The following is a 57,671-nucleotide window of genomic DNA, read 5'->3' as shown; positions in this document are numbered from 1 at the left end:
TTGCTAGCTCCAGTTATATATGGGACGCCAGTTCTCGAATCGTTGTACTGATGTGGCGCAAGGTCGCGGCCAGACAACAAATGCCAGACTTCGCCAAAGTGAACCCATTGCCAATGTTGAGGTAAATCCTCTGCGCGTCCAGTCCTTGAGATGCTGGGGTAAGGGTTCTCCCTAGGTAATTTCTTGTCCGCAGTCAGTTGCGATCGGACTTTCCGGACTTGGCTGAGCAAAACGCTTGACGACCTGCCGCTAACGGATGGAACGACAAGTCTTCCTTGTACCGCCAACTGAAGCACCAGTTCCCGCAACCGGGATACCCCCCCCGCAGAATTGGCAATGTGCCCGAAATGAGCCAGAAACTGCTGCGCATTCATCAAGAGTCCTCATCAACAAAGTGATGCGCCAGCGCCGCGGCAAGCTCGCTCTTAAGGCTGTTCTCGGTCTCTTGGATTTGACCTACCAGCGTGTTGTACTTGTCCAACAGCACGTCGGGGTCGTGGCTCTCATCCTCGGGGGCATTGGGGTTCTTCAGGTCCAGGTTATAGATCCGCAAGTAAAGCCGGTCCCCGGCGGCTTCAGCGTCGCGCGATTGCAGACGTAGGTTTTCGACCTTAGGACGTAATGCTTCGATCTCTGCCTCCACCGGCTGGCGTTGCTTTGTATCGCTAACACCCTTAATCGAGTCACGTAGGTCGCGGATGCGGTTGTCCAACGCACTGGCTTCTTTGCCCAACTGCTCGGCACGTTCCCAATGCGGTTTAGCAGCGGCTTCGGCCTGCTCGCGCTTGCCCTTGAAGTCCACCTTCCAGGCGAGTTCATTCTCCACCCGGTCGGCAAAGTCGTTGGCCTCGCTGCCCCACCAGTCCTGCTCAGGCTTGAACTCCTCAAAGCGGATCGGCTTGGTCTTGCTGTAGCTCTTGTAACCTGGCGGGTATGGGTGCTCGTAGTACCAGATGGTCTCGGTGTGGAAGTGCTCGGTGCCATCGTCCACCGCGGCGCCCTTGGTGAAGAACAGCAGGTTGGTCTTGATGGTGGTGTACGGGGCGAAGACGCCCTTGGGCAGGCGCACGATGGTGTGCAGCTTGCAGTCGCGCAACAGCAGCTTCTTCAGCGTGGCCTTGACGCCCTCGCCGAACAGGAAACCATCAGGCAGTACCACCGCGGCGCGGCCGTTCTCCTTCAGCAGCTTCTTGACGATGAGCGCCATAAACATGTCGGCGGTTTCGCGCGTGCGCAGATCGGCCGGGTAGTCGCTGCCCACGCCGTCGTCCTCGTAACCGCCGAAAGGCGGGTTGGTGATGATGCAGTCCACCTTATCGGTAGCGCTCCAATCGTTCCAGCCCACGCCAAGCGTGTTGCGGTGCTCAATCTGACTTGGTACATCGATGCCGTGCAGCAGCATGTTGGTGGTGCAGAGCAGGTGGGGCAGCTGCTTCTTCTCGATCCCGCGAATCAGGCCTTCGATGGCGGCTTTGTCGGCGGCGCTGGCATTGACAGGCAATTGGTAGCGCAGGTAATCGATGGCTGCTGTTAGGAAGCCGCCAGTACCGCAAGCCGGGTCCATCACCGTCTCGTGCTTGGCCAGACTAGGGTTCAGCCGGTTGGCCATGAATTGGGTGATTGCACGTGGGGTGTAGAACTCGCCTGCATTGCCGGCGCCGCGCAGATCGTTCAACAACTGCTCGTACACGTCACCCAGGTTAGCGCGGGTCTTGAAATCGCGAAATTGAATTGCGTCTTCTAGCTTCTCAATCACGGCCAGAAACTGTGTGCCCGACTTCATGTAGTTGTTCGCGTCTTCGAAGACACTGCGTATCACCTTACGCATAACCTCGTGCTGCGGGTTGTCGTTTGCGTCGAGTTCCTTGAGCTTGGGGAACAACTCATTATTGACGAAACCGATGATCTCGCTCGCCGTGATTTGCGGCTTCTTCTTGCCATCCTCGCCTACTACGTAAGCAGCCCAGTTTCGCCAGCGCATGGACGCAGGAATTGGAGATTTGTACTCCGCGTTGTCGTCTTCCCACTCTTCCTCGCGCTGGTCAAAAACCTTAAGAAATAACATCCAAGTGAGCTGGCCGAGCCGTTGCGCGTCGCCGTCGACGCCATCGTCCTTCCGCATGATGTCTTGGATAGATTTGATAGTGCTGCTGAGGTTCATTTTGTTGCTCTCACTTCTTTAGGCCTGACAAACATCAGGCCTGCATAAATTCGTTCTGATCGTAAATTGCTTTTTTCCAGCTCATGCACACCTTGAGATTACTGCTCGCCGCCTCCAGAAATTCCGCGTCGGATCTGGGTCTGTAGTCGCCCGCTTCGTACTCGGTGAGCACGACCTGCTTTTCCAGCGCCGCCAGCGCGTCTGCGGCGCGCATGCCTCCCGGCTGGGTCTTGAGGATATGGAACAGCGCTCGGGTCAGTTCCCCCGTGCGGCGCCTGCTGATATTGGCCATCTACCTCCCCTGTGGCGCGACGTTGGCGCTAACCCCGTGCTTAATGATAGTCGTCTTCACGCTGATGCCTGACTGCCAAAACGGTGACGACCTGATCGCTTTCCACCTCAAACAGCAGCACATAGCCGCTGGCACCGAAACCGATCACCAGCTCCCGCAAGAACGGGTCCGCCAACCCCGCCTTACGGCAGCTCAACGGGGCCAGTTCGAGCACGGTGACGCCGTCGCGGATCGCCTGCAGCGCGCGCTCGGCCACGGTGAAGTCGCCTTCGGCACGCTGTAGCAGCCAGTCGTAAAGACGCGCGAGATCCTCGCGCGCCTGCTGAGTGAAGCGGACGGAAAATCCCACCTTGGCTTAGCCCTTGCGCGCCTTGTCCAGTTGGGACTGCAGCCCGGCCAGCACATCCTTCGCGTCGATGTACTGGTTGGATGCCTTGGCGCTGTCACGCGAGGCCAGCCCGCGTGCGATGAAGGCTTCCTGCCGCTGCCTCTGCTGCACCTGGGCACGCACGGAGTGCTCAACGAAGCTGGAAAGCGTCTCACCCTCCTGCAATACGGCCTCGGCCGCTTCGCGCAGCGCGGGGTCTACCCGGAGCGATGGAAGAGATGCGGATTTCATGGCAGGCCCAGTGCGTTGCAATTGCGATGCATCATCGCAAGCGGGCGCCGGTGCTTCAAGGTTTTCTTTGCAGACCTAAGCCGACGATGTCTCAGCTACGCTGATGCAATGGTACCTAGACGCTGAAGCACGACGCTTGCGCGCTCCGGTTCGGCGACCAATCCCGGCAACGCGTTCACAAACGCTGGGTTATCCATTAGCCCCACAAACACGCCGGCCACCCAATGCCGAAGGGCTGCATGCTCCACGGCAAACTCTTCCACCAGCTCGGCCCGGCCATCGACGACATTGAGGACGTCCTCCAGGTCATGACTGGAAAGAAAGTCGCTGTTGCCTCGGGTAACGAAGGCTTCGAGCTTGGTCGCCACGAATGCTGTCGCTGTCACCAAGCGGATGGACAGGCGATCGCTCAACGCAACCACTTGGGCCGTCTCCACAGCATGGGCGTACCAGCGGTTGGAGAAGCCAAGCACGCCGGCATCCACCGGCATCAGGTCGAAGAGGACGCCCGACGCTTCGTGTACCCAGCGGCAGACGACACCGCTCTGCATCTCGCGCGCAAAGCCCTGCGACTCCACACGCGCCTCGATACCGCGGAACCGGGACCAATCAAGATTGACCACCGCATCGACGTCATAGGTGGCGCGGACGTTTTCCGCCAATGGATCCGACACCAGCAGGCCAACGACTGCGCCGCCAAGGAAGACTATGTGTTCGCAAAGCTCGCCCAATGCATTCGCAATCACAAGCAGGTGCGGCAAATTAGGATCGTCAGAGCGCATCGCCAAGCCTCAGCAATTGTTTGAGATAGCTCGCTGCCAGCGTGCGCTCGCGGGCGCGCCCGCTGCGTAGGGCGTCCTGCAGCGCCAGCAGTTGGTGCAAGGCAGGGTCGGCCAGCGCAGCGTTGGGCACACCGGTCGACAACGGCAACAAGCTGGGGCCTTTGGCCGTGCCCTGCGCGCTTGGCCACACCGGTGCATCCCCTGGGGCGCTGGAAATGGCAATGGACAGTGGGGGTACGCCGAAGGCCGTAGGAATGCCACGCCTTAGCGGCCCGATGACGGCAGGAAAGGCATAGCGCACGCCGTGGACCGCAAACTCGTGCAAAGCCGTGCGCACCGTCTCCCACTCGCCGCGGCTTTTTTCAAGGGCCAAGCCAGATGCCACCGCGCGCTTGACGCTGCGATGCACCTGAGAGGCGCTCATGCCCAGCGCTTCTCCCAGAGAGGCATAGGTCCAGGTTTGGTTCGCCTGGGCGACTTGCTTGTACAACACCACCAGATCCTGGGGCTTCAATTCCACAGCCAGCCCGCCATATTCCACATTCCGGAATATGGAATATCCTATGGAAGCCTAGACTTTGCAAGTGTAGCTGGGCTACTTGGTACCCGACGACAAACCGGGAGTTGTTGCTTGTTTGCCCGCGGAGATGCGTTGAGAACCCACCCCGTTCCCCGCTGTCTTGAAAACGTGAGCCGAATATTCCCAACAATCGGCTCATGCCGTGCGCCGAATGGGTTCTGCGGCGCCCGTTGAGCAGGCACCTTCATCTGTTGTTTGGACGGTGCGAACCAATGTCGATGCATCAGGGTGTGGACCCTGACCTGCCGAGCGTCCAGAACAAGACGCATCCGGCGCAATCGATGCCATTCCTGTCCCATCAGTGCCAATTTGCCTATAGTTCCCGCCGAACCCTGCAATGGACTGACCAATGCACATGATGTCATCCGGCCGGTGCCTGGCTCTTGCACTCGCCGTCGCCGTGACCGGCAGTGCCTGTGCACGGACGCCATCACCCGAACAAAAAAGGACTTCCCCCATGTCAGGCACCGTCACCACAGGCCGCACCATCAACGGGCACACCTATTCGGATGCTCCGGTGGACGTGAAGCTGGGGCCGAACACCTTCCGCATTCCCGCCAACTATCTGGACAGCCAGATTGCACCGTGGTCCATCGAGGTGGTGACGCTGGTCATCGAGTGGCCAGATATGACCCCCACCCCGCCCGGTGCGCGGGCGAACCCGCGCACGAATGATTTCCGCAAGGAGATCCATGCCTCGATGAATTATGTTGACCGTGTCCCCATCGAAGGATTGCTGGCACGTTATTCGTCTAACGAAGCGCTTACCGAGCCTGATTCGGTCGAACGGGGTGATCCCGTCGACAGACTCGATCTGCGTATTGCACAGCCTGAAACACTCGGATTGACGCCGTATGCCATCGATGAAGAAAAGATGGCGGTGTACGTTAAAGCGTACGAAGCCCACTATGGCAAGCCTCCAACGCGCAACCCTGCGTTTGAGGACGACTGGTACATCGCGCGCGATTCCGGCGGCAATCTCACCACTTTCATCAAGTGCGATAGCGTCAAGTTTCGCAAGGACGGCATCCGGCTTGAGGGCGACCAAGTCATTGACGAAGAAGAAGAAGAAGTTGTCGCCGGATGTACACACCACCTTGTGGATGTCGAGAACAAACTATCCATCACGCTCAACTACCATCGCGCGTTTCTAAGGGACTGGAAACGCATGGAGAAAGCGATTCGGGACGTTTTGGCACGCACCAAAGTTGGGTGATCCACATTTTTTTGCAAGGATTAAAACATGGGTGGATTAACTCAGCAGGACTTGACGATCCTGGGCAGCTACGCAAAATCAGGCAATCGTGAGCTGTACTGGAACTACCTCTCGCAACTGCCCGGTGCAGACGGCTATGGGACGCTCGCGCTTGGTGTAGTGCGTAATGACAGTTTGCCGGGGCGCGTTGCGAATAGTTACGCGCAGGATTATGCGAACACGCAGCATGACAGCGGCTCGCGCTTTGCTAATGCTCAACTGAGCGAGCGTCAGTGGGAGAGCTTCGGACAGACGTTGCTGGAGAGGGATTTGGAACTTCGGCAAGCATGGCTTCGTCAAGATCGCCCAGATCTGGCACTGAACCTACCGGGCGCCTCCGTCATGCTCGCGCACGACCGCGCATTTGAGCAGCATCGTCTCGACCCCAACTGCTGGACGCCTCGCGTCCTTCTGCAAGCGGCCCTGGAAAAAAGCGGCCCCCAGAAGCTGGAACAGATCTGGACCAACATGCTCGACAACGAGTACGCCGGCGCCACCCGTATCAGCAACACGGGCTACGAGACCTTTACGCAGATGGGAGTGGTGGACGGCAGCCAGTACCTGGCCAAGCTGGGGACGACCGAAGCGATCCAGATGCTGGAAGGCCGCTCCGCGGTCGATCCCAATGTGATCGGCAGCAACAGCTTCTATGCGATGTACTTCGAAAAAGAGCAGAAATGGGTGAATGTCAGCGCAGGCGGCGGGCATCTTTCCATGCGCGAAGAGACCAATCCCGGCCGTATTGCCGAACTCGACGATACCCGCGCCGTGCGCCTGGAGCGGCAGCAGAAAGCCACGCAGTTCCACGAAGACGATCCGCACCGCTCCATCACCCGCAGTCCGCTCACGGCATCGGCCGACGGCCTGCCCGATCGGATGCAGCCGCCCACCAAACTCGCCGATATCGGCCTTGAGCACCGGGACTATGCATTGCTGCAGCAGGTCCGCGCAGGCGTCAACGCCATCGATGCGCAAGCCGGGCGCACACCGGACGAGAACAGTGAGCGCCTCATCGCCAGCGTGATGACCCTCGCCCGCCAGAACAACCTGGACCGCGCCGATCACGTGGTGCTGAGCACACAGACAGCCGACAGCCCCGCCGGGCGTCACGTGTTTGTTGTGCAGGGCGAATTGAATAACCCCGCGCACCTGCGCGCTCACATGCCGACCGATGTCGCGGTGCAGATGCCGGTTGAGCAATCGCTGCAGCGGCTGGAAATTGCCAACACGGATTGCCAACAGGCATTAGTGCAAAGCCAGCAGCAGGAGATGGACAACCGGGTGCGTGAGGGTTCGGCAATGCGCATGGGGTGAGGCGCAGGGAATTGACCGCTCGGCCCTTGCCGACAACAGCGAGCACTTTCAGCGCAGACAGTTGGGGACATCGCACTCCGTCTCGATGCTTGTAACGCTATCGCTCAGCAACTAGCTGGGCGATAGCGCTGCAGGGTCTGTACTACGCGTCTATCGATGCCTTGGCTGGCCACGTAGTTCGCATGGACTACTCGATTTTGGGATCAAACATCAACCCATCGCCCACCTGCTCCAGGCATTGCAACGGCTGCCTGGGCAGCCGCAGCCAGTGTTTGGGTGGTTCGCCGTCGTGTTCGACGCTGCCCTGCGTGCGCCAGGCGCGGCCGGTGAGGTAGTTGATGCTGAGCACGTTGGTCTCCCCGGTGTTGCGCTGTACCGTTGAGCGCTCGTAGCCGATCAGGCGCAGGCAGCCGTCCTGGTAGCGGAAATTGAAGCTGGTCTCGCCCATTCGCCAGGAGCCCATCGAGGCAAACTGGCTCAGGGTGACGGTGACCGTACCGGCCGTGTTGATGCCGACGCCGCCGCCACCGGTGGTGCCGCTCTCGTCGAGAGAGTCATCCTGATCAGCGGAGACGCGCCGCGGGATCAGGGCGTGGTCCTGCGCCACCGTGCGATAGCCGCCGGCCGGGTCCATGAGCGCCGCGATGAGCAGGCGCGGGTTGGTGTCCAGCGGTTCGGGTGTGCGCTCGTCAACCGGCAGCACGTTCGCCGCGTCGGTCATTTTCAATACCAGCACGCTATCTGTGCGGCCGTCGCGGTCCAGGTCACCCTGCAGCCGTTGCTCTACTCGCCACCCGGTAGGGACCAGACCTTCCACGGTGGCAGCATGTGCAGCGATCTGCGGGTAGCGCACCTGCGGAATAGTGCGTGCACTGGCCGTGGCACACGTCAGCATGCAGACAAGCGCAATGACGCGTGCGGTGCTGCGCTGGGCGCGTGCAATAAAGAAGTGGTTTGTTGAAACAACACGCATTGGCATCGTCCATGTAGCGGTGCGGCCATCTTGGCGAGCGTTATCGTCAGTGGCAAATGCAGACGCCACGCACTGATGTCAATGCGGAAGTCACGGCTGGCACCTGTCCGGTCGTAGCAAACAGATGCCATGCACCGTGACGCCAGTTCAGCGCTTGCGTGCGGCCAACCACGCTTTGATCTGCGGCAGCGACGCCGCCCGCAGCTCCAACGTGCCCCCCTCGCCGATGCGCCACCAACGCGCTTTGCCAGCGCCTGATCACCGACCATGAAGAGCGAAAGGTACGCGTTGCGCGGTTCCGGTGAGGATCTCTCGCTCGCGCACCGCCAAAGGTCATGCCAATTCGCAGCAATCCTCAAATGAAAACGGCCCGGACAAGCCGGGCCGTTTTGGCAGTGCGCTTGCGTCAGCCGATCAGGCGAACGGGTCCTGCAGCACCATGGTGTGGTCGCGATCCGGGCCGGTGGAGACGATCGAGATCGGGCAGCCGGCCAGTTCTTCCAGCGCGCGCAGGTAGGCGCGTGCGGCGACGGGCAGCTTGTCCCACTCGGTGATGCCGTGGGTGTTCTCGGTCCAGCCCGGGAATTCCAGGTACACCGGTGTGCACTCTTCCCAGCCCTGCGCATCCAGCGGTGCGTATTCGGTGCGCTTGCCGCGGTATTCGTACGCGATGCAGACTTTGAGCTTTTCCATGCCGTCGAGCACGTCGAGCTTGGTGATGCACAGGCCGGAGATGCCGTTGATGGCCACCGCACGCTTGAGCGCAACGATATCCATCCAGCCGCAGCGACGCGGGCGGCCGGTGGAGGCGCCGTACTCGGCACCGCGGTCGCGGATGCCCTGGCCCACTTCGTCATCCAGCTCGGTCGGGAACGGGCCGCCGCCAACGCGCGTGGCGTAGGCCTTGGCAATGCCCAGCACGTAGTCGATTGCATCCGCGCCCACGCCGGTGCCGGCCAGTGCGCCGCCTACGGTGGTGTTGGAGCTGGTGACGTACGGATAGGTGCCGTGGTCGATGTCCAGCAATGCGCCCTGCGCGCCTTCGAACAACACGCGCTTGCCCTGCTTGCGCAGGTCATGCAGGATGCCGGCCACATCGGACTTCATCGGCTGCACGTACTCGCCGAATGCCAATGCTTCGTCGAAGGTCTTCTGGAAATCCACCGCCTCCACGCCCAGGTACTTGGTCAGCACGAAGTTGTGGTAGTCCAGCGCGGTGCGCAACAGTTCTTCCAGCTGCGCCGGGTAATGCAGGTCGGCGATGCGGATGCCGCGGCGCGCCACCTTGTCTTCATACGCCGGGCCGATGCCGCGGCCGGTGGTGCCGATGGCCTTGCCGCCGGCCGCCTTCTCGCGGGCCTGATCCAGGGCGATGTGGTACGGCATGATCAGCGGCGCGGCCGGGCTGATCTTCAGGCGCGAACGCACTTCCACGCCAGCCGATTCCAGCTCGCCGATCTCCTTGATCAACGCGGCCGGAGAGATCACCACGCCATTGCCGATCAGGCACAGCGCATCGTCGCGCAGGATGCCGGACGGGATCAGGTGCAGGACGGTCTTCTTCCCGTTGATGACCAAGGTGTGGCCGGCATTGTGGCCGCCCTGGAAACGCACGACGGCACCGATTTCCTCGGTAAGCAGATCGACGATCTTGCCTTTGCCTTCATCGCCCCACTGGGCACCGAGCACGACAACTGACTGACCCATGACGGGTGGACTCCTAAGTTTTGCTGCGGCCATCGGGGCCGCGGGATGGGACCGGCCCAGGGCTGGCGGCGACACGTGCGCGCAGCTCCATCGGGGAGCGTTGCTGTGGCGCGGAGCCCTGACACGGAAAAAGCCGAACGGGGTGCTCTGGTTGGAGCGTGCCCGGCCGGCTTTTGTGCATTATCCGGGTTTCGGGTGGCATGCACTACCCCTTGGGGGTGGCCGCTCCGGGATTGGTCAGATTGGGGCGCGCTGCGTGCCCGCCGGGTGCTTCAAACGCGCTGAGCGCCCCAGCGGAGCAACCGTGCTGGTGGGCCGCAATCGGCTGTTGCCGATCGCGTCTCCCTGCCCGCTTCTGTCACAGCCGATGACGGGCTGCCACCTCAGTGGCGCACGATCCACAGGGCGATTGCGCCCAGCACCAACGTGATGCCGCCAATGGCGCGCAGTTGCATGGTGGGCAGGCTGAACAGTTGCTCGACCATGCGCTTCCAGGCGGTGGGCACGGCAAACAGCAGCAGGCCTTCGATGACGGCGATCAGGCATAACGCGGACAGAAACTCTTGCATCACCAACACCATCGCAACCTGGGAGATGCAGTGTGCCCGACAAGTTCCGCGTCGTAGGAGCGCACCTGGGCGCGAAGGGCATTCCCGGTAAGGTGATCGCGCCCGGGTGCGCTCCTCCGCTTGGGGCGCGCATGCCTGCTCGACAGTCAGCGGCACATACAACAACGCCCGCATGACGCGGGCGTTGTCGGTTCAAAGCAGAGCGATCAACGATCGCTCTTGAGGTACTGCAGGAACGGGTCGTTCTTGTCGAGGACGATCACGCCGTTGCCGTCGGTCATGGAGCCGCGGTAGGCCTCCAGGCTGCGGTAGAACGCGTAGAACGACGGGTCCTTGGAGCCGGCCTGGCCGTAGATGCGGGCGGCTTGGGCATCGCCTTCACCGCGCAGCTTCTGCGCATCGCGCTCGGCGTCGGCCACGATCACGGTGGATTCGCGGTCGGCCTGGGCGCGGATGGTCAGGGCCTGTTCTTCGCCTTCGGCGCGCAGCTTGCTGGCTTCCTGCTTGCGCTGGGCACGCATGCGCTCGTAGACGTCGGTGATCACCTGGCTGTCGGTGGGCAGGTCGATCTGCTTGATGCGCAGGTCGGTGATCTGCATGCCCAAGCCCTTGATCGCGGCGTTGATGCCCTTGAGCTGGTTGGCGATCAGTTCGCTGCGGTCGCCGGAGACCAGCTGCTGCAGGGTGCGCGAGTTGATCTGGTTGCGCAGCGAGTCGGTGATGATCGGGGCCAGACGCGAGTTGGCCACCGACTCCTCACCACCGGTGGCGCGGTAGAACGCCCGCACATCGGAGATGTACCCGATGGCGAAGAAGTCCACGCTCACGTCTTTCTGCTCGGCGGTGAAATAACGCGCCGGGGCGGTGTCCAGCACCTGGAAGCGGCGATCGAACACGCGTACCGATTCCACCACCGGGATCTTGAAGTGCAGGCCGGGCTTGAGGTCGGCACGCACCACGCGGCCCAGGTTGAGCACCATGGCGGTCTGGTCTTCGCGCACCACGAACACCGAGCCCATCAGGCCCAGCAACACGGCGACGATCAGGCCGATGACTAGCGAATTCTTCATTATTCGGTCCCCTCACGGCCGGTCGGACGCGGGCCGCGTTCCGGATTGCGAATGCCTTCGGCGCTGCCGCCGTTGCTTTGCGGCGGATTCAACAGCACGTCCTGCGGCACCATCGACGGGATGCTGCCGTTACCCGTAGCCGTTCCGGCATTGCCGCTCTTGCCGGCATCGGCCGGCAACGGCACGTAGATGACCTGGCGGCCATCGCTGCCGATCACCTTGCGGTTTTCCGATAGCACCTTCTGCACGGTTTCCAGCCACAGCCGCTTGCGGGTGACGTCCGGCGCGCCGGCGTACTGCTCCTGCAGCAGGGTGAAACGGTCGGCGTCGCCCTCGGCCTTGGAAATCACGGCCTGCTTGTAGCCTTCGGCACCGGTGCGGGTGCGGGCACCCTGGCCGCGCGCTTCGGGCACCACCTTGGCGGCGTAGGCCTGGGCTTCGTTGATCAGGCGCTCGCGCACCTGCTGGGCACCGTTGACCTCGTCGAAGGCCGGCTTCACTTCTTCCGGCGGACGCGCGTCGGGCAGGGTCACGCCGGTCACCGACAAGCCGGTGTTGTAGGCATTGAGCGCCGCCTGCAGGCGGTCCTTGGAGGCAATGGCCAGCGGGCCGCGATTGTTGAGCACGGTGTTGAGGTCGGAGCGACCGACCTGCTCACGTACCGCACTCTGCGCAGCCTGCTCCAGCACCAGGTCCGCATTGCGCGAGCCGAACAGGTATTTGCGCGGGTCGCTGATCTGGTACTGCACGTTGAGCGAGACGTTGACGATGTTCTCGTCGCGCGTCAGCACCGGTACCTGGTTGCTGAAGGTCTTGATCTCGGTGGCGTTGACCTTGCGCACCGATTCGATCGGCCAGGGCAGCTTGAAGCTGGGGCCAGGCTGCAGGATCCGCGAGAACTGGCCAAAGCGCAGCACCACGCCACGCTGCTGCTCGCCAATGAGCTGGAAGCTGGAAAACAGCACCATCAGCACCACGGCGATCAGCACCCAGCGCCAGACGCCGCCGTCGAACAGCTCTTTCAACGGGGCGGGCAGATTGCCCCAGCCACCACCGTTGCCGCCCCCGCGCGGCCCCCAGGACCTGCGACGGTTGGGATCCGGGCCGTCTCCGCCCTTGTTGCCGGGTGTGTTCCAGGCCATGCACGCTCCATGATCAGGGGGCTGTGCGGGCCAGTCCCGCAGTGCCGCCGTGTTGTGATTTCGATGATTCTACTAGATGGGGCAGACCGGCCGTTTTGAAAGGGCCAGATTGGTGCGGCGTGGTTTAGCCGGCGGCGGATTGGGGGTGGGTGGTTGCCGGGGCCGGGCCGAGGCTGAGAAGGCGGGAAGCGAGGGCTAGGCCTGTTCTGGAACGTGGATGCGGATGCGGAAGGCCACAGGGCGCGTCAGCTGCACCCGACAGGCGGAGGCAGGCTTTGGCGGGCGGCGAGAGTACGGGACAGACCTGGTGACCCGGGCTTGGCAGGCGACCACCCACCATCGCGCCGGGCCCCCGCAGCGGGCAGGCAGAACGGGAGGCGTGCTGATGCTGATGCTGGGTTGGCGGGATGACTCACGTGGTCAGAGGACCTGGACCTGCTGCCCGGCGCCTGAGCTCTGCCAACGCCGCCCTGCCCGCAGGCCCTCGACCACTGACAGGCTCGCGCACTGCCAGCAATCACGCCACCCGACGCGGGGGGCATTCTGGTTGGCTGTCTATCCGTACTTCCAGCAGCTCGTCCAGGCACGGTTTTTAACGTGCTCCGATTCGCCGGCCAGACACCGCGCATGCGCTAATTCAAGGAAAGGCTGCCGCACTGCCGGTGCGATCGCACGCCAGCGGCTTGTCAGTCTGATTGGACGAGCTGTCCGGTCACTTCCAGTAGCTCGTCTCCAGGAGGACGGCTTATGACGTGCCCAGACGCACCGAACGGATATCGCGCGTGCGCCTGTTTAAGGAAGCGCTGGCGCACTGCCGGGTGCGGTCACGCAGCCAGCAGCTCGTCTTTACTCATCGACCATCTGTCGCGTCACGTCCAGCAACTCACTCCCGAAGGACGGCTCATCGGGTGCCTGGACTCACCGCGCGCCTATCACCCGTGCGCCAAGCAAGAAAGGCTGGCGCACTGCAGGCGCGATCACGCCGCCGGCGGCTCGTCTTTCTGATTGAACACCCGCTCCATCACTTCCAGCAGCTCGTCCTCGGAGAACGGCTTGGTGATGTAGGCGCGGGCGCCCTGGCGCATGCCCCACATGCGGTCGGTATCCTGGTCCTTGGTGGTCACCAGGATCACCGGGATGTGCTGGGTGGTGGGCTCGCGCTTGAGCGTGCGGGTGGCCTGGAAGCCATTGAGGTTGGGCATGACCACGTCCATCAGCACCAGGTCCGGCAGCGCCGACTTGGCCGCTTCCACGCCGGCGGCGCCGTCGGTAGCGGTGATGGTTTCGTGCCCCAACTTCTCGACGATGCGCTGAATCCCCAGCAGCTGCGACGGCGAGTCGTCGACAATCAGAATACGTGCCATGTGTTTCCCCTAGTGTGCGCGGCGAGTGTAGTGCGCCGGCCGCGCTTTCGGTAGCTGGCCGTGGCGTTTGCGGGGACCCGGAGGGCCTGGGTGCACTGGGCGTTGGCGGCCCGAAGCACATAGCCCTGTCGAGGCGATAGCGAAGAACGCAGCGCATCAGGCCATCGACCGGGCGAAGCCACGACCGCGACGCGATTCGCGGCCGCTCACAACACCACGCCGGCAACCCGCACCACCTGCTCGGCAGCCGGGCAATACAGCGCGCGCTGACACATCAGCACGCGCTGCATCACACACCCACTGCGTCAGATCGATTCGCCGAAGGCCTTGGCCAGCGTCCGATACGCCTTCTTCTGCGCCTCGTCGGTGGGCGCCGGGGCCAGGATTTCCAGCTCCACGATCTGGTCGCCCGGGGTGGCGCCCGGCAGGCCGCGGCCGCGCAGGCGCAACTTGCGCCCGGCCTCGGAATCGGCCGGCACCTTCAGCTCCACCGCACCGCCCAGCGTGGGCACGCTGATGGTGGTGCCCAGCGCGGCCTGCCACGGCATCACCTGCAGCGTGTACAGGATGTTGCGCCCGTCCACTTCGAACTGCGGGTGCGCGGCGTATTCAATTTCCAGCAGCAGGTTGCCGCCGCCGTTGCCCTGCCCGCTCAGGCGGATCACCTGGCCGGGCTGGATGCCCTTGGGCACGCGCACGTCCAGCTGCTTGCCGGTAATGGTGATGCGCACGCTGTCGCCGGAATACACCGCTTCCAGCGGCACCGCCAACTTGGCGCGGGTGTCGCCGCGGGTCTGTGCTCCCGGGCCGGCACCGGCACCCGGGCCGCGCGGGCGGCCGCCGCGCTGGCCGGCAAACAGGCTTTCGAAGAAATCGCTGAAGCCGCCGCCAGCGCCGCCGTTGCCGAACACTTCCTCATAATCGAAGCCCTGCCCGCCATTGAAGTTGGGCGGGGTCTGGAACTCGTCGCCCGGGCGGTAGCCCTGCGCCTTGAGCTGGTCGTAGGCGGCGCGCTTCTGCGGGTCGCGCAGTGCCTCGTAGGCTTCGTTGATCGCCTTGAACTTGTCTTCCGCGCCAGCCTCCTTGCTGACATCGGGGTGATATTTGCGCGCAAGCCGGCGGTAGGCGGTCTTGATTTCCGCCTCGCCAGCGCTCGGTTCGACGCCCAGTGTTGCGTAGTAATCCTTGAATTCCATCCATCACCTCTGAAAAAAGAGCGGCCCGCAGCCGAGGCCACGAGCCAGTCATTCGCAGCCGGGCGGGCGACCGCGCCTATTCTACGGCGCGGCCGTCGCCGGGGAGCGAAGCCGCGCGGGCTCCGCTCCAGGTCCGCAGCGCTTACTGCACCGTGGTACCACCGCCGTCCTGGCCGCCACCGACCTGGATGCGGCGCGGCGTCGCCGCCGGGCGCTTGGGAATGCGGATTTCCAGCACCCCGTTACGGCCGTCGGCAGTGATGCCGTCGGCGTCGGCACTGTCGGGCAGCGCGAAGCGGCGATGGAAGCTGCCGTAGCGGCGCTCGATGCGCGAGAAGCGCTCGGTCTCGCTGCTGGACTCGCTCTTGCGCTCGCCCTTGATCGACAGGATGCCCTTGTCCATCTGCACCTCGATCTGGCTGGGGTCGATGCCCGGCAGGTCGGCATACAGCACGAACTGGTTGGCTTCTTCCTTGATGTCCACGCGCGGGACCCACTGCGCGGTGACAACGGCCGACTCGTCGGTATCGCCGCTTTGCTCGAAGAAGCGGTCGAACACTTGCTTGATCTCGTTCTGCAGGGCGTGGGTGGGCCACTGTGGATAACGGACGACGTTCATGAAAGCCTCCAATGGTTGAGTGACGGGCGGGCCGCGCCGGTGCTCACCGGTGCAACCGGCCATGCGCGTCAGATAGGCGTGTGCGTGCGGATTTCAAGCGCGTTGACGCGCTTTTCCCCTTCGCCTTTCTAGACTTTGTTCAGCCACAGGAGCCCCACCCATGACCATCCAAGTTGGTGACCGTATTCCCGAGGTAGTGCTCAAGCACCTGCGCGAGGGCATCGAAGCGGTCGACACCCATACGTTGTTTGCCGGGCGCAAGGTGCTGCTGTTCGCGGTACCGGGCGCCTTTACGCCGACCTGCTCGGCCAAGCACCTGCCCGGCTACGTGGAGCACTTTGAAGCGTTCCGCAAACGCGGCATCGAGGTGCTGTGCACCGCGGTGAACGACCCCTTCGTGATGCAGGCCTGGGGCCGCAGCCAGCTGGTGCCCGACGGCCTGCACCTGGTGCCGGATGGCAACGCCGAACTGGCCCGCGCACTGGGGCTGGAGATCGACGCCAGCGGCTCGGGCATGGGCCTGCGCTCGCGTCGCTATGCGCTGTACGCCGACGATGGCGTGGTGAAGGCGTTGTTCGTCGAAGAGCCCGGCGAGTTCAAGGTGTCTGCCGCCGACTACGTGCTGCAGCATCTCCCCGATTGATGCATTGATTCCCCCGTCCACACAGAAGGAACCCGGCCAGCCATGTCTACACAGCCAGCCAACACCCCCGCCACCGGTCTTACCGATACCGCCACCCTGCGCGCCCGCGCACGCCAGAGCATCGAAGACGGTGCCATCACCGAGAGCTACCACGCCGATCGCGAGAAGGTGATCGAACTGCTCAACACTGCGCTTGCCACCGAATACGTGTGCACGCTGCGCTACTACCGCCACTACTTCATGGCCAAGGGCATGCTTGCCGACGCGGTGAAAGGCGAGTTCCTGGAGCACGCGCAGCAGGAACAAGCACACGCGCACAAGCTTGCCGAACGCATCGTGCAGCTCGGCGGCGAACCGGACCTCAACCCGGACACGCTGACCAAGCGCTCGCACGCGGAATATAAGGAAGGCACCGACCTGCGCGACATGGTGCGCGAGAACCTGATTGCCGAGCGCATCGCCATCGACAGCTACCGCGAGATGATCGACTTCATCGGCGACAAGGACACCACCACCAAGCGCATCCTGGAAAGCATCCTGGCCCAGGAAGAAGAGCACGCCGACGAGTTCGCCGACATGCTGGAAGGTTGGATTGGCGAGTGAGTTTTGGCGTATCGGGGCCGATGCGCCGATGTTGTTGCTTCACGTGATGCAGAGACAAACAGGGCGCCTATGGCGCCCTGTTTTTTTTCCCGCATCGATGAACTTGTGGCCCGGTGTGGCTAACACGATGGGCAGCGCTCCTTCCATCGACCACACAGGCGACCACCATTTCGTAGGAGCGCCCTTGGGCGCGATGGGCGTTACCGGGGAAAGCCCATCGCGCCCAAGGGCGCTCCTACAAAAGCGGTTGCTGTGCCTGCAGATGCACGCGGCGCTGGACGAAACAGTTTTTTGGCCGTGGCGGATGTCTGGATGGACGGCGCTTCTCCCATCAGCCATACCGGCGCCCCTAATCTCGTAGGAGCGCCCTTGGGCGCGATGGGCGTTACCGGGAAAGCCCATCGCGCCCGAGGGCGCCCTACACACGCGCTGCGCAACGCGCGCTCAACGCAAGACGCGAAAACGCACCTGGGTCCAGGCGCCGTCGCTGGCCATCGCGGTCAGGGTGTGCGTGCCCACTTCCGCAAAATCACGCTGGAATCCCTGGCGCCCGGCGGTCTGGGCAATCCAGCGGCCGTCCAGCAGCCAGTCGATGCGCGCTTCGCTGCCAAGCGCGCGCAATTGCAGGCGCACCGGGCGTGCGGTGTCGTTGGCGCGGGCCAGCGTGGCGCGATCAGTCAGGCCGTCGATGCGCAGCACGCCACCACCGGTCATGCGGCCGTCTGGCAGGCAATCGGCGGCCAGTGGCGGCAGCTGTGCGGCGGCACGCTCGGCGGCGGTGAGCCAGGGTGACACCAGCGCTGGCCAGCGCGCCAGGCTACGCGCAGCCCGCGTGTGCGGCTGGGTGCATTCCTGCGAGAGCCGCTGGCCGCTGCGTGCGTCCACCTCGTACTGCAGTTGCCCGCTCTGCCACAGCCGCGCATCGCGTTCGGCGAAGGTGGGCGGCACCGCGCCGTCGAGTACGAAGGCTTCGTGGCGGCGCGCGCACAAATTTGGCGGCGTCTGCGCGGCGGCGGTGCCCAGCGGCCAGCAGATCTCCAGCGCCTGCACGCTGGCCGGCATCGGCATCGGCGCGCTGTCGCCGGCCGCGCGCGGCAAGGCGTCGATCACCTCGAACATCAGCGGCAACGCGGTGACTGCGCCGTACTGCCCCGGCAACGGCGTGCCATCCGGCCGGCCGACCCACACGCCGACCGTGTAGCGGCGCGTCCCGCCGATCGCCCAGGCATCGCGGTAGCCGTAGCTGGTGCCGGTCTTCCACGCCACGCCCGGGCGCGCGGTGGTGTCGAAGGTGCCGCTGGCATACCCGGGGCGCGGATTGCTTTGCAGGATCTCGCGCACGATCCACGCCGCGCCCGGCGACATCAGCCGCCGATCGATGCGCGGATCGTCCCGCATATAGCGCACATGCCCGGCAATGCCGCCGCGCTGCAGGGCCGCGAACGCACCCACCAACTCCTGCAACTGCGCACCGGTGCCGCCCAGGATCAAGGCCAGGTTCGGCGTGCTGCCATGCGCGAAGCGCAGCGCAATGCCGGCGTTGGACAAGCGCGCGGCAAAACGCGCCGGGCCGATGCGATCCAGCAAATCCACGGCCGGCACGTTCAACGACAGCCGCAATGCCGTGGCTGCGGCCACCGGGCCGTTGAAGGCCGCATCGAAATTGCCGGGGCGATAATTGCCGAAGCTCTGCGGCGCATCCACCAGCAGGCTTTCCGAATGGATCACGCCATCGTCCAGCGCCATGCCATACAGGAAAGGCTTGAGCGTGGAACCGGGCGAGCGCCAGGCCTGCACCATGTCCACATGGCCCAACCGCTTGCGGTCGCCAAAGCTGGCCGAGCCCACGTACGCGCGCGCCTCCATGCTGGCGTTGTCCACCACTAGCAGCGCGGCCGAGGTGCGTTCGGGCAACTGCGAAAAATACGTGGCCACGCGTTCTTCCAGCGTGCGCTGCAATTCCACATCGAGCGTGGTGACGATGCGCGCGGCGCGTGGCTGCGCGCTGTGCAGGCGCTGCGCCAACAGCGCTGCATGCAACGGCGGTTTGAGTGAGCGCGTCACCACCGGTTCGATGCGGGCGTCGTCCACCTGTGCACGCGACCACACGCCCAGCTCCACCATGCGGTCGAGCACCTTGTCGCGGGCACGCTGCGCCGCTTCCGGGTGGCGATCCGGGCGCAGGCGGCTCGGCGACTGCGGCAGTACCGCCAGCAACGCCGCTTCGGCCTGCGACAACGCCGTGGCCGGTTTGCCCAGATAGGCCCAGCTGGCCGCTTCCACGCCTTCGATGGTGCCGCCGTACGGCGCGCGCTCCAGATACAGTGCCAGGATCTGCTGCTTGCTGAGGTGCGCTTCCAATTGCAGCGCGCGCAGCACCTGCTTGGCCTTGCCCCAGGGCGTGCGCGTGTGGGGGTCGAGAATGCGCGCCACCTGCATGGTGAGGGTGGAGCCACCGGAGACGATGCGCCCACTGCCGATCCACTGGCCGCCCGCGCGCAGCAGCCCCCAGGGGTTCACGCCCGGGTGGCGCCAGAACCAGCGGTCCTCGTAGTTCAACAGCGCCTGCAGGTACAGCGGCGACACACTCTGCGGCGTGGCCGGGTAACGCCACACGCCTTGCGCATCGGCAAACGCGCGCAGCGGCGTACCATCACGCGCCACCACCAGGGTGGAGGTATCGCGCGACTTCGGCAGCGGTAGCGGAAACGCAAGATCCAGCAGCAGGATCAGCGCCAACACCACGGCACTGCTCCAGCGCAGCCAGGTCAGCCAGCGCCGCCTGCGCCTGGGCGCTTGTGCGTCCTGGCGAGTCACCGTTCCTTGTGTCGCGTTGCTCATCGTGGTGTCGCGCTGCTCATCGATCCTGCAAAGCATGCAGTGGCACGCGGATTTCGGCCACTGTGCCGGGCGCATCCGTGCGGGTGCGTAGATCCAAGGTGCCGCCCTGTGCTTCCAGGATCTGCCGCGACAGCACCAGCCCGATGCCGGAGCCTCCGGGTTTGGTGGTGAAGAATGGCACGAACAAGTTGTCGCTGAGCGGCAGCCCCGTGCCGCTGTCGATGACCTCGATACAGGCGGCAGACCCATCGCGCCGCGCACGCAACCACACCGGCGCAGCGCCACCGGCCTCCAGTGCGTTGCGAATCAGATTGATCAGGACCTGCTCCAGCTGATCGGCATCGGCGTACACCTGCAGTGCCACCGCGATGTCCAGCTGCAGGCGCGTCTCGTTCAGCAGCCGCTGCACGCGCACGCACAGCGGCTGCAGTGCGACGGAGTCCAGCACGGGCGCCGGCAGGCGCGCCAGGCGTGCGTAGCCGCCCAGAAAGCGTTGCAAGGCCGCACTGCGTTGTTCGATCACCGCCAGCCCACCCTGCAGATCGGCGCGTAGTTCGCTGTCGAGGTGGGCCGGTGCCGGCGGCAGCATGTGGGCCAGGGTGTCGGCGATCGAGCCGATCGGCGCCAGCGAGTTGTTGATCTCATGGCTGAGCACACGCAGCAGCCGCCGAAACGCCTGCGCTTCTTCCTCGCGCAAGGCACGCTCCATCGGTTGCAGCACCAACAAGTGACCGGCCTGGCTACGGCTACGCAACGCCGCATGCCCCACTTGCCAACGCCTCTGCTGACCGGCAAATGCCTGCGCCTGGATGCTGCCGGAGGGCAGCGCGAACAACGCCGATAAGCCGAGTGCTTCGGCCGAGCGTCCCAGCAGCGTATCGGCGGGGGCCGCCAGCAGGCGCTCGCCGGCTGGATTGACCAGGCGCAAGCGCCAGTCCTGCTCAAACGCGAACACCGCACCGTCCAGCGCCGCCAAGGTCTTGCTCAACAGCTGCAGGCTTTCATGCACGTCGCGCTGCTCATCCTGCAGGCGCTGCGCCAGCAGATTGAAGCGTGCAAACAGCAGTGCATCGGTGCCTGCAGTCGACGCCGCACGCACGCTGTAGTCGCCTTCGCGCAGCGCGTCCAGCAACCCGGCCAGCGTGCGCTGGCGGTGACCATCGCGGTACTGACGCAGCCGCACCGTGGCCGCAGTGAGCAGCACCACGCACACGAGCAGCAAACACGCCTCGATGGGCGCGGGTGCTCCGGCCACCAATACAACCGCCAAGGCGAGCAGCGCGGGTGTGGCCACCCACCATTGCCGCCAGCGTGGTGGTCTACCCGGCATCGTCGGCACGCAACCCGTGCTTGCCCAAGCGCCGGTACAGGCTTTGCCGGGTGATGCCCAACTGTTCGGCGGCGCGCTGCAGGTTGCCCTGCTGGTCAGCCAGTGCGATACGCAGCAGCCGCGCTTCGGCCTGCTCCAGGGTCATGCGCGCGGGCACCTCTTCGGTGCCTGCGGCGGTAGGACGCAGGCGCAACTCCTTGGCGCCGATCACAGTGCCGTCGACCAGCAGCGCCGCGCGCTCCATCGCATGCGCAAGTTCGCGCACGTTGCCGGGCCATGCATAGCCGAGCAGGGCCTGCTCGGCGTCGCGCGCCAGCGTGGGCACGCTGCGGCGATAGCGTGTGCACGCGGCAGCCAGGGAGTGCCGGGCCAGCGGCAGGATGTCGTCATGCCGCTCCCGTAGCGGCGGCACACGCACCTGGAACGTGTTGAGGCGGTACAACAGGTCCTGGCGAAAACGCCCGGCCGCAACCTCCGCATCCAGGTCGGCATTGGTGGCCGCCACAATGCGCACGTCCACGCGCTGGGTGCGCGAGGCACCCACGCGCTCGAATTCGCCGTCTTCAATGGCGCGCAGCAATTTGGCCTGCTGCTCCAGCGGCAGGTTGCCGATTTCATCCAGAAACAAGGTGCCGCCATCGGCCAGCTCGAAGCGACCGCTGCGGTCCTGGCGTGCGTCGGTAAACGCACCGCGCACATGGCCGAACATCTCCGACTCGAACACGCTCGCCGCCAGCCCGCCGATGTTGACCTTGACCAGTGGCTGCGCGCGCCGCGCCGACCATTGATGCAACAGGTCGGCGACCAGGCTCTTGCCGGTGCCGTTTTCGCCGAGCAGCAACACGCCGACATCGCTCTCGGCAATACGCGACAAATCCTCCAGCAACCCGCGCATCACCGCAGACACGGCGATGAATCCACCGGCTGCATCCTGCAGCCGCAGCGCCTGCGCCTCGCTGAGGCGACGCTCGCTGCGGCGGCTGCGGTCCAGCGCAATGCGGCTCTCCAGCACGCTGAGCACGCGCGCGTTCTGCCAGGGCTTTTCGACGAAATCCACTGCGCCGTGCTGCATGGCGTTGACCGCCAGCCCGACGCTGGCCCAGGCGGTCATCGCAATCACCGGCACCCCTGGCCACTGCGCCGCGATCTGCGCAATCAGCGCCAGCCCCTCTTCGCCTGAGGTGGTGTCACGGTGGTAATTCATGTCCACCAGCACCGCCGCGAAGGTGTCGCCGCGCAGGCACGCCAACGCGAGCTCCGGCGACTCCGCGCCGACCATGCCGTAGCCCGCGCTCTTGAGCAGCAGCCGCATCGCCTCGCGCACGTCGGCTTGGTCGTCCACGACCAGGATGCGGGCGGTGGCTGGGGGTGCAGGAACAGTCATGCGCAGAGTCTAGCGGGCACACGCCGGCACGCGGCACGCAACACCGCGCAAGATGCCACGCGTGCCGCACAGACCACCGCGCAGGCGGTCTGGGTGGTCATCAGCGCCATGCTGGCGGCCGGTGCTTCAGTCGTCATCGCTCTTCGGGCCTTCATTCCAGGCGCAACGCCTGCATTGGTGACACGCCAGATGCACGCCAGGCCGGTACCAGCGCGGCCAGCAGACCGGCCAGGCCCAGTGCTGCCAGGACACTGGCGATCGCCAACGGGTCGGCCACCCGCACCTCGAACAGGAACCGCTGCAGCACCTGCGAGAGCGCCATGGCGATGCCCAGGCCAATCGCCAGCCCAACACCAAGTTGCAGCGCGGCTTCGCGTAGCACCTGGCGCAGCAAGCGTGCGGGTGAGGCACCCATGGCAGCACGCACACCGAACTCGTGCCGCCGCGCGGTGACCGCCACCGCCATCACCGCATACAGGCCGACCACCGCAAGCAGCAAGGCCAGCCCGGCGAACAAACCCACCAGCACCAGGTTGAGCTTTTGCTGGCCGGTGGTGGTGGCCACCACCGCCTGCATGGATTGCAGGTCGGCGATGGGCTGCTGCGGGGCGACCTCGGCAATGGCGGTGCGTAATGCACGCTCGTCCACACGCTGCCCCTGGGCACGCAACTGCACCGCATAGGTCAGCCCGCCGAAGCCGCGCAGGATCTGATACATCGCATCGCTCATCTGTGCGAGCGGCTGGTAGACCATGGGGGGCGCGGGCTCGGATGGCCCGGCCTGGCGGATATCCCCGACCACGCCGACCACACGCATGGGCACGCGCTGGCTGCTGCCATCGTCTTCCAGCACGACCTGCTTGCCGATGGGGTCATTGCCCAGATAGCGCTGCGCAAACGTTGCACTGACCAGGCACACCTTCTCTGCGCCCGCCGTATCGCCGCTGGCGACCGCACGGCCCGCCAGCAGCGGGATCTGGAAAACGTCCAGAAACCCCGGTGTGACCAGACGGTATTGCGTATTGAACGACGGCGCCTGCGCAGTCGATACGCTCCAGCTCAGCTGCGTGGTGGTGGGTGGATTGGTGGACACGCCTGCCCGTGCGATCCCCGGCTCGCGCTGCAGGCGTTCGACGATGCGCCGCGCCTGCTCTACCGCCTCTGCCGCACTGGCATAGCGCTGCTTGACCGGCGCCAGGGTAAAGATGGCCGCCGCCCGGCTCTCGAATCCCATCGGCACCTGGGAGAGTTGCTGCAGCGAGCGCGCAAACAAGGCCGCCCCCACCAGCAACACCACGGCAATGGCCACCTGCACCACCACCAGCGCACGCCCTAGCCGCCCGGCCTGCAGACTCCAGCCCGCACGTCCGCCGCCAACCAGTTCCAGCACCAGGTTGCGGTTGCGGCTGCGGGCGGCACCGAGACCGGCCGCGAACACGGCGGTGCCGATGCCTGCCAACACTGCAAACAGCGCACTGCCGCCGGTGAGACGCGCACTCTCGCCGCGCAGCCACATCACCGGCACCCAACTGCCCAGCAGCCGCAGACCGATCCACGCCAGCAGCAAGCCGCCCAGGCTACCGAGCAGGCCGATCAACACGCCTTCGGCCAGCGCCGGCAGGCTCAGCCGCCCCAGCGATGCACCCAGTGCGGCACGCACGGCGCTGTCGTGGCTACGGCCGAGTGCACGCAACACCATCAGGCTGACCAGATTCACCGCGGCGATCACCAGCACGCAGCCGGCGGCGGCAAAGAACAGCCACAGCGTGTTGCCGCTATTGGCGCCATAGAGCGCGTTCTTGAGCGGCAGCGCGTTGGCGGGATGCCGGCGCAGTTCATCGAACCAGGTATCGGTCATGCCCGGGTTTGCCCGCAGCGCAGTCTCCAGGGCTGCGGCCACCTGCGCGGACGCCTGCGCCTGACCCACGCCCGGCTTCAATCGCCCGACGATGATTTCGTTGGTGGAGAGATTGGTGCTGGCCAGATCCGGCTGCATGGTCTGGATCAGATCGAACGGCTCGGCCCACGGAAACTGCGCCGGCAATACACCGACCACGGGCACCGCACGGCCTTCCACCTGCAACACGCGCCCCACCGCTGCCGGGTCACCGCCGAAATAGCGCTGCCAGAATGCGTAGCTGAGGATCACGGCCGGCGGGCCACCCGGCTGATCTTCCGCGGCGTCGAAGTTGCGCCCGGCCGCCATGCGCACGCCCAGCGTCTGCAAAAAGCCGCGGTCCGCGCTGATCGATTGCACCACCTCGGCGCTATCGCCACGTGCGATGTTGATCGGCAACGGCCAGGCCCGCAGCATCCCGGTGGATGACAACGCGGGCAGGCGGCGTAGCGGCGCGTAGTAGCCGGGCCCGGCCACGTTCCGGCCCGGGTCCGACGGGCGACCCAAGGTGAGCAATTGCTCGGCCTGTGGAAACGGCAGCGGTGCCAGCAACGCCTGGTCCAGCAGCGCGAACACCGTGGTGGTGGTCGCCACCCCCAGCGCCAGGGTCAGGCCGGCCAACAGCAGGTAACCGGGCCGGCGCAGCAGCCCCCGCCAGGATTGCCAGGCTTCGCGCCACACCAGGGCGGGCGCCATCACGGCGAAGGCTCCGCCGCCAGCGTTGGCAACAGGCTGTCCTGTTCGTGACGCAGGCGCTCGAAGGTGTCTTCGTCGACGATGCGGCCATCCAGCATGTGCACGATACGCGAGGCGCGGCGTGCGAACGCCGGATCGTGCGTGACCATGCACAAGGTGGTGCCGGTGAGATTGAGCTGCTCCAGCAACTGCATCACCGACTCGCCGTTGCGCGTGTCGAGATTGCCGGTGGGCTCGTCTGCCAGCAGGATCGCTGGCTCTCCCACCAGCGCGCGCGCCATCGCCACGCGTTGTTGCTGGCCGCCGGACAACTGGCCCGGATAATGCCGCTGCCGGTGCTGCATGCCCACTAATTCCAGCACCTCACGCACCCGCTGGCGAATCGTGGCCGCAGCGATGCCATCGCGGTAGGTCAGCGGCAAGGCCACGTTCTCTTCGACAGTGAGGTCTGCGATGAGATTGAAGGCCTGGAAGATGAAACCGATGTCGTCATTGCGCACGCGTGCACGCGCACGTGCGCTGAGTTCGGCAACATTGCGGCCCTGCAGCAGATAGTCGCCATGGCTGGGCGCATCCAGCAGGCCCAGGATCGACAGCAGCGTGGACTTGCCGCAGCCCGAGGGCCCGGTGATGGCGACAAAATCGCCAGGCGCAATGTCCAGTGCGATCTCGGCCAGTGCATGGGTTTCCACCTCATCGGTATGAAACACCTTGCTCAGCCCCTGCAGGCGGATCAGTGGCACGGCGGCGGTAACGGTGGACTGCATGGAGCTCTCCTTGACGGTCTAGCGTAGACGTAACTGCGCGAACTGTGCCCACTGGCTGGTATCGGACAGGATGAGTTGGTCGCCCGGCCGCAGCCCGGCACGCACTTCGATGCGATCGCTGGAGACCGCGCCAAAGCGCACCGGCACACGCGTGGCGGTATCGCCACCGGGCTGCACGACAAACAGGGCGGCCGCTGTATTCGGCGCGGCCAGCGCGGGGCGCGCAATGCTGATGACATCGCGCAGCGTGCCCAGGCGGATGCGGCCATCCACCGACAGGTCCGGCCGCGCGCCCGCAGGCAACGCCTGCACAAAGCGCACGTCCACGCTGACGCTGCCGCTGCGCACCGCAGGATCGATGCGAATCAAACTGCCGGTGACCAACCCGTTGCGGGTATCGACGGTGACCGGCAGATCCAGCAACAGATCCTTGGCCAGCATTTCCGGCACCTGCAGGCGCGCCAGCAACTGGTCCGGCCGCGCCACCCGGGCCAGCTTGGTTCCCACTGCCACCTGCTGCCCAGGTTCCACGTCCACCTGCTGCAGGATGCCGGCGATGCCGGCGCGCACCTCCAGCGCAGCCAGTTGCTGGCGCGCGATCGCCAGGCTGCTGGCCACTTCGTCGCGGCGTGCCTGCGCCGCACGCAGTTGGGCAGCCATGTTCTGCCGGAAGGCCGCAACGCGCTGCTGTTCGATCTGCGCGCGGCCACGCTGCTGCGCTTCGGTGATCTGACTCTCACGCAGCTCGATCGCCGAAATGACGCCCGCCGCATGCGCGCGCTCATAGGCTTGCGTCTTGACTTCGGCAATGCGCCAGTCCGAACTGGCTCGCGCTTGCAGTGCCTGCTGATCGAGCAGCTGCGAAGCGAGCGCCGTGCGCGCGGCGGCCACCTCGGCCTCGGCACCGGCCAGCGCCGCGACAGCTTTTTCCTGATTGGCCACCAACTCGGGATTCTGGAAACGCAGGATCACCGTGTCTGCCTGCACGCGGCTGCCGGCCTGCACCAGCACCTGCTCAAGCGTGGCCGGTGCGCCGGCGGTGATCCAGCGCGTGTCGCGTGGCACCAGCACGCCAGTGGCGCGGATCTCCCGCAGCATGTCGCCGCGCTCGGCGGTGCCGATCCAGACGCTGGCGCGCTCCACGCGCGGACTGGCACGGCCAAGACCGATCACAGCGATGACGGCAGCCAGCGCCACGGCGCTACCGACGAGGAGGGCCACGTGCGCACGGCGTAGACGAAAACGATGGGGAGACTTGGCGATATCCATGCCAAGGAGAGAGCAGGACATGTGCCAACTGCAGGCGGGCCGCAACCTGTTGATTCATCAGGCGATCGCAGGTGCAGCGGTGGCAACGCCGCGTACGATTTCGTACATGCGCGACCGATACCGGACGGTGGCGGTCTCTGCGTGCATGCGCATGTGGCTGCGCGCGGGCGGAACGGGCGGATGCGCCGGGCGCCAGGCCGGGATGCGCACTGGTCACGCGCGGAACGGTTTGCACGCGTCGTCTTATCGGCAACAGCAGAGCACCGCATGGGTGTGCGTGCGCTGGCTGCACGTCGCTGGCCGCGTCACAACCGCGACCTCGTCGGCTCAGTGTGGCTGTATCGCCACCACACGGGCTGATGCGCCCTTGTTTGCTAGCCCCAGGCTGCGCGCCAACTTAGCTTGTCTCACTCATTGCTGCGGCGGCAGCCGGAAAGCACGCGGCACCTGATCTCAAGCCGCACAGCAAGGCCAGCGATGTACCGGCCGCTCAACGCTTCTCAAGCGTCGCGCGATAGCGCAGCAATGCTTCCGGCGCATCGGTCTGGATGATGGAGATGCCGTCGCGGTGCATGCGACCCCAGACCTTGTCCGGGTCGCGCTCGGCATCGGCATCGCCGCCGTACCCGGCGATAAAGCCGTCCCACAGCGAGTTCACCATCAGGCGCACCTGATGCGCCTTGCCCACCTTGGCCAGCGCGGGCAATTGTGCTGCCGCCATCTTGGGCAGTTCGAACGCGACCGGATGCGCGTTGCGTGTCTGCGCCGTTGCAATGGCCGCAAGATCGGCGCTGCCGTGCGCATTGATCAGGATCGGGAAGAAGTACACGCGGTCGAACGGCTGCATCGCTGCCAGCGGCGGCGTGGCGATGCCGGCTTCGGCCTTGACGATCACCTGGTGCTGCATGCCCGCGCGCGTGACCGCATCGACCACCTGCACATAGATCGCATCCTTGACGTCTAGGTTCAGCAGGATGTGGCCCTTGGAGGCGGCCAGCATCTGCTCCAGCGTGACCACGCGCTGGTCGGTGAGCGGCGCCTGTGCCCCACCCTCGTCGGTGCGCAACCGCAGCTTCTGCAGATCGGCCAGCGTGAGCTCGGACAGCTTGCCGGTGCCATCAGTGGTGCGGTCCACGGTGGCGTCGTGCAGCATCACCAGCGTGCCGTCTGCGGCGCGGCGCACGTCGGTTTCCATCACGTCCACGCCGATGGCAATACACCGTTGCAAGGCTGCCAGCGAATTCTCCGGCGCGGTGTCGTTGAATCCATGGTCGGGCGCCGCGGCGTGGCAGCCGCGATGCGCCACCACCACGATGCCGCCGTCGGGATTGGTCAGCCGTGCCTGGATCGCGGCAACGCCCACCGGTGCGGCAGTCGCATCGGCGGCAATGGCTGCGCACAGCAGCGCGGCAAAAGTGGCAACAGACTGCAAGGTCATCGTACGGCTCCGCTTGAATGCGTGGGCAACGCGACGCATCCGCCCGGCGGCTGCATCGCGTTGCATGTGCTTGGATGGCCGCTCACTGCGCGGCCGTGGTTGTCTAGAGCGAGGGTGTAAAGCGCAGGCCCACCCAATAGGTGCTGGGCACCGAGTAACTGTCCTTGAGCAGGTTCTGCCCCGGGCCGGTCACGCTGCTGATGCGGCTGTGGGTGAGGTTGCTGACCTGGCCGATCAGGCTGAGCTGCTTGCTGACCGCATACGTCGCGGTGAAATCCAGCTGCGAACGCGGCGACCAGTACAGATCCTGCCAGTCGATGTTGCTGACGATCGCACGCAAGGCCTTGCCCTGCCGGTTGTAGGCGGCGCGCAATTCCAGGCCGCCGGTGTTGTAAAACAGCGTGGCGTTGGCGGTGTAGTCCGGCTGGCCGACCAGGTTGTCGAGCTTGCGCTCGCGCTGGCTGACGGTGCTGCCGCTGCCGACGCTATACGGCACGTCCAGGCTGCCATCGAGCAGCGCAAAGTTCGCACTGAAGCCCACGCCGCTGAGCCACGGTGCAATCGGCGCCAGCGTGTTGACGATGCCGTTGAATTCCACGCCACGGATGCGCGCCTTGGCTGCGTTGGCCGGCGTACTGATCAAGGCATTGGCGTAGGTGGTGCCATCGAAGGTGAAGCTATCGGTGCGCGAGAGCGTAAAGATCTCGTCCTGGATGCGCTTATCGAACACGGCGGTGGAGGCGAAGGCATCGAAGTCACCCGGCAGCCGCCATTCCAGCGACAGATCCAGGTTGTTGGACACGCGCGGTTTGATGTCGGGGTTGCCGATGGTGACGGTGACGCCCTGCGCGTTTGGGTTGCCGGCGTCGGTCGTGTTGACGAAGCCGATCGAGGTGCGCGCCGCATACGCATCGTACGGCGGGCGGCCAAGTGTGCGGCTGGCGCCCACGCGCAGGTCCAGTGCGTCGGTCAGGTGGTAGGTCATGATCGCCGAAGGCAGCAGATAGTCGTAATCCGCATTGGTGGGGTTATCGACATACACGTAGCGGTTGCTGGCGGTGTCCAGCTGGCGCTGGCGGCCCACGGTGTTGAGCTTGGTGCTGTCCAAATGCAGGCCGGCCTGCACGTTGAGACGCTCACTGCGATAACTCACCAGCCCATAGCTGCCGAAGGTCTTTTCGGTATGGGTGAAGTTGTCCTGGTTGCTGAAAGCCTGCTGGTCGGTGCTGTTGAACGCGCTCAGCGGCGTTGCCGCCAGCACGCGGTTGGCCTTGTCCGGATCGATGGTGAGCAGATTCAAACCTGCGTAGCGCATTGGCGCCCTGCCCGTGCCGGCGACATCGGCCAGGCCGAACGCCGGTGCGCTGGTGTTGGGCTGGTACTCCACGCGAAAGATGTCGTAAGACGGCTTGTCGGTGGTGTATGAAACGCCCGCGGCAAAGCCGATGCCCTGATCGCTTTCGCCTTGATTGAAGCCGTAATCGAGCCGGCCGGTGAGAATGCGATCGGCGGCGGTGCGCTTGTAGTCGGGCCGCCAGTACGACAGGCTGTAGTTATCCAGATTGTTATAGGCCTGCGGCGACACCCCGAAGCGCTGATCGAAGCCGGAGGTGTCGTAATTGAACGCATAGTTGGGTGTGGCATTGACGGTCACGCCGCTACCGGTCTGCCCCACCGGTACCGCAGCCGGCCGAATGATGCCGGTGGCGTACTTGATCATGCGGATCGGCTCGTCGTAGGTCGCATCCGACCACGAACCCCGTGCAGAAAACTGCTGCCGATCGGTGGGCCGCCAGATGCTGCCCAGCTGCGCCACCTTGGTGCGCGTGGTGACGATCTGGTTGGAATAGCCCACCTCGATATCGCCGCCGGGATAGCTGCCCGAGGTCGCGGTCTGGTTGAACACCTGGCCACGGTTGCGCGGGTCGATGATGACCTCGTTGCGCTCCATGTCGTCCTTGAAATAGTAGTAGCCGGCCATGGCATAGGCCTCGAAGGCCGCACTCGGGTGCGCTTCAAACTTGCCGGTGACACCGTAGCGGTCGCGCTGGTTCTGCACGTACCAGTACTTGTCCTGCTGCGGCACCGCCCAGCCATTGCCGAGATTGGCGCCGGTCTGCAGCACACCGTTGTTGTCGTAGAACCCGTAATGCACCGTGTCGGTGGTCATATGGGTTTCGGTGTAGCTGCTGAGCGTCTGGTAGTTGGCCGACAGCGTGAAGCCGTATTGCTGTTCGCTGCCGAAGGTGCGGCTGCCGGTGGCGTTCAAGCGATACCCAGGGTCGTCCTGATCGCGCGGCTTGCCGACGTCGTTGGCGTGGCCCAATGCGGCTTCGGCGCTGAAGAACGGCTTGCCGCCGTTTTCGAACGCACTGCGCGTCTTGAGATTGATCGCACCGCCGGTGGCATTGGGATCGAGGTCGGCGGTGAACGTCTTGACCACCTGCAACTCGCTGACCATCGACGCCGGCAGCAGATCCAGACGCACGCCGCGGGTGATCGAGCCAAGCGTGCCATTGGGCGTGCCGGGCGAGGCGATGGTGAGCCCATCGATGGTGACGTTGTTGTACGACGGCCCCAGGCCACGCAACACCGGCGTGGCGGCTTCATCGCGCGGATGCTCGTTATCGGTTGCCGGCAACACCGACAGGCCCGGCACGCGGCGCAAGGCTTCGACGATGGTGCTGTCGGGCAAGGCCCGCACGTCGGTCGCACTGATCACATCGGTGATGTTGGTCGCCGCGCGCTTGCTTTCCACCGCCGCCGCGTTGGCACGCCGCACACCGGTGACCTGCATGGCATCGAGGGTTTGCACGCCTGCGGTGGGACTGGAACTGGAACTGGAACTCGCGACTGTGCCTGTGCCTGTGCCTGTGTCTGAAGCTGCACCTGTGCCTGCACCTGCACCTATCGCTATCGCTGTCTCTGTCGCTGCAGTAGCGGTAGCTGTAGCTGTAGCAGACGTAGTGGTAGTGGTAGTGGTAGTGGTAGCGGAGAGATCTTGATTCGATGCCTCGCTTGATGTCTGGGAAGCATTCGCTGCCGCGGCTGGCGTTTCCGCACCGCCAGCATCACCGCTTGCATCTGCAGGCGTTACCGCCGGCGAGATCGGCGAGCCTTGTCCCGCGGCATTTGAAGCGTCGAGGGCCTGCGCCTGCACGCCCGACGAATAGGCCGCGATGGCAAGGGCAAGAACAGAGAGGTGCACACGGTACGAATCGGAGCGCTGCATGGAATCCCGGAAATCGCGCGGCAAGGGCGCCGCGTCTGTGCGAAAGCACGCCACCGTAGGCAGCCAGGATGACCTTTGCGTGTCGCGCACATAGCACCAAAAAGACAATGCGAACACCTGTCGCGTAATGCGAAGAACCGTAGGAGCGCGCTTGCGCGCGATGGGGCTTTCCCGTGAACGCCTCATCGCGCGCAAGCGCGCTCCTACAAGGGCCTCGCAGATCATGGATAGTGAATTAGGCCCTTCGCAGCGCCACCGCCTACGTGAGATGTCTCGTTCAACCACGGCTGGACGCAAACCCAACGTAGGAGCGCGCTCGCGCGCGATGGGCGTTTACTGGGAACACCTCATCGCGCGCAAGCGCGCTCCTACCGGGGCCTCGCAGATCATGGACAACGGATTTACCCCTTCGCCGCACCGCCGCCAGGAGAGGTGTCTCGTTCAACCACAGCTGGACGCAAACCCAACGTAGGAGCGCGCTCGCGCGCGAGAAGCTCTCCCGACAACGCCCGCCGCCCAAGGGCGCACTCAGGCGCGGAGTCTGCTGACCCCAATCCAGGGATTGCGCCAATGCAGCCCATCGACCAGGCAAGTCAACCTGCTGGCATGACTGATCCCACTTCGCCCGGACATCGCGCCCTACGCCGCGGCCGCCATTCGCTCGCGGGGCGTTGCTACCTGCTCACCACGGCAACCCACCAGCGACAGCGCCTATTCGACGATCCTCGCCTGGCTGCAACCGCATGTGGCGCATTTACCAACGCAGCGCCCGCAGATGCCACGTTGCTTGCCTGGGTATTGATGCCGGATCACGTTCACTGGCTGCTGCAGTTGGGCCATTACACGCCGCTGGCGCGGGCGGTGGCGCGCCTGAAGGCTGCGAGCACGCGTGCGGTCAACACGCAGCGTGCGATGCAGGCAACCGTCTGGGCCCGCGCTTATCACGACCATGCCGTGCGTCATGACGCGGATCTACGTGCGGTTGCACGCTATGTCATCGCCAACCCATTGCGTGCCGGCTTAGTGCAGCACCTTGGCGTCTATCCGTTCTGGGATGCGATCTGGCTGACGTAGCGGCGCGCCTGCGCGGTGAGGCACTTCTGGGAACGCTCCATCGCGCGCAAGCGCGCTCCTACAGTGATTGCGCACGGCTGTACGACCGTGATCGTGGCCTGGCTGGCACCTCCGTTCTGGAACGCGGTCTTATTGGCCTAGAAGCGAGCAGGCGCGCGGCGAGGCATCCCCAGGGAAGCCTCACCACGCGCAAGCGCGCTCCGACCGTGATGGCTTACGGCTGCACCACCGTAATCGTGGCCGGGTTGGTGCGGCCGACGCCGCGCAGGTCCGGGCGGTACATGTCTTCCACCAGGGACGGCGGCACGGTGTAGGTGCCCGGGGTGACGGCGCGCACCAGGTAGAACACCTGCGCCTTGCTGCCCGACGACAACGACAGCGCAGCCACGTAGCGGTCGTCACGGAACTCTTCATGCTTGACGTCGGCGGCGCTGGAACGCTCGCTGATGCCGATGCCGTCCACCACCACGTCGGCCCACTGCTTGGCATCGCCCAGGTTGAAGTTCTCGATCTCCAGGCCGGCTGGCAGCAGGTCGGTGAGCAAGGCGTCGCGCATGCTGGTGTTGGCGGTGATGGTGACCCGCACGATCAGCGCCTCGCCTTCCTTGAGCGCACGCGGCGTCCACGGCTTGCCGTCGGTGGTGTACCAGGTGCGTTCCACACTGAGATGGCGCGTGTCCGCCTCCGGTGCGCTGCGCGGGATGCCGGCCACTTCCAGGCTGGCGTACATCGGCGCCTCGCCTTGCGGGACGAACTGCACGCCACGCGCCAGCGCGGCGCTGTCGAAGCTACGGCCGAACAGGCGTGCCGGCGCGATCTCCTGCACCTCCCCACCCACCGTCAACGTGCCCGACACCGTCTTGCCCTGCGCCACCATCAACGCCTTGCCCAGCCGCGCCAGCGCAACCTGCTCCTGCGTACTCAGCCACAGCGAACCACCGCTGCGGCGCGCGTCCAGCGCCTGGCCCAGCGTCACCGCGCGGGTGTCGTACTCCGGCGAGGACAAGCCGCGCTCATGCAGCAACGCCATCATCAATGCATCGTCGCGGATCGCGCTGCCGTAGTCGCCGAAGTACGGCGGCCGGTCTGCGCTGTTCTTGGCGAAGCCGGCCTTGATTGCTGCCTGGCCACGCTTGGTATCGCCCTGCAGCGACAATGCCGCGCCCAGATGCACCAGCGACAACCCGGTCAGCGCCTTGTCGCGCTGGTTGTCGTACAGCGCGCGCAGCGTGCCCAGCGGCGCACGGTTCACGCGCGCCAGCACATAGCCGGACCACGCCTGGTTGGCGAACTTGAGGTTGTCGCGGCGGTCCTGGCCGTAGAACTCGTTACCGCCGGAGAGCAGATCCTCGCTGAGGCGATTGAGCGCCTTCTGCAGCACGTTGTCGGGCACCGCAAACCCGGCGTCCTTGGCATCGAGCAGGAACTCGGCGATGTACGGGGTCAGGCCCGGATTGACGTAACCATCGTCGCCCCACATCGAGAAATGCCCGCTGGCAATCTGCATCGAGGCCAGCCGGCCGAACGCGCCTTCCATGCGCTCGCGGCGGGTGGCCGCATCCAGCCCCTTGGTGCCCAGCGCCTTGGCCGTCGCCTCGTCCAGCAGCAAGGCCGCATAGCCCTTGCTGGTGGTCTGCTCGGCGCAGCCGTACGGATAGTTCAACGCATCCTGCAGCGCACTGGCGAACGGAATCGGCGGCAGCGGGCTGACCAGCATGCGCGCGGTCACCGAGCCGGCCATCAGGCCCTCGGTCAGGCCCGCATCCATGCTCACCGGTGCCAACGGATCCAGCACACGCGTCTGCGTGCGCAGCACCTGCGGCCAGCCGGCACGCACCGGCAGGTCGTAGCTGCGGTCGGCCTTGAAGCCGTTGCCGTCCACACGCACGCGCACCTTGGCCACGCTATAGCCTTCGGTGGCGGTGAGCGGAAAGCTCAGCGTCTGCTTGCCATCGGTGGCCAGCTTGACGCTGCGCGCCGCCTCGGCAATGGCCAGTGGGCCAATCCCATCCACGCGCACGTTGAACTCGCCCGGCTTGCCGGTGAAGTTCTGCACGTCCAACGTCACCGTGCTGCGGTCGCCCGGCGCCATCACGCGCGGCATGCTGGCTTCGGCCAGGATCGGCGCACGCACGATGGTTTCCATGTCGCGGTTGCCGTAGCGCGTGTCCGAGTACACCAGTGCCGAGACACGCAGCGTGCCGTTGAAATCCGGCACCGGCAGTTGCACGCGTGCATTGCCCTTGGCATCGAGTTTCACCGAGCCGGAGAACAGGTCCACCGTCTGCACGCGTGCGGTCGGGCGCTTGGCTTGTGGCAGCGCTTCCAGGGCCATGTCGCCGCCGAATTTGAGCTTGCCGCTGGCGCCTTCGAAGCTTTCGATCACCCGTCCGTAGATGTCGTAGGCATCGGTGCCCAGCCGGCGCTGCGCGAAGAACTGCGCGTTGGCATCGGGCACCGGGAAGCGGGTGATGTTGAGAATGCCCACGTCCACCGCCGAGATGGTGACGTGCGCGGCCTTGCCGGCCAGCTCCGGCACACTCACGGTCACCGGCAACGGTTGTTCGGGGCGCATCTGCTTGGGCGCTGACAGGCCCACCGCCACCCGCCGCGCCTTGCGGTCCATCGGCACGAACGCCACGCCCACCGCGCGTGCGGGCGTGATCTTGCTCGGCGCGCTGCCGCCGCGGAACACCAGCGCGGTGACGTACACGTCGTGCCGTTCCCAGGCCTCGGTGACCGGGATCTCGAAGGTGCTGCCCGGCTTGACGTCGATGTCCTGCACGTACAGCAGCTTGTCGCTTTCCACCAGCAATACGCCCTTGCCGGCATGCGGCGGGGTCAGCGTGACCTTGAGCGTGTCGCCGGCGCGGTAGCCGGTCTTGTCCAGCGCCAGCTTGACCTTGTCCGGGCGCGCGTCCAGGCCGCGGTTTTCGTCATTCCAGCTCCAGCCGGCGCGGAATGGATAGCGCGTGGTCAGGCCGGTGGCCGGGTCGAACACGTCCAGACGGTACTCACCCCACTCCACCGGGAAATCGAGCTTGGCATTGCCGCTGCCGACATCGATCGTGCGGGTGTCCTTGTTCTCGAAGCGGCGGGTGAAGTCGTAATCCCAATGGTCGTCGGTGTAGTTCCAGTGGTAGTCGCGCAGTTCGCGCACCAAGGTGGCCTTGAGCCCCTTGGCCGGCTGCGGCTTGCCCTCGGCATCCACGCGGGTGATCTCGAAGCGCGCGTTGCTGTTGGCATCGGCGCCGTCGGTGTCATCGAACAACGGGCGAACGCCGACCAGCGCCTTGGCCGGCCACAGCACGCGCTTGATGGTGCGGGTCACGGTGCGCCCGCCGGTCTCGTACACGCTGCCCGACACCACTGCGGCAATGGTGCTGACCGGCTTGGCTTCGTCCGGCAGGGCGATGTCTTCGCGCAACACGCCATCGCCGCCGAATTCGGTGTCGATCACGTCCTTGGCTTCGCGCGGCAGCTCCAGCGTGGGGTCGCCGAAGAACCAACCCGGCAACGACTCCAGCGGATGCTGCTCAACGCTCACCGCCAGCTTGGCGGTGAAGCGGTTGCCATCGGCCGGCGCGCCGTACAGATACGCGGCATTGGCAATCAGGGTGAAGGGCTTGCCGGCACTCAAGGTCTTTTGCGCGGCGTCCAGGTCCAGCTTCATGCGTTCGGGCAGGAACTCTTCCACGCGCACGGTCATGCCCTGCACGGCGTCCTTGCTGCCCGGGTCGGTGCGGAATTCCACCTGCCAGCGGCCGGTCGGCGCATCGGCGGGAATCTGCTGGGTGAATTCGAAATAGCCCTGCTCACCCGGCTGCAGCTTGGTTTCGCGGAAGGTCTTGCCGTCGGGCTGCTTGAGCCGCAGGAACACCGGCTGGCCGCCCTTAGTCGGCCCGCTGGTGGGCTTGCCATCGTTGTCGCGCAGGATCGCCGACACGCGCATGGTCTCGCCGGGGCGATACAGGTCGCGGCCGGCCCAGGCGAACACGTCGAACCAGGCGCCTTCGCGCCCGGCCACGGCAAATTCGCTCAGATCCAGCGCCGGCTGGTTGAACGGCAGCATCGAAATATCGGTCTTGCTGCGCGCCACCAGCACGTGGCTGGCGTCGAGTGTGTAGTTGAGCAACGCATTGCCGTTGGCGTCGGTGCTGCCCTTGAGGAACAGCTCGCCCTTGGCATCGAGGATGCGCAGTTCCACGTTCTTGGCCGGCTCCCCGCTCTGCAGCGAGGCGGTGTGCACGAACAGCTTGTCCTTGTAGGCGCGCGTGTGCAGGCCGATGTCGCTGACGGTGAAGAAAGCGGTGTCGAATTCGTTCTCGAAGGTGCCGGCGCGCTTCATCACCGCGAAGTACAGGCCCGGCTCCTGCAGCTCCTTGATGTCCTGCGTGGGCAGGTAGGTCAGCACGCGCTCGTTCTGCTTGCCGCCCAGGATGAAGCGGTTGACGTAGATCGGGTCGGCCAGTTTGGACAGCGGTGCGTTCTCGCTGTACTCGTTTTCCAGGTCCCAGCTGCCGCGTCGGCCGCCGCGCTGGAACTGGTGGAAGAACGCCGGCAGCGACTTCTCGCGCACGCGCAAAAATTCCACGTCCACTTCCGGCACGTTTACCGACACCACGGGCAGGCCGCGGCTTTCACGCGCCGGCAGCACGCTGCCCTGCGAGGCGAAGCCGGCCACCGGCTTCAACTCACCGGTGTAGACCTTCTGCTTGAGGGGTTTACCCAGGCGGCTGCCATCGGCGGCGAGCAGGTTGGCGGCGATCAGGACGGTATAGTCCTTGGCCGCTTCCACGTACGGGTAGCGCAGCGTCTTGCCGTCGTCAGACAGCGACCAGCTGCTGTCGCCGTTGCCGACCTTTTCCTCGAAGCGCACCAGCGCATCGAAGTCCTGCGTGCCCACCAGCGGCCGCGAGAACTCCAGCGCCAGCGACAGGCCGTCGCTGGTCTGATCGGGGTAAGCGCGCGCCAGGCCAAAGCCGGTGATGCCCTGCTTGTCGGCCTTGATCGCCTCGCCGCTGGCAGTGGGCAGCTGGCCGCTTTCGTTGCGCTTGCACGCCACGCTCCCCAGCGCCACCGTCAGCAACACCACCCACAGCAGCATCCGCCGCACGCCCGACGACGTCATCCCTGATTCCTGCCTGTCCATTCGCGCTACCCCATGACTGAGGCGGCAAGTATAGCGACGTGCTTCACGCCGCCGATGTCGGATATGTGGCCGGTCGCGGACTTGCCGATGGGCGGTGAGCCTGCGCTGCGGTAGATGCGTGGCGATGGCAACGACGCGTCCGACCCGCGATGCAGTGGCTTTTTAGCCGCACGTTTTAGATGCAGTCAAAAGACTGATTGGTCGAGGGCGCGGTGCCCCCGCCGCTAGCGGGACACGCCGTGAATCCGTCCATGGAGGCTCAATAGCGGCATCCATGCCGCTACATGGTCCCGCAATCGGCGAGGACACCGCACCAGAGTCTGAGTCGGTTGTGTTGTAGAAAACATGCACACCGACACTCTCGACTGGTCCTTGCCCGCCCGCCGTCGCGGGACCTTACGCGGCATGGATGCCGCGTAAGAGCCTACAAGGACGTACTTGCGGCGTGTCCCGCGATGGTGGGCGGGCAAGGGCCCTGCAGCAACGTTGCAATTCAGCGGCGCTGCAAAAGACCGGTGTGAAGCGTTTGTTCGCCGCTCTCAGTGCAGTTGCAACAACGTGCGCATATACATATCGATCAACGCCGGCTTGTCCGCGCGCAGGCAAGCCTGCACGTTCGGCGTGCCCGTGCCTTCGCGCGTGTAGCCCTGCGTATCGACTTCCAGATGCAATGGCGTCGTCGGGCATAGCTGCGGTTGCAGCAGCCAGGCCACCGGCACCACGTCGAACAACGTGGGCGTGGCGCTGGCCCAGGGCTGGTCGGTATTGCGCCACTGGTAGTACAGCTGGGTGAGTGCATCGGTCAGGCCATCGCCCTGTGCAAACAGGGCAACGCGCTCGGGTTCTTCCAGCGTGATCTGGGTGGCGTCCAGCGGCAGCAGCACGATCGGCACGCCAGCGGCGAACACCCGTTGCGCGGCGGGCACATCGGCCAACAGGTTGTACTCCGGCACCGGCGCGCTGGCCGGGCGGTACGCCGACTTGCCGTAGCCCACCCGCACCGAGCCGCCCATCGCAACGATGCGCTTGAGCTTGGCAAACCCTGCCGGGTCGCGCTGCTGTGCACGCGCCGCATCGGTCATCGGCCCCAGCACCAGCAAGGTCACCTCGCCGGGATGCAGGCGCGCCTGCTGCAGGATCATCGCCGCCGCATCCGGCAGCTTGCCTGGTAGCTGCCCCTTGGCCGCCCAACGCGCCTGGCTGAAGGGAATCGTGCTGGTGGTGCGCTCGCCCACCGCCAACGGAATTTCGCTGCGTCCGGCCTGCCGCAACAGCCGCTGCAGCAACTGCGCGCGCAGCATGGTGTCGCCCCAGGCCGAGGCGATGCCCAGCACCTGCAGCTGCGGGCTGCGCAGCAGCAGGCCCAGCGCGAAGGCGTCGTCGATGTCATCGCCGATATCGGTGGACACCACCACGCGCTCGGCCGCGGCCATGGCCGGCACTGTCTGCGCCTGCGCCGCCGCTGCCTGCACACCGCTGCACGCCAGCATCCCGCACAGGCCCACCGCTATCAGCCACCTCGTTGCCCACCGTTGTCGCATCACTGCACTCCACCACAAAAAAAACCGCCGGCATGATAGCCGGCGGCCTGGATCGCTCACCTCACACCGGCCATCAGAAATTGGCGCGGAACTGTGCACCGACGATGCGCGGGTCGTTGATGAAACCGGTGAGGTTGTTGAAGTCGATCGCACCGGTGGCGCGGATCTGGTTGGTGCAGTTGCGGCAGAACACCGACAGCTCGTACGCACCGGCGCCCCAGTTGTAGCCGATCTTCGCACCGCCTTCGACCAGCGGCTGGCCGACGAACTCACGCGAGTCGTACAGGAAGAAGTTCACTTCGCTGCGGTAGGACCAGTCGGTGTAGAAGAACAGCTCGCCGTCATCGCCCATCGGGATGCCGTAGCGCAGCGTGGCGTTAGCCATCCACTTGGATGCCTGCGGCAGCGCATTGCCATCGATGATGGCGTTGCCGGCGGCGTTGAGCGGGTCGGTCACGGTGCAGGTGCGGCACACGCCCACCGACAGGGTCGGGTCTTCGATGCGGGTCCAGTTGTAGGCACCGCCGGCGGTCACACGCAGGTTCTGGGTGATCAGCGCTTCGAAGTCGAACTCGGCACCGCGTGCCTTGGTCTTGTCGGCGTTGAGCAGACGCACATCGTTGGAGGCGCCGCCCACTGCGGTGAGCTGCTGGTTCTTCACCCGGAAGTCGTAGACGTCGAAGCTGATGCGGGCGCGGTTGTCGAACAGGTCGGACTTGATGCCGATCTCGAACGAATCCACCGTCTCCGGCTCGGCCACGGTCAGCGGTGCGGTGCCCGAAGGCACGCCGAAGCTGGCGCCGCGGAAACCGCGTGCGGCACGTGCGTAGACGTTGACCGCATCGTTGATGGCGAAGGTCGCCGCCACATCGCCGGTGACCTTGGAGTTGTCGGTCTCGCCGCTGGAGGGTTCCACCAGCGTGACGCGGTCCAACGCCAGCACGTCGAAGGTCTTCTTGTCGTAGGTGTACCGGATGCCGGCGCGCAGGTTCAGGCGGTCGGTGGCGGCATAGTTCAACGAGCCGAACGCTGCCCACGAGGTATTGCGCTGACGGGTCAGCTGGTAGCTGGCCAGGTCGCCGCCGCTGAAGGTGTTGTAGGTGTAGTTCTCGCCTTCCACATCGTCATGGAAGTAGTACAGGCCGGCCTGCCAGTTGAGCGGGCCCGCGTACTGCGATTCGGCACGCAGCTCCTGGCTGTACTGGTCCAGGCTCTTGATGCCGCCGGCGGTTTCCACCGGGAACGGGATCGGGCCGGGACCGGACGGCGGCGCGAACACTGCGCCGAAGCCGCCGTCGATGTCGCCGCGGCTGTAGTACTTGCCGATGCCTTCATAGGCGGTGATCGAGTGCAACGCAATGTCGCCCAGGTCCCAGCTCAGATTGGCGCTGCCGCCGTAGGTCTGCAGTTCCTGGTTGTTGGCGCCATCGATGGAGGCACGCTCCGGATCGAAGCCATCCACCAGCTGGTTGGTGCCCGGCTGGAAGATGTTGGCGCGGAACAGACGCGCGGTGCCGTCCAAGTGGCGGGCATGCGCGTTGAACAGCGCGCTGAACGTGTCGCTGCCCTGGTACAGCAGCTGCAGGCGCACGGCCGAGTCGGTATAGCCTTCCAGATCACGGCCGTCGCGGTTTTCCACCCAGTCGTCGCGGCGCTGGCCCAGCGTGGACAGACGCGCCGCCCAATGCTCGCCCATGGCGATGCTCAGGCCGCTTTCCAGGGTCATGGTGCCGTAGGTGCCGTAGGACAGGCTGGCGTAGCCGTCATTGGCGCCGATGGTCGGCTTGACCGAATTGAACTTGACCACGCCGGCCGGCGTGTTGCGGCCGAACAGCGTGCCCTGCGGGCCGCGCAGCACTTCCAGGCCTTCCAGATCGAAGATCGGGAAGCCCTTGAGGAAGGCGTTTTCCTGCACCACGTCGTCGTACACCAACGACACCGGCTGCGAGGCGTAGGTGTTGAAGTCGGTGTTGCCGTAGCCGCGGATATACACGCGCGGGAACACACGCCCGTTGGAGGATTCGATATTCAGGCTGGGCGCCTTGCCGGCCAGCACGCGGATGTCCGAGCCGCTGGTGGAGATGGCATCCAGGAATTCCGGACGCAGCACGCTGGCGGACACCGGCACGTCCTTGGAGTCTTCCGAGCGGCGCTCCACCGTGACCTTGACCGCGTCCAGACGCGCAATGCCGTCATCGCTGGGCGCCTGCTGGGCCGCAGCGTAGAACGGAAGAAGGGAAGCGACGGCAACGGCGAGCGCGCTGACCTGAAGCGACCGGCTGGCTGACATGGGAGGACTCCGGATTCTGGTGACGGGGCGGCCTGGCTTTCATGCCGCGTTGCAACAGAATTAACACGATTTACACAAATATGGCAGAGCGCGTGCGAAAAAGTTTTCGGAATTCGAAATAGCGTTCTAATTAATGCAACAGGGGCTTGCAATTTCTGCGTTGCAGCCCCGCTGGCGGCAGCGGTACGACACAGCTGCCGCCCCTTGGATCAGCGCAGCGACGCGGACTTCAGGCTTGTTTCGCTGCGCCGATTACCCCATCCCGGCAGCATCAACCGGCGCCCTTACCCACCCTTCCATCAGCACGCGCGCACTGCGGCTCATCAACGCCTTGGTGACCTGCCACTGCCCGCCTACCTGGGTCGCCTCGGCGCCCACGCGCAAGGTGCCCGACGGGTGCCCGAAGCGCACCGCCGAGCGCGCCGCGCCGCCGGCGGCCAGATTGACCAGGGTCCCGGGCACAGCGGCGGCGGTGCCGATCGCCACCGCGGCGGTCCCCATCATGGCGTGGTGCAATTTGCCCATCGACATCGCGCGCACCAGCAGATCGACCTCGGCCGCATGCACCGGCTTGCCGCTGGAGGCGGTGTAGTCGGCCGGCGGCGCCACGAAAGCCACTTTCGGGGTGTGCTGGCGCGTGGCCGCATCCTCCACGCGTGCGATCAGGCCCATGCGCACCGCGCCGTGTGCGCGCAGGGTTTCGAACATGGTCAGCGCGCGCGGGTCGCCATTGATGGCGTCCTGCAGCTCGGTGCCGGTGTAGCCCAGGTCGCGCGCGTTGACGAAGATGGTGGGAATGCCGGCGTTGATCAGGGTGGCGTCGATGGTGCCCAGGCCGGGGACCTCCAGCGCATCGATCAGGTTGCCGGTGGGAAACATCGCCCCGCCCTCGCCTTCGGCAGCATCGGCCGGGTCCAGGAATTCCAGTTGCACTTCGGCCGCCGGAAAGGTCACGCCATCCAGTTCGAAGTCGCCGGTTTCCTGCACCTGGCCTGCGCGCATCGGTACGTGCGCCACGATGGTCTTGCCGATGTTGGCCTGCCAGATCCGCACCGTGGCCACGCCATCGCTCGGCACGCGTGCCGCATCGACCAGGCCATTGGCAATCGCGAACGGCCCCACCGCCGCCGACAGATTGCCGCAGTTGCCGCTCCAGTCCACGAAGGCACTGTCGATGGACACCTGCCCGAACAGATAGTCCACGTCGTGCCCCGGCCGCATGCTGGCGCAGACAATCACGCTCTTGCTGGTGCTCGACGTCGCCCCGCCCATGCCATCGATCTGCTTGCCATACGGATCCGGGCTACCGATCACCCGCAGCAACAACGCATCGCGCGCCGGCCCCGGCTGTTGTGCGGCAGGCGGAAGATCCTGCAGGCGGAAGAACACGCCCTTGCTGGTGCCGCCGCGCAGGTAGGTGGCGGGGATGCGGAATTGGGGCAAATGGGTCATGTCTGCTCGGTGAGGTCGAATTGAGTTGTGTGCATGGACACGTCCGGTGCAGCAGCGCCGCGTGCTTGGCTTGGCGGGGCTGCGTGCCAGGCGTTACGGATGTGCGCTCATCCACGCAGGAATATCGCGTTGCACGTGCAGGACACGCCAGATGACGATGTCGGTTGCACGCTCGTTGTAGAACAGCAGATAGGGAAACCGCTTGAGCGGCCAGACACGAATCTGCGGCAGCTTCAGCACCACCGCGTGGCGGCTCGAACCGGCCGCCGGATTGCGCATGAGCGTGGTCACCGCCGACTCCAGTGCTTTGGTAAAGGCTAATTCCAGCGCCAGCCCGCCCTCGGCGCCGTACCAGGCGGCGGCCTCGTCGACATCGCGCAGCGCCAAGGGGCGCCAGCGCGCCGGCTTCATTTTCCTGCAGCGCGCTGATGCGCGCGCGCGCGCATGCTGTCAAAGAAGTCGGCCTCCATCGCAACAGCAGGCCCGGACTCTGCGCCGTCCAGCAACAGCGCGCGCAGGCTTTGCGCATCACGTTGCATACGGATCAGCTCGCGCAGATATTCGCTGCTCGAGCCGTAGGCATGTTCCAGGACCTGCTGGTCGACAAATTCCTTGAGCTCGTCCGGGAGCGAGATGTTCATGGTGGCCATGCAGCGATCCGATGGCAAAGATTGCCAAAGTGTGCCTCCCGGCAGCGGCATCGGCAAGCCGCTGCGCGAGACGTACTGGCGCATCTTCAGGCAGCCTTGGTTGCTTCCAGAAAATCCTGTGCAAACCGCTGCAGCACACCGCCCGCCTCGTAGATCGACACTTCTTCTGCGGTATCCAGGCGGCAGGTCACCGGCACCTGCAGCTGCTCGCCGTTGCGTCGATGCACCGACAGCGTCAGCGTTGCGCCCGGGGCGCGTTCACCGACTACATCGAACGTCTCGCTGCCATCGATACCCAGCATCTTGCGGTCGGTCCCCGGCTTGAACTCCAGCGGCAACACGCCCATGCCGATCAGGTTGGTACGGTGAATCCGCTCGAACCCTTCGGCCACGATCGCCTCCACACCGGCCAGCCGCACGCCCTTGGCCGCCCAATCGCGCGACGAGCCTTGCCCGTAATCGGCACCGGCAATGATGATCAGCGGCTGCTTGCGCTGCATGTAGGTTTCGATCGCCTCCCACATGCGTAGCACTTGCCCTTCCGGCTCTAGCCGCGCCAGCGAACCGGCCGTGACCTGGCCATCGACCACCGCCATTTCATTCACCAGCTTGGGGTTGGCAAAGGTCGCCCGCTGCGCGGTGAGATGGTCGCCGCGGTGGGTGGCGTAGGAATTGAAGTCTTCTTCCGGCACGCCCATCTGCGTGAGGTATTCACCGGCCGCACTGCTGGCGAGAATCGCATTGGACGGCGAGAGATGATCGGTGGTGATGTTGTCGCCCAACACCGCCAGCGGGCGCATGCCCTGCAAGGTGCGCGCACCTGCCAACGCGCCCTCCCAATACGGTGGGCGGCGGATGTAGGTGCTCTGCGCGCGCCAGTCGTACAACGGGCTGACGCGTGCACCTTGCAGGCGACCGCGCTTGAACATCGGCTCGTACACGCTGCGGAAATGCTCCGGCTTCACGCTGCGCGCCACCACCGCATCGATCTCCGCATCGCTGGGCCATAGGTCCTTGAGCGTGACCGGCACACCCTCGGCATCCACGCCCAGGACATCCTTCTCGATATCGAAGCGCACCGTGCCGGCGATGGCGTAGGCAATCACCAACGGCGGCGACGCGAGAAAAGCCTGCTTCGCGTACGGGTGAATGCGCCCATCGAAATTGCGGTTGCCCGACAACACCGCGGTGGCATACAGGTCGCGCTCGATGATTTCCTGCTGGATCACCGGGTCCAGCGCGCCGCTCATGCCGTTGCAGGTGGTGCAGGCGAACGCCACGATGCCGAAGCCCAGCTGCTCCAGCTCGCCCAGCAAGCCGGCCTCTTCCAGATACAGCTGCACCGCCTTGGAACCGGGTGCCAGCGAACTCTTCACCCATGGTTTGCGCGTAAGACCGCGCGCATTCGCATTGCGCGCCAGCAAGCCGGCGGCGATGACGTTGCGCGGATTGGAGGTATTGGTGCACGAGGTAATCGCCGCGATGATGACCGCGCCGTCGGGCATCTGCCCGGGCACCTGCTCCCACGCAGCGGCAATGCCACGGCTGGCCAGCTCGCTGGTCGCCACCCGCTTGTGCGGGTTCGACGGCCCGGCCATGTTGCGCACCACGCTGGACAGATCGAACTGCAGCACGCGCTCGTACTGCGCGGTGACCAGATCGTCGGCCCACAGGCCAGTCTGGCGTGCGTAGGTTTCCACCAGCGCAATCTGCGTGTCTTCGCGCCCGGTCAGGCGCAGGTAGTCCAGCGTTTGCTGGTCGATGTAGAACATCGCCGCAGTGGCGCCGAACTCCGGCGTCATGTTGGAAATGGTGGCACGGTCGCCGATGGTCAGCGCACTGGCGCCCGCACCGTAGAACTCCAGGTACGCGCCCACCACGCGCTGCTGGCGCAGGAATTCGGTCAGCGCCAGCACGATGTCGGTAGCGGTGATACCCGGCGCCGGCCGCCCCAGCAACTCCACACCAATGATGTCCGGCAGCCGCATCCACGAAGCGCGGCCGAGCATCACGTTCTCCGCTTCCAGGCCACCAACGCCCACGGCAATCACGCCCAACGCATCCACATGCGGGGTGTGGCTGTCGGTGCCCACGCAGGTATCCGGAAACGCTACGCCGTCCTGCACGTAGATCACCGGCGACATTTTTTCCAGATTGATCTGATGCATGATCCCGTTGCCCGGCGGGATCACTTCCACGTTCTCGAATGCCCGCTTGGTCCATTCGATGAAGTGAAACCGGTCGGCATTGCGGCGGTCTTCCACGCCACGATTCTTGGCGAAGGCCTGCTTGTCGAAGCCGGCATATTCCACCGCCAGCGAGTGATCCACGATCAACTGCACCGGCACCACCGGATTGACCTGCGCCGGGTCGCCGCCCTGCTCCGCAATGGCATCACGCAAGCCGGCCAGATCCACCAATGCGGTCTGCCCGAGGATGTCGTGACAGACCACGCGCGCCGGAAACCACGGGAAATCCAGGTCGCGCTTGCGCTCGATCAATTGCCGCAGATAGGCGTCCACGTGTTGCGGGTCGGCGCGGCGCACCAGGTTTTCGGCATGCACGCGCGCGGTGTACGGCAGCGTGGCATACGCACCGGGCTGCAATGCATCCACAGCGGCGCGGGCATCGAAATAGTCCAACGAGGTGCCCGGCAAGGGCTTGCGGTACGAGTTGTTCATGGCTGGCGACATCACGAAGCGGGCGGGGGCTTTGGAGCGGGAATCGGGAATCGGGAATCGGGAATCGGGAAAAGCTGCACGGCTGTGCGGTGTTTGCAAGTACAAAGTTGCGCTGTTTTCCGGCTATCTGCTCAAGAAGCAACCGGTCAACAGCGCAACCTGCAATGCCTGCTCAGGCGCGCTGATCCAGCGGCACAAACGCCTGGTCTTCCGGCCCGGTGTAGTTGGCCGAGGGGCGGATGATCTTGCCGTCCACGCGCTGCTCGATGATGTGCGCGCTCCAACCGGCCGTGCGTGCCAGTACGAACAGCGGTGTAAACATCGCCGTCGGCACGCCCATCATGTGGTAGCTCACCGCACTGAACCAATCCAGGTTCGGGAACATCTTCTTGATGTCCCACATCACCGTTTCCAGGCGCTCGGCGATGTCGTACATCTTGCGGCTGCCCTGCTCGTCCGACAGCTCGCGGGCCACGTCCTTGATCACCTTGTTGCGGGGGTCGGACACCGTGTAGACCGGGTGGCCGAAGCCGATCACCACTTCCTTGCGCTCCACCCGTGCCTTGATGTCGGCCTCGGCCTCATCCGGCGTGTCGTAGCGCTTCTGCACTTCGAATGCCACTTCGTTGGCGCCGCCGTGCTTGGGGCCACGCAGCGCGCCGATGCCGCCGGCAATGGCGCTGTACATGTCGCTGCCGGTGCCGGCGATGACGCGGCTCGCAAACGTCGACGCATTGAATTCGTGCTCGGCGTACAGGATCAGGCTGGTGTGCATCGCGCGCACCCACGATTCCTTCGGCGCGAAACCGTGCAACAAGTGCAGGAAATGCCCACCGATCGAATCGTCGTCGGTCTCTACCTCGATGCGCTTGCCGTTGTGGCTGTAGTGATACCAGTACAGCAGCATCGAGCCCAGGCTGGCCATCAGCTTGTCGGCGATGTCGCGCGCACCTGGATGGTTGTGGTCGTCCTTTTCCGGCTGCAGGCAGCCGAGCACGGAGACGCCGGTGCGCATCACATCCATCGGGTGCGCCGAGGGCGGCAGCTGTTCCAGCGCAGTTTTCACCGCCGCCGGCACGCCGCGCAGCGAGCGCAGCTTGGCCTTGTAGCCACGCAGCTCGCCACTGTTGGGGAGCTTGCCGTGCACCAGCAGATACGCGATCTCTTCGAATTCGCTGCTGGTGGCCAGATCCAGAATGTCGTAACCACGGTAGTGCAGATCGTTGCCGCTGCGCCCCACGGTGCACAGCGCGGTATTGCCGGCAGCGGTGCCGGACAGGGCAACCGATTTCTTCGGCTTGAAACCAGGAATGACGGTGTCGTTCATGCGATGACCTCTTCAGATATGGCGTGTCGCGAAATGACTAACGGGATGGCACCGGCGACGTGCTGCGCAGCGCGATCATGCGCCCTTGCGCGCGAACAAGGCATCCAGCCGCTGTTCGTAATCGTGGTAGCCGATGCGCTCGTACAACTCTTCGCGCGTCTGCATGCTTTCCAGCACGGCGTTCTGATGCCCATCGCGGCGGATGGCGGTGTACACCGCTTCGGCGGCCTTGTTGGCAGCGCGGAAGGCAGACAGCGGGAACAACTGGATCGCCACGCCGGCCTGTGCAAGTTGGTCGCGGGTGAACAACGGCGTCTTGCCGAATTCGGTGATGTTGGCCAGCACCGGCACGCGCACCGCATCAACGAAGCGCTGGTAGGTCTCCAGGTCATAGGCGGCCTCGGCAAAGATGCCATCCGCGCCCGCCTCCACGCAGGCAATCGCGCGTTCGATCGCGGCATCCACGCCTTCCATCTGGATCGCATCGGTGCGCGCAATCAGGAAGAACGCCGGATCGGTCTTGGCATCGGCCGCTGCCTTGACCCGGTCCACCATCTCGCCCTGGCTGACGATCTCCTTGCCCGGGCGATGACCGCAGCGCTTGGCGCCGACCTGATCTTCGATATGGCAGCCGGCCGCGCCCGCCTTGATCAGCGACTTGATGGTGCGTTCGATGTTGAACGCGCTCGGCCCGAAGCCGGTGTCCACGTCCACCAGCAACGGCAGAGCGCAGACATCGGTGATGCGGCGCACATCGATCAGCACGTCTTCCAGGGTGTTGATGCCCAGATCCGGCAAGCCCAACGACCCGGCCGCCACCCCGCCGCCGGAAAGATAGATGGCTTGATAGCCGGCGCGTTGCGCCAGCAACGCGTGGTTGGCATTGATGGCGCCGATCACCTGCAGCGGCGATTCGGCGGCCAGGGCTGCGCGGAACCGGGCGCCAGCGGAAGACAGGGGCAAGGACGTCATGGCGATTCCTTAAATGGGATAACTGCATTAGCGCAAGGGGCGTGCCAACCGTAAGCCATTGATGTGACTGATCGCGCGCGCGCGCAGCGTTGCATCAATGAAACAGGCGGAGCACCATGCAACATCACTGAAACGTCAGCGAATCATGGCCCACTCCTCCTTCGTCGCTCCTGCGGATGGCACCCTGCCGGTAATCTGGACGGTCAGCGTGTCCCGCCTGACCGGCCTGCTGGCCGATGTCATTCCCGAGTTCGACCAGCGCGCACGCATCGAGCAGATCAACCTCGGCTTTGCCGAGGCGGTCGAGATCATCGGCCAACGCCTGCGCCGCGAGCGCTGCGATGTGTTGGTGGCTGGCGGCTCCAACGCCGCTTACCTGCGCAGCCGGCTACCGCTGCCGCTGGCGCCGATCCAGGCCACCGGCTTCGACCTGATGGAAGCCCTGGCGCGCGCGCGACGCATCGCACCGCGCATCGGCGTGGTCACCCATGCCACCGACGTGCCGTCATTTCAGCCGTTCCAGGACAGCTTCGCGCTGGACATCGCCCACCGCCGCTTCGTCACTGCCGAGGACGCGCGCGACTGCATCGCCGACCTGCGCGCCAGCGGCATCCAGGTGATCGTCGGGACCGGCATGGCGATCGACTTCGCCGAACAGGCCGGCCTGCCCGGCGTGTTGTTGTACTCGGCCGATTCGGTGCGCCTGGCACTCGACCAGGCAATCGCCCTGGCCACGGCGCCCAGCAGCGCAGCCCCCGCTCTGCGTAGTGCCGCACGCCGCACGCGCAACCAACCGGCCGCACTGCTCGGCGAAGACGCCGCCATAGTGCAGGTGCGTGCACTGGTGCAGCTGTACGCGCCGCACGCCAGCACCGTGTTGATCAGCGGAGAGACCGGCACCGGCAAGGAACTGGTTGCGCGCCAGCTGCACGCCGGCAGCCGCCGCCGGGGCCGGTTCGTGGCGATCAACTGCGGCGCGATTACCGAGTCGCTGCTGGAAGCGGAACTGTTCGGCTACAGCGATGGCGCCTTCACCGGCGCGCGGCGCGGCGGCCACACAGGGCTGATCGAAGCCGCGCAGGACGGCACCCTGTTTCTCGATGAAATCGGCGAGCTCCCACTGCCGCTGCAGACCCGCCTGCTGCGTGTACTGGAAGAACGCGAGGTGCTGCGCGTTGGCGCCACCGTGCCGGTACCGGTCGATGTGCGCGTGGTGGCGGCCAGCCTGCAGCCGCTGCAGACACTCGTCGACCAAGGCCGCTTCCGCCGCGACTTGTTCTATCGCCTGGCCGCCTTGCGCATCGCCCTGCCGCCACTACGGAATCGCCCCGACGACATCGCCTTGTTGCTCACCCACTACGCGCAACACGGCAGCGAGACGGCATTGCCACTCTCGCCCGCTGCGCTGCAGCGGCTGCAACAGCACGCCTGGCCTGGCAACGTGCGTGAGCTACGTAACCTGGTCGAGCGTTTGTGCATCCATTGGAAGGCGCAAGCGCAGGGCCAGGTGAGTCTGGCCCAGCTCGAGGCCTGGGCTCCGGAGCTGGCCGATGCCAGCACGCCGGCCGCCTACGATTCCACATCCGCCGACGCAGCCCGCTCACGCGCGCAACTCACCGCGACATTGGTACGTGCGGCACTGGACCGTGCGCAGGGCAACCGCGCGGCCGCGGCCAAAGCGCTGGGCGTCTCGCGCACCACCCTCTGGCGCTGGATGCAGGCCCAGGGCCTCGCTTCTTCGCAGTGACCGGCGCACGCGCGCGCTTGAGTACTAACGCTAGAACAGATCACCGCGGCGGCTTCGCTAGTGACGCGGCACCTGTGCCCGCAGGCACGCACTACTTGACCGGTGTGTACTCGGATTCGCCGGTGCTCAGGTTGCCGGTCGACTGATCGATGGCGTAGTTGATGGTGCCCACGCCATTGGAAACCTGCAGCACATCGCCACGCAGTACCGCCGGATAGTTCTTGGTCTTCACCCCGTTGCCGAACAGCTCGGGCCGGGTATCGCGAATGATGAAACTCTCGCCGTTGTGCTCAATGCTCAACACGTTCTTCGGCGCCTTGGCGTTGACCCACTTGCCCACGAATTCCTCGCCCATGTCTTTGGCGCAACCGGCCAGCAGGAGCAGGCTCGCAGCCAATGCAGTTCCAAGCAGCGTCTTCATCGCCACTCCTTCGTTGAATCCAGGGCCGAGCAGGATGGCGGTTCTCCCACGGGCCTGCAATAAGCAGACGCCACCGCAATCCCAGTGCGGCCGGTTGGGATTCATCGGCCTGGCAAAAGGGTGACGCACGCCGCAGTGAACACGTCGAACGCGCAGCACGCCGCCACAGCTACCACGCGGCGGTTGGCCCCCGAAGGAGGCGCAGCGTCAGCGCAACATCAGCTGCAGATCGCCGGGCGCAGGCGGCATCACCAGATCGGCCGTGTCCGCCAGGCTCTGTGCCGAGGCGGCTGCAGCGGCCAGATCATCGAAGCACACGCCCAGCTCGCCGACGGTGTAATGGCGCGTCACCGCACCCTGCTCGCTGACGCGCACCTCATACACCGGAAACCGGCGTGTTCCAGCCACCATCATTCGACTTTGCGTACGCATGGGTCTGTCTCCGTCGAGTAGCGCGTCAGGATCGCTGCGCTGCGGCCGGACTGTCGGGGGCTGCCTGCAAGTGAACCGATCGTTCCCATCGCAGCGCTTCGTCCCCACCCCATCCGCACCGCCGCTGCATCTGCGCGCTACCTTCCGCGCACCACCGCTACCGGCAGGTGAAAAACCTCTTACGCGCGGGTGCTCGTTGCGCGTGCATGCAATGCAACTGCAGTTCCACTGCGCTGACCGAGCGCCCTGAGACGACAAAGGCCACCGCAAGGGTGGCCTGGTCTTCGACATCATGGTGGGCGGTACAGGGATCGAACCTGTGACCCTTGCCGTGTGAAGGCAATGCTCTACCGCTGAGCTAACCGCCCGGTGACGCGAGCCGCACATTATAGGGCAGCGGCGGAGATCGTCAACAGTTGTTTACCGAGTGGCGCAACGTACTGAAACCGCCGTGCCGCCGCGCCACGATCACCACGCGCATGCAGCGCACCGGTGGCCCAGTCTTGCGCTCGCCGCGCGCCATCGGCCGCGGCAATTGCCTGCCTTACATCGTGTGGGTCGGCTTATCCGAGGTGGTCAAACCGGCCAGCAGCGTTTCGATCTTGTTGCGCACCGCCTCGCCTTCCGGGCCGTCCGGAAACTGCACGCCGATACCAGCCGCGCGGTTGCCCTGCGCGCCCGCAGGCGTGGTCCACACCACCTTGCCGGCCACCGGGAGACGCTCGCTTGAATCAGGCAGCGTCAACAGCAGAAACACCTCATCGCCCAGCATGTAGCGCTTGGGGGTCGGCACGAAGATGCCGCCACTTTTCACGAACGGCATGTAGGCGCTGTACAGCGCGGCCTTGTCCTTCAACGCCAGCGACAAAATGCCTTGGCGTGCATTCATTGCACTCATCGAGTTCCCCTAGAACGGGCCGGGCGCTCTCCCTCGCGCCAGGCCAGCAACAATTCCGCCACCGCCAGATCGGCGCGGACGGTGGTGCGCAACAAATCACGGGTGCGATTGGCGGCGTCGAACCAGGTCGCCAGCTTGTGCAACCGCGATGGATTGGTCAAGCCGGCCGATGCCTGCGCCAACGCCAGGTCGGCGGCATGCCGCAGACGCTGATCGGCCTGGCCATCGTTGGTCCAGCGCTGCGCCACGTCCACCGCGCCGACGCGGCCACTGGCGATCTGCTCCAGGTCTTGCGCCACGGCGCGGCGCACGGCCAGGCCGTCTTCGCGCAGCCACTGGGCGGCAAGCCCGGGATGGCCACGCGCGGCCTCCAGCGCCTCCTGTGCCGCACGTTCGCTGACGCCTTGAGTCAGCAGCCAGGCCAGCGCTTCGTGGGCCGGCGGCAGTTTGAATTCCAGGCGCTGGCAGCGGCTGCGGATGGTGGCCGGCAAGCGCGCCGGCTGCGCACTGATCAACCACAGGTAGCGGCCCGGCGAGGGTTCTTCCAGCGTCTTGAGCAAGGCATTGCAGGCGGCGCGGTTGATCGCATCGGCCGGGTCGACGATCACCACCTGCGCGATGCCGTACTGCGGCGTCAGCGACAGCTTCTGCGAGATCTCGCGCACCTGTTCGATGACGATCTCGGTGCGCAGCTTGTCGCCGGTGCGGTTGGCAATGAACGACACCAGCTGCAGATCTGGATGCGTGCCGGCGGCGATCAGCTGACGGGTGCGCTGCGCCACTGCCGGATCCGGCGCACTGGCCAGCACGTGCTCGGCCAGCGCCAGCGCCACCGCGCGCTTGCCCAGCCCGTCCGGGCCGCAGATCAGCAGGCCATGCCCGAGCCGGCCGGCATCCAGCGCGGCCAGGGTCTGGTCGTAGGCGCGTTGTTGCCAGGGTGAAAACGCAGGCGTCATGGCGTGGGCTCCGGCTGACGGCGGCGCTGCAGATAGCGCGCCACCGCTGCATTGTGTTCGTCCAGGGTGGCCGAAAACGCATGCGCACCACTGCCATCGCCCACCGCGACGAAGTACAGCGCGTTGCCCGGCGCCGGGCGCACCGCCGCCAGCAGTGCCTCGCGGCCCGGCATGGCGATCGGCGTGGGCGTCAGGCCGGTGCGGGTGTAGGTGTTGTACGGCGTGTCGGTGGTGAGATCGCGGCGGCGGATGTTGCCGTCGTAGCTGCTACCGATGCCGTAGATCACTGTCGGGTCGGTCTGCAGCTTCATGCCCATCTGCAGGCGGCGCACGAACACGCCCGCGATCTGCGGCCGCTCGGTGCCCAGTGCGGTTTCCTTCTCGATGATGGAGGCCAGGATCAACGCCTGTTCGGGCGAGCTCAGCGGCAGTTGCGGGGCGCGCTGTTCCCAGGCCTGCGCCAGCGCCTTGTCCATTGCCGCATGCGCGCGCTTAAGCACGTCCAGGTCGCTGTCGCCGCGCTGGTACAAATACGTTTCGGGCAGAAAGCGCCCTTCCGGATGCTGGCCGGCAAAGCCCAGCCGCGCCATGAGTGCGGCATCGTCCAGGCCCGCGATGGTCTGCCGCAGCGGCGTGGCCGTGCCCAGGGCCGCGCGCAGCTGACGGAAGTTCCAGCCTTCCACCAGGGTAAAGCGGTACTGGATCACCCGGCCCTGGCGCATGCGCAGCAACAGCGCACGCGGCGACAACGCCGGCGTCAGCGCGTATTCGCCCACCTTGAGCTTGCCGGCCGCATCCACCTGGCGGGCCAGCAACTGCCATTCGAGATCACTGCCCTGCTGCACCCCGGCCTCGCGCAGCTTGCGCAGCGTCGCTTTGAGCGAATCGCCGGGCGCGATGACCACGCTGGACGTGCTCGCAGTGACCGGCGTCTCGGCAAAATGCACGTAGTGCCGCCACGCCACCACGGCCGCGATCGCCAGCAGCGCCGCAAGCAACAGCACCGTCCCCAGCACGGCCAGACATCCGCGTTTGCCAGTCACCGCCACACCCACCTCGTCATTGCTCCAGCGCCGCGCAGGATACCGCGCGCCGGTGATGTGCCGTTGAAGTGCTCACGCCGGATCCAGCGCACGCAGCAGCCCGCGCGCCTTGGCACGGGTTTCGTCCAGTTCCCGCTGCGGGTCCGAATCCACCACGATGCCGGCACCGGTGCGGAACCGCACCTGGCTGCCGGCCACTTCGGCGGTACGGATCAGGATGTTCAGATCCATGTCGCCGTCGCGGTTGAGCCAACCGAACGCGCCGGTATAGGCGCCGCGCGCGGTCTGTTCCAGCTCGGCAATGATCTGCATGCAGCGCACCTTCGGGCACCCGGTGATGGTGCCGCCTGGGAATACGGCCGCAATCACCTCGCCGGGCGTGACCCCCTCGCGCAATCGGCCGCGGACATTGCTGACGATGTGATGCACGTGCGCATAGCTCTCTACGCCCATCAGTTCGTCCACCTCCACGCTGCCCGGCGCGCAGATGCGGCCCAGGTCGTTGCGCTCCAGATCGATCAACATCACGTGTTCGGCGCGTTCCTTCGGGTGACCGACCAGCTCGCGGATGCGCGCGGCATCATCGTCGCCCGCGAAGCGTGCACGAGTGCCAGCAATCGGCCGTGTCTGCACCACCTGCCCGTGCACCGACACCAACCGCTCCGGCGAAGAACTCACCACCGCGCGCCCGGCCGCCACGAACAGGCCGGAAAACGGCGCCGGATTGGCCGCACGCAGCCGCGCATGCAAGGCGGCAGGGTCGACGGGCCGATCGAACTGCGCCTGCCAGGCGCGCGAGATATTGGCCTGGAACACATCGCCTGCACGTAGATAGTCCAGCACCCGCAGCACCGCATCGGTGAACTGCTCGGGCGGGTCTTCCTGCACCACCGTCGGCGCTGCCCAGGCAGGCAAGGCGGGCAGGCTGGCGCAGGCGGTGATGTCGTCGTCAATCTGCTGCAGCAGGTCTTCGCGCCCCGGCTCGGCCACGGCGAAGCAGCGCCCGTCCACGCGGTCGCGCAGCACTGCCGCCGGCGCCCGCAGGGCCAATGCCGCGGGCGCGGCGTCGCTGCGCATGGGCAGGCGCAGGATCGGCTCGACCTGTGCGGCCACCTCATAGTCCAGCAGCACCGCCCAGCCACCGCGAAACGGCCACGAACTTTCACCCTCGTGCGGCAGCCGCTCGGCCTGCCAGGCTGCATCCAGGGCGTCGAGAAAGCCGCCTTCCAGCAGTTGGCCGTCACCATTGCGGGTGCAGCCGTCCGGGTCCAGACTCAGCTGCGCGCCCTGCGCCAGCAGCAATACATCCCAACGCCCGTGCGCGGTGCCCGACGCGCTGGATTCCAGCAACGCGGGATACCGCTGCGGTGCCAGGCGATGCAGCGCCAGCAGGTCGATGTCCGCGTGCAGTGGTCGGGTCAGCGTCATCGGCCTGGCTTGGCGTGGAGGGACGGATGCGGCGCTGCGCGCCGGTGACAACCAGCGCGCCGCACACCGCACGGTAAATCAGCAGAAGACACAACGGGCCGAACGCGCGACGCGTTGCAGCCCATCGCGACCCTGCGCCATTGCGGCGCAGGACCAATGGCTCAGATGCGCTTGAACACCAGGGTGCCGTTGGTGCCGCCAAAGCCGAAGCCGTTGGACATCACCGCGTCCACCTGCACCTCGCGCGCCACGTTCGGCACGTAATCCAGATCGCAGCCTTCGCTGGGCTCTTCCAGGTTGATGGTCGGCGGGATGATGCCGGTATGCAGCGCCATCACCGAGAAGATCGCTTCCACGCCGCCGGCCGCACCGAGCAGGTGGCCGGTCATCGACTTGGTCGAGCTGACCATGGTCTTGTACGCATGGTCGCCCAGCGCACGCTTCATCGCCATGGTTTCGGCCAGATCGCCCAGCGGCGTGGAGGTGCCGTGCGCGTTGAGGTAGCCGATCTGCTCGGGGTTGAGCTTGGCATCGCGCATCGCCGCGGCCATGCTGCGCGCCGCGCCTTCGCCGTCTTCACTGGGTGCGGTCATGTGGAACGCATCCGAACTGGCACCGAAACCGACCAGCTCTGCATAGATGCGCGCGCCACGTGCTTTGGCATGTTCGTACTCTTCCAGCACCAGCACGCCGGCGCCGTCGCCCAGCACGAACCCGTCGCGCTGCTTGTCCCACGGACGCGATGCAGCGGTGGGGTCGTCGTTGCGCGTGGACATCGCCTTCATGGCGCAGAACCCGCCCACCGAACTTGGGGACGAACCGCGCTCGGCGCCACCGGCCAGCATCACGTCGGCATCGCCGTGCTGGATCATGCGCATCGCGGTGCCGATCGAATGGTTGGAGGTGGCGCAGGCCGACACGGCCGAGAACGTCGGGCCCTTCAGGCCTTTGATCAGGCTCACCTGGCCCGGCAGCATGTTGATGATGGTGCTGGGCACATAGAACGGCGAAATCTTGCGCGCGCCGCCCTCATGGAATTTGATGGTCTGCTCTTCGATGCCGAGCAGCCCGCCGATACCGGAGCCCAGAATGGCGCCCACGCGTTCGGCATTGCTTTCGTTGATCTCCAGCCCGGAATCGTCCAGCGCCATGAACGAGGCGCCGACACCGTAGTGGATGAACGAATCCATCTTCTTGACGTCCTTGGCGGACACAAAGTGGGTGGGATCGAAATTCTTGATCTCGCCCGCGATCTTGGTGGTGAACTGCGAGGCATCGATCTGCGTGATCGGGCCAATGCCCGAGCGACCGTGGATGATCCCATCCCAACTGGTGGCCAGATCATTGCCCAGCGGCGACACCATGCCCATGCCGGTAACGACAACACGACGACTCATTGCAGATCTCCTCACCACACGACGGACGGTGCTTGCGGTTTACGGTTGACGCTCAAAAACACAGGGCCGCATCAGCGGCCCCATGGGATGTCTGACGCAGCAGCAGCCAAATGCCCGCCACCGCTGTCAGGAACAACGCATCAGCTCTTGACGTGAGCCTTGACGTAGTCAATCGCCTGCTGGACCGACGTGATCTTCTCAGCTTCTTCGTCCGGGATTTCGCACTCGAACTCTTCTTCCAGCGCCATCACCAGCTCGACGGTGTCCAGCGAGTCGGCACCCAGGTCATCGACGAACGATGCGCTGGTGGTGACTTCCTCTTCCTTGACGCCGAGTTGTTCGACGACGATTTTCTTGACGCGTTCTTCGATGGTGCTCATTGAGATATCGCTCCAGATGGAGTAGTGGTGGTACAAAAAAAACGCCATCGCCGCTGCGATGGCCGCGTTGGATAGTGTAGTGGAAGC

45 protein-coding genes, 1 tRNA gene and 1 pseudogene (1 of these 47 only partly in view) are annotated in these 57,671 nt (G+C 65.4%); 7 read left to right on the top strand and 40 right to left on the bottom strand.

Annotated elements, in window-relative coordinates; all coding sequences use genetic code 11:
- Positions 1-125 carry the 3' portion of a hypothetical protein gene (locus tag QRM89_RS02580; RefSeq protein ID WP_285447211.1) on the top strand. The gene continues 133 nt to the left of window position 1, outside the view, so only the last 125 of its 258 coding nucleotides appear in the window; its start codon lies off the left edge, out of view; the stop codon is at positions 123-125.
- A gap of 248 nt (positions 126-373) precedes the next feature.
- Here the strand turns inward: QRM89_RS02580 and QRM89_RS02575 are convergent, their stop codons facing one another.
- The 6 genes and pseudogenes from QRM89_RS02575 to QRM89_RS02550 all read right to left on the bottom strand — a co-directional run bounded on the left by QRM89_RS02575 (position 374) and on the right by QRM89_RS02550 (position 4,395).
- A complete protein-coding gene (locus tag QRM89_RS02575; protein WP_285447210.1) occupies positions 374-2,161 on the bottom strand; it encodes an N-6 DNA methylase in 1,788 nt (595 codons plus the stop codon).
- A 142-nt stretch (positions 2,162-2,303) separates the two neighbouring features.
- Positions 2,304-2,453, bottom strand: a pseudogene (locus QRM89_RS21345) (Mrr restriction system protein); the annotation flags it as partial.
- 40 nt (positions 2,454-2,493) lie between these two features.
- Positions 2,494-2,802, bottom strand: a complete 309-nt coding sequence (locus QRM89_RS02565; RefSeq protein WP_229018607.1) for a type II toxin-antitoxin system RelE/ParE family toxin — start codon at positions 2,800-2,802, stop codon at positions 2,494-2,496.
- A 6-nt stretch (positions 2,803-2,808) separates the two neighbouring features.
- The gene (locus QRM89_RS02560; RefSeq protein WP_285447208.1) at positions 2,809-3,072 is read right to left on the bottom strand and encodes a YlcI/YnfO family protein; all 264 of its coding nucleotides are present in this window, start codon (positions 3,070-3,072) and stop codon (positions 2,809-2,811) included.
- A 95-nt stretch (positions 3,073-3,167) separates the two neighbouring features.
- Positions 3,168-3,854, bottom strand: a complete 687-nt coding sequence (locus tag QRM89_RS02555; RefSeq protein ID WP_285447207.1) for a hypothetical protein — start codon at positions 3,852-3,854, stop codon at positions 3,168-3,170.
- Positions 3,844-4,395, bottom strand: a complete 552-nt coding sequence (locus QRM89_RS02550; RefSeq protein WP_285447206.1) for a MarR family transcriptional regulator — start codon at positions 4,393-4,395, stop codon at positions 3,844-3,846. Before QRM89_RS02550 ends, QRM89_RS02555 begins: the two co-directional genes overlap by 11 nt.
- A 388-nt stretch (positions 4,396-4,783) precedes the next feature.
- Between QRM89_RS02550 and QRM89_RS02545 the strand changes: the two genes are divergently transcribed.
- Complete coding sequence (locus QRM89_RS02545) at positions 4,784-5,650, top strand: hypothetical protein (protein WP_285447205.1); 867 nt, start codon at positions 4,784-4,786, stop codon at positions 5,648-5,650.
- A 27-nt stretch (positions 5,651-5,677) separates the two neighbouring features.
- On the top strand, positions 5,678-7,003 hold the full coding sequence (locus QRM89_RS02540) for an XVIPCD domain-containing protein (protein ID WP_285447204.1): 1,326 nt from the start codon (positions 5,678-5,680) through the stop codon (positions 7,001-7,003).
- 187 nt (positions 7,004-7,190) lie between these two features.
- Here the strand turns inward: QRM89_RS02540 and QRM89_RS02535 are convergent, their stop codons facing one another.
- The 8 genes from QRM89_RS02535 to QRM89_RS02500 form a co-directional block, all read right to left on the bottom strand.
- Positions 7,191-7,820 carry a hypothetical protein gene (locus QRM89_RS02535; protein ID WP_285447203.1) on the bottom strand — a complete coding sequence of 210 codons (630 nt, stop codon included), beginning with the start codon at positions 7,818-7,820 and terminating at the stop codon, positions 7,191-7,193.
- A 570-nt stretch (positions 7,821-8,390) separates the two neighbouring features.
- Positions 8,391-9,683, bottom strand: coding sequence for an adenylosuccinate synthase (locus tag QRM89_RS02530; RefSeq protein WP_011036253.1), 1,293 nt, complete (start codon positions 9,681-9,683; stop codon positions 8,391-8,393).
- A 383-nt stretch (positions 9,684-10,066) separates the two neighbouring features.
- On the bottom strand, positions 10,067-10,252 hold the full coding sequence (locus tag QRM89_RS02525) for a DUF2065 family protein (protein ID WP_285447202.1): 186 nt from the start codon (positions 10,250-10,252) through the stop codon (positions 10,067-10,069).
- A 206-nt stretch (positions 10,253-10,458) separates the two neighbouring features.
- Positions 10,459-11,322, bottom strand: a complete 864-nt coding sequence (locus tag QRM89_RS02520; RefSeq protein WP_075286064.1) for a protease modulator HflC — start codon at positions 11,320-11,322, stop codon at positions 10,459-10,461.
- Complete coding sequence (gene hflK, locus QRM89_RS02515; protein WP_285447201.1) at positions 11,322-12,464, bottom strand: FtsH protease activity modulator HflK; 1,143 nt, start codon at positions 12,462-12,464, stop codon at positions 11,322-11,324. The genes QRM89_RS02520 and hflK overlap by 1 nt, the downstream gene beginning before the upstream one ends.
- 977 nt (positions 12,465-13,441) lie before the next feature.
- Positions 13,442-13,828, bottom strand: coding sequence for a twitching motility response regulator PilH (gene pilH / locus QRM89_RS02510; RefSeq protein WP_011036249.1), 387 nt, complete (start codon positions 13,826-13,828; stop codon positions 13,442-13,444).
- A 305-nt stretch (positions 13,829-14,133) separates the two neighbouring features.
- The gene (locus QRM89_RS02505; RefSeq protein ID WP_016944840.1) at positions 14,134-15,024 is read right to left on the bottom strand and encodes a DnaJ C-terminal domain-containing protein; all 891 of its coding nucleotides are present in this window, start codon (positions 15,022-15,024) and stop codon (positions 14,134-14,136) included.
- Positions 15,025-15,166: 142 nt separating this feature from the next.
- Positions 15,167-15,643 (bottom strand): Hsp20/alpha crystallin family protein, encoded by a 477-nt coding sequence (locus tag QRM89_RS02500; RefSeq protein ID WP_285447200.1) that lies wholly within the window; start codon positions 15,641-15,643, stop codon positions 15,167-15,169.
- A gap of 160 nt (positions 15,644-15,803) precedes the next feature.
- On the opposite strand from QRM89_RS02500, the gene QRM89_RS02495 reads away from it, so the two are divergent.
- Both QRM89_RS02495 and QRM89_RS02490 read left to right on the top strand, forming a co-directional pair.
- Positions 15,804-16,286 carry a peroxiredoxin gene (locus QRM89_RS02495; protein WP_285447199.1) on the top strand — a complete coding sequence of 161 codons (483 nt, stop codon included), beginning with the start codon at positions 15,804-15,806 and terminating at the stop codon, positions 16,284-16,286.
- Between the two features lie 42 nt (positions 16,287-16,328).
- Positions 16,329-16,889 carry a ferritin-like domain-containing protein gene (locus tag QRM89_RS02490; RefSeq protein WP_011036245.1) on the top strand — a complete coding sequence of 187 codons (561 nt, stop codon included), beginning with the start codon at positions 16,329-16,331 and terminating at the stop codon, positions 16,887-16,889.
- Between the two features lie 444 nt (positions 16,890-17,333).
- On the opposite strand, the gene pbpC is transcribed toward QRM89_RS02490, so the two are convergent.
- The 8 genes from pbpC to QRM89_RS02450 form a co-directional block, all read right to left on the bottom strand.
- Positions 17,334-19,730: a penicillin-binding protein 1C gene (pbpC, locus tag QRM89_RS02485; RefSeq protein WP_285447198.1), complete on the bottom strand. Its 2,397-nt coding sequence runs from the start codon at positions 19,728-19,730 to the stop codon at positions 17,334-17,336.
- Positions 19,731-19,746: 16 nt separating this feature from the next.
- Positions 19,747-20,250 (bottom strand): ATP-binding protein, encoded by a 504-nt coding sequence (locus tag QRM89_RS02480; RefSeq protein WP_238154129.1) that lies wholly within the window; start codon positions 20,248-20,250, stop codon positions 19,747-19,749.
- Between the two features lie 799 nt (positions 20,251-21,049).
- The gene (locus QRM89_RS02475; protein WP_285447197.1) at positions 21,050-22,444 is read right to left on the bottom strand and encodes a sigma-54 dependent transcriptional regulator; all 1,395 of its coding nucleotides are present in this window, start codon (positions 22,442-22,444) and stop codon (positions 21,050-21,052) included.
- Between the two features lie 151 nt (positions 22,445-22,595).
- The gene (locus QRM89_RS02470) at positions 22,596-25,037 is read right to left on the bottom strand and encodes an ADOP family duplicated permease (RefSeq protein WP_285447233.1); all 2,442 of its coding nucleotides are present in this window, start codon (positions 25,035-25,037) and stop codon (positions 22,596-22,598) included.
- The gene (locus QRM89_RS02465) at positions 25,037-25,804 is read right to left on the bottom strand and encodes an ABC transporter ATP-binding protein (protein WP_042595055.1); all 768 of its coding nucleotides are present in this window, start codon (positions 25,802-25,804) and stop codon (positions 25,037-25,039) included. The genes QRM89_RS02470 and QRM89_RS02465 overlap by 1 nt, the downstream gene beginning before the upstream one ends.
- Before the next feature lie 18 nt (positions 25,805-25,822).
- On the bottom strand, positions 25,823-27,094 hold the full coding sequence (locus tag QRM89_RS02460; protein WP_238151392.1) for an efflux RND transporter periplasmic adaptor subunit: 1,272 nt from the start codon (positions 27,092-27,094) through the stop codon (positions 25,823-25,825).
- A gap of 469 nt (positions 27,095-27,563) precedes the next feature.
- On the bottom strand, positions 27,564-28,511 hold the full coding sequence (locus tag QRM89_RS02455) for a glycerophosphodiester phosphodiesterase family protein (protein WP_285447196.1): 948 nt from the start codon (positions 28,509-28,511) through the stop codon (positions 27,564-27,566).
- Between the two features lie 103 nt (positions 28,512-28,614).
- A complete protein-coding gene (locus QRM89_RS02450) occupies positions 28,615-31,743 on the bottom strand; it encodes a TonB-dependent receptor (protein ID WP_285447195.1) in 3,129 nt (1,042 codons plus the stop codon).
- A gap of 606 nt (positions 31,744-32,349) precedes the next feature.
- Here QRM89_RS02450 and QRM89_RS02445 point away from each other — a divergent pair.
- Positions 32,350-32,817 carry a transposase gene (locus tag QRM89_RS02445; protein ID WP_285447194.1) on the top strand — a complete coding sequence of 156 codons (468 nt, stop codon included), beginning with the start codon at positions 32,350-32,352 and terminating at the stop codon, positions 32,815-32,817.
- 214 nt (positions 32,818-33,031) lie between these two features.
- Here QRM89_RS02445 and QRM89_RS02440 read toward each other — a convergent pair whose 3' ends face one another.
- The 9 genes from QRM89_RS02440 to prpB all read right to left on the bottom strand — a co-directional run bounded on the left by QRM89_RS02440 (position 33,032) and on the right by prpB (position 48,882).
- Positions 33,032-37,948 (bottom strand): alpha-2-macroglobulin, encoded by a 4,917-nt coding sequence (locus tag QRM89_RS02440; protein WP_285447193.1) that lies wholly within the window; start codon positions 37,946-37,948, stop codon positions 33,032-33,034.
- Between the two features lie 560 nt (positions 37,949-38,508).
- Complete coding sequence (locus tag QRM89_RS02435; RefSeq protein WP_285447232.1) at positions 38,509-39,402, bottom strand: nucleoside hydrolase; 894 nt, start codon at positions 39,400-39,402, stop codon at positions 38,509-38,511.
- 181 nt (positions 39,403-39,583) lie between these two features.
- A complete protein-coding gene (locus tag QRM89_RS02430; protein ID WP_011036237.1) occupies positions 39,584-41,800 on the bottom strand; it encodes a TonB-dependent receptor in 2,217 nt (738 codons plus the stop codon).
- A gap of 252 nt (positions 41,801-42,052) precedes the next feature.
- Entirely contained in the window at positions 42,053-43,252 is a 1,200-nt protein-coding gene (gene prpF / locus QRM89_RS02425) for a 2-methylaconitate cis-trans isomerase PrpF (protein ID WP_285447192.1), read from the bottom strand.
- A 93-nt stretch (positions 43,253-43,345) separates the two neighbouring features.
- Entirely contained in the window at positions 43,346-43,663 is a 318-nt protein-coding gene (locus QRM89_RS02420; RefSeq protein ID WP_285447191.1) for a type II toxin-antitoxin system RelE/ParE family toxin, read from the bottom strand.
- On the bottom strand, positions 43,660-43,902 hold the full coding sequence (locus QRM89_RS02415) for a type II toxin-antitoxin system ParD family antitoxin (protein WP_019237897.1): 243 nt from the start codon (positions 43,900-43,902) through the stop codon (positions 43,660-43,662). Before QRM89_RS02415 ends, QRM89_RS02420 begins: the two co-directional genes overlap by 4 nt.
- An 86-nt stretch (positions 43,903-43,988) precedes the next feature.
- Complete coding sequence (gene acnD / locus QRM89_RS02410) at positions 43,989-46,583, bottom strand: Fe/S-dependent 2-methylisocitrate dehydratase AcnD (protein WP_285447190.1); 2,595 nt, start codon at positions 46,581-46,583, stop codon at positions 43,989-43,991.
- 172 nt (positions 46,584-46,755) lie between these two features.
- Complete coding sequence (gene prpC, locus QRM89_RS02405) at positions 46,756-47,910, bottom strand: 2-methylcitrate synthase (RefSeq protein ID WP_011036232.1); 1,155 nt, start codon at positions 47,908-47,910, stop codon at positions 46,756-46,758.
- Between the two features lie 75 nt (positions 47,911-47,985).
- Positions 47,986-48,882, bottom strand: coding sequence for a methylisocitrate lyase (prpB, locus tag QRM89_RS02400; RefSeq protein ID WP_012439038.1), 897 nt, complete (start codon positions 48,880-48,882; stop codon positions 47,986-47,988).
- A gap of 145 nt (positions 48,883-49,027) precedes the next feature.
- Here prpB and prpR point away from each other — a divergent pair, with 145 nt between their 5' ends.
- Complete coding sequence (gene prpR, locus QRM89_RS02395; protein WP_285447189.1) at positions 49,028-50,629, top strand: propionate catabolism operon regulatory protein PrpR; 1,602 nt, start codon at positions 49,028-49,030, stop codon at positions 50,627-50,629.
- A gap of 91 nt (positions 50,630-50,720) precedes the next feature.
- Here the strand turns inward: prpR and QRM89_RS02390 are convergent, their stop codons facing one another.
- The 9 genes from QRM89_RS02390 to acpP all read right to left on the bottom strand — a co-directional run bounded on the left by QRM89_RS02390 (position 50,721) and on the right by acpP (position 57,584).
- Positions 50,721-51,050 (bottom strand): hypothetical protein, encoded by a 330-nt coding sequence (locus tag QRM89_RS02390; RefSeq protein ID WP_014506900.1) that lies wholly within the window; start codon positions 51,048-51,050, stop codon positions 50,721-50,723.
- A 207-nt stretch (positions 51,051-51,257) separates the two neighbouring features.
- Positions 51,258-51,482: a hypothetical protein gene (locus QRM89_RS02385; protein ID WP_042595045.1), complete on the bottom strand. Its 225-nt coding sequence runs from the start codon at positions 51,480-51,482 to the stop codon at positions 51,258-51,260.
- A 293-nt stretch (positions 51,483-51,775) separates the two neighbouring features.
- Positions 51,776-51,850 (bottom strand) — tRNA-Val (locus tag QRM89_RS02380).
- A gap of 176 nt (positions 51,851-52,026) precedes the next feature.
- Positions 52,027-52,380, bottom strand: a complete 354-nt coding sequence (locus QRM89_RS02375; RefSeq protein WP_011036225.1) for a PilZ domain-containing protein — start codon at positions 52,378-52,380, stop codon at positions 52,027-52,029.
- On the bottom strand, positions 52,377-53,336 hold the full coding sequence (locus QRM89_RS02370) for a DNA polymerase III subunit delta' (RefSeq protein WP_285447188.1): 960 nt from the start codon (positions 53,334-53,336) through the stop codon (positions 52,377-52,379). Before QRM89_RS02370 ends, QRM89_RS02375 begins: the two co-directional genes overlap by 4 nt.
- Positions 53,333-54,391, bottom strand: a complete 1,059-nt coding sequence (gene mltG / locus QRM89_RS02365) for an endolytic transglycosylase MltG (protein WP_285447187.1) — start codon at positions 54,389-54,391, stop codon at positions 53,333-53,335. The genes QRM89_RS02370 and mltG overlap by 4 nt, the downstream gene beginning before the upstream one ends.
- 60 nt (positions 54,392-54,451) lie before the next feature.
- Positions 54,452-55,807, bottom strand: coding sequence for an aminodeoxychorismate synthase component I (locus tag QRM89_RS02360; protein WP_285447186.1), 1,356 nt, complete (start codon positions 55,805-55,807; stop codon positions 54,452-54,454).
- A gap of 161 nt (positions 55,808-55,968) precedes the next feature.
- A complete protein-coding gene (fabF, locus tag QRM89_RS02355) occupies positions 55,969-57,204 on the bottom strand; it encodes a beta-ketoacyl-ACP synthase II (protein WP_285447185.1) in 1,236 nt (411 codons plus the stop codon).
- Between the two features lie 140 nt (positions 57,205-57,344).
- A complete protein-coding gene (gene acpP / locus QRM89_RS02350; RefSeq protein ID WP_002814322.1) occupies positions 57,345-57,584 on the bottom strand; it encodes an acyl carrier protein in 240 nt (79 codons plus the stop codon).
- Between the last annotated feature and the right edge of the window lie 87 nt (positions 57,585-57,671).

Origin of the sequence: Xanthomonas sp. LMC-A-07, assembly GCF_030208825.1 — a bacterium.
In the GTDB taxonomy this organism is placed as follows: Bacteria; Pseudomonadota; Gammaproteobacteria; order Xanthomonadales; family Xanthomonadaceae; genus Xanthomonas; species Xanthomonas campestris.
Note: the sequence above shows the minus strand (reverse complement) of the source record. Positions and strands in the feature narration are given on the sequence as shown.

Excerpts from the sequence above, each read along its gene's own strand:
- QRM89_RS02530 (WP_011036253.1), bottom strand. The coding sequence starts at position 9,683 with ATGGGTCAGTCAGTTGTCGTGCTCGGTGCCCAGTGGGGCGATGAAGGC.
- QRM89_RS02520 (WP_075286064.1), bottom strand. The coding sequence starts at position 11,322 with ATGAAGAATTCGCTAGTCATCGGCCTGATCGTCGCCGTGTTGCTGGGC.
- hflK (WP_285447201.1), bottom strand. The coding sequence starts at position 12,464 with ATGGCCTGGAACACACCCGGCAACAAGGGCGGAGACGGCCCGGATCCC.
- QRM89_RS02430 (WP_011036237.1), bottom strand. The coding sequence starts at position 41,800 with ATGTCAGCCAGCCGGTCGCTTCAGGTCAGCGCGCTCGCCGTTGCCGTC.
- QRM89_RS02460 (WP_238151392.1), bottom strand. The coding sequence starts at position 27,094 with ATGTCCTGCTCTCTCCTTGGCATGGATATCGCCAAGTCTCCCCATCGT.
- QRM89_RS02465 (WP_042595055.1), bottom strand. The coding sequence starts at position 25,804 with ATGCAGTCCACCGTTACCGCCGCCGTGCCACTGATCCGCCTGCAGGGG.
- QRM89_RS02415 (WP_019237897.1), bottom strand. The coding sequence starts at position 43,902 with ATGGCCACCATGAACATCTCGCTCCCGGACGAGCTCAAGGAATTTGTC.
- QRM89_RS02370 (WP_285447188.1), bottom strand. The coding sequence starts at position 53,336 with ATGACGCCTGCGTTTTCACCCTGGCAACAACGCGCCTACGACCAGACC.
- QRM89_RS02495 (WP_285447199.1), top strand. The coding sequence starts at position 15,804 with ATGACCATCCAAGTTGGTGACCGTATTCCCGAGGTAGTGCTCAAGCAC.
- QRM89_RS02555 (WP_285447207.1), bottom strand. The coding sequence starts at position 3,854 with ATGCGCTCTGACGATCCTAATTTGCCGCACCTGCTTGTGATTGCGAAT.
- QRM89_RS02435 (WP_285447232.1), bottom strand. The coding sequence starts at position 39,402 with ATGGCCGCGGCCGAGCGCGTGGTGGTGTCCACCGATATCGGCGATGAC.
- prpF (WP_285447192.1), bottom strand. The coding sequence starts at position 43,252 with ATGACCCATTTGCCCCAATTCCGCATCCCCGCCACCTACCTGCGCGGC.
- prpR (WP_285447189.1), top strand. The coding sequence starts at position 49,028 with ATGGCCCACTCCTCCTTCGTCGCTCCTGCGGATGGCACCCTGCCGGTA.
- acnD (WP_285447190.1), bottom strand. The coding sequence starts at position 46,583 with ATGAACAACTCGTACCGCAAGCCCTTGCCGGGCACCTCGTTGGACTAT.
- acpP (WP_002814322.1), bottom strand. The coding sequence starts at position 57,584 with ATGAGCACCATCGAAGAACGCGTCAAGAAAATCGTCGTCGAACAACTC.
- pbpC (WP_285447198.1), bottom strand. The coding sequence starts at position 19,730 with ATGAGCAACGCGACACAAGGAACGGTGACTCGCCAGGACGCACAAGCG.
- QRM89_RS02545 (WP_285447205.1), top strand. The coding sequence starts at position 4,784 with ATGCACATGATGTCATCCGGCCGGTGCCTGGCTCTTGCACTCGCCGTC.
- QRM89_RS02450 (WP_285447195.1), bottom strand. The coding sequence starts at position 31,743 with ATGCAGCGCTCCGATTCGTACCGTGTGCACCTCTCTGTTCTTGCCCTT.
- QRM89_RS02445 (WP_285447194.1), top strand. The coding sequence starts at position 32,350 with ATGACTGATCCCACTTCGCCCGGACATCGCGCCCTACGCCGCGGCCGC.
- QRM89_RS02385 (WP_042595045.1), bottom strand. The coding sequence starts at position 51,482 with ATGCGTACGCAAAGTCGAATGATGGTGGCTGGAACACGCCGGTTTCCG.
- fabF (WP_285447185.1), bottom strand. The coding sequence starts at position 57,204 with ATGAGTCGTCGTGTTGTCGTTACCGGCATGGGCATGGTGTCGCCGCTG.
- QRM89_RS02525 (WP_285447202.1), bottom strand. The coding sequence starts at position 10,252 with ATGCAAGAGTTTCTGTCCGCGTTATGCCTGATCGCCGTCATCGAAGGC.
- QRM89_RS02475 (WP_285447197.1), bottom strand. The coding sequence starts at position 22,444 with ATGACTGTTCCTGCACCCCCAGCCACCGCCCGCATCCTGGTCGTGGAC.
- prpC (WP_011036232.1), bottom strand. The coding sequence starts at position 47,910 with ATGAACGACACCGTCATTCCTGGTTTCAAGCCGAAGAAATCGGTTGCC.
- QRM89_RS02575 (WP_285447210.1), bottom strand. The coding sequence starts at position 2,161 with ATGAACCTCAGCAGCACTATCAAATCTATCCAAGACATCATGCGGAAG.
- pilH (WP_011036249.1), bottom strand. The coding sequence starts at position 13,828 with ATGGCACGTATTCTGATTGTCGACGACTCGCCGTCGCAGCTGCTGGGG.
- QRM89_RS02540 (WP_285447204.1), top strand. The coding sequence starts at position 5,678 with ATGGGTGGATTAACTCAGCAGGACTTGACGATCCTGGGCAGCTACGCA.
- QRM89_RS02390 (WP_014506900.1), bottom strand. The coding sequence starts at position 51,050 with ATGAAGACGCTGCTTGGAACTGCATTGGCTGCGAGCCTGCTCCTGCTG.
- QRM89_RS02420 (WP_285447191.1), bottom strand. The coding sequence starts at position 43,663 with ATGAAGCCGGCGCGCTGGCGCCCCTTGGCGCTGCGCGATGTCGACGAG.
- QRM89_RS02455 (WP_285447196.1), bottom strand. The coding sequence starts at position 28,511 with ATGACCTTGCAGTCTGTTGCCACTTTTGCCGCGCTGCTGTGCGCAGCC.
- QRM89_RS02505 (WP_016944840.1), bottom strand. The coding sequence starts at position 15,024 with ATGGAATTCAAGGATTACTACGCAACACTGGGCGTCGAACCGAGCGCT.
- QRM89_RS02375 (WP_011036225.1), bottom strand. The coding sequence starts at position 52,380 with ATGAGTGCAATGAATGCACGCCAAGGCATTTTGTCGCTGGCGTTGAAG.
- QRM89_RS02360 (WP_285447186.1), bottom strand. The coding sequence starts at position 55,807 with ATGACGCTGACCCGACCACTGCACGCGGACATCGACCTGCTGGCGCTG.
- prpB (WP_012439038.1), bottom strand. The coding sequence starts at position 48,882 with ATGACGTCCTTGCCCCTGTCTTCCGCTGGCGCCCGGTTCCGCGCAGCC.
- QRM89_RS02560 (WP_285447208.1), bottom strand. The coding sequence starts at position 3,072 with ATGAAATCCGCATCTCTTCCATCGCTCCGGGTAGACCCCGCGCTGCGC.
- QRM89_RS02490 (WP_011036245.1), top strand. The coding sequence starts at position 16,329 with ATGTCTACACAGCCAGCCAACACCCCCGCCACCGGTCTTACCGATACC.
- QRM89_RS02500 (WP_285447200.1), bottom strand. The coding sequence starts at position 15,643 with ATGAACGTCGTCCGTTATCCACAGTGGCCCACCCACGCCCTGCAGAAC.
- QRM89_RS02440 (WP_285447193.1), bottom strand. The coding sequence starts at position 37,948 with ATGACGTCGTCGGGCGTGCGGCGGATGCTGCTGTGGGTGGTGTTGCTG.
- QRM89_RS02470 (WP_285447233.1), bottom strand. The coding sequence starts at position 25,037 with ATGGCGCCCGCCCTGGTGTGGCGCGAAGCCTGGCAATCCTGGCGGGGG.